Consider the following 54,153-nt stretch of genomic DNA (forward strand, 5'->3'; position numbering starts at 1 on the left):
ACCCGGCCAGAACCAGCGCCAGCCCGGCCACGAACACCGCCAGCGCCACAAGCGCCTCGACCGCTCCGGGCAGCCGCGCAGGCGTGATCACAACGGCCTCGCGCGCCACCGGGACCACCGCGCCATAGGCCACGCGTTGCGCGCCGATCTCCACCCGCCGCGCCACCCGGTTCGCGCTGTCGAAATAGTCGAATGCCACCGGCTCCACGATGGCCGACACGCCGTTGCCGGGCCGGATCGTCCAGCGCCAGAAGGTGATCGTGACCGACCCGCGCGCGGTGAGGTCCACCAGATGCTTGACCGGATGGGCAAAGACCCCGCCCGAGGGCGAGCGCAGTTCCGGCATCGGCGGCACCATCCCCGGCAGCGCGCCAAGCGCCTCCAGCCGGATCACGCGCAACACCCCCTCGCCGGGGGCAAGCTGATCGGGCGGGTTCGACCACTCGTCGGTGATGCGCAACCCGCGCACCGGGAACCACTCGGCCAGCGGCACCGGCGCGGGCTGCACCGAGACACGCACCGGTTCGGAGGTCAGCGGGTAGTCAAACCACTTGTCACCCTCCCCGGTCAGCGTCAGCCGATGGGTGAAGGACCCGATCTCCAACTCCCCCGCCACCTCCGGGAAAAGCGCCATGCGCCGCCGGAACACCTTGACCGGCTGACCGCGCTCGCGCTCCTCATGCCAGCTATCAGGGCCAAGCTGCGTCCAGCCGAACCCGTCAAGCGCGGGCTGTTCCAGCTTTTCCAGCGTGATGTGGCGGCGATATCGTCCCTCGATGGTCAAAAGGATCATCTCGCCCGCATGGGGCACATGCGCGCTCTGCTCCACCGTCACGGTCAGGTCCAACTCGCCGGGGCGCACCTCGCGGGTCTGCGCCCATGTCCCGGTCGCACAGAGACACAGCAGAGCGATCAGCACCCTCCTCATCGCCCCGCCTCCGCCTTGCGGCGTTTGTGCTCCTGCGCGATCCGGGCCTTGAGGTAATCGCCCGGCACATCGCGCAACTGCCGCAACCAGCGGTCATCGGCGGCGACATGGCTGTCGGCAAAGACCCGGCGCACCTCGTAGGGGCCGGTGCTGCGCAGCCGCGCGATGCCCGGGGTCGGTCCGCTATTGGTGCTGCCATCGCCGGTGCCTGCGGCGCGCCCGTCGCCGCGCCCGATGGGGGCGGCCATCTCCGGCCCCTCCCCGCGCTCGGGAAAGGCCACGATCGTGGCGGGATCAAGTGCTGTTCCCGCGTAAAACGCCGCCAGCAGATCGAAATTCGCCGCCGCCTGCGCATCGCCCGCCGCGCGCCCCCGGTCATAGGCCTCAAGCGCCGCCGCAGGGTTGCCCCGCCGCAATTCCGCATTGCCGAGGTTGAGCATCATGCCCGCCGCCGCAAACTCTGCCGCCGCGCGGTCCATCTCGCCCGCGCGATACCACGCCACGCCCCGCCAGCCCGGCTCATCAAAGAGCGCCGCCGCCACGCGCGGCAGCCCGAGCGCCAGCGCCATCCGGCCAAAAGGTGCCGCCCCGCCAAGCGCCAGCGCCAAGCCGCCCGCCAGCAGCGTGATGACCGCCAGCGCCCTCATGTCCCCGCCCGCCGCATGAGGACCAGCAGCGGCAAGAGCGCCAGCGCCAGCAGATACCGCCCCAGATCGTGCCAGAAGAGCAGCCGGTAGCCCTGCCGCTCCAGCCGTGGCCGCGCGCTCTCGGACAGCCACTCCGCCAGCGCCCCGGCCGCCTGCGGCGCGAACACGCGGCCGCCGCCTGCCGCCAGAACCGCGCCCTCAGGCACGTCCGTGACGACCGAGACCCGCGCCCCCGCCCCGGCGATTTGTGCCGCCTCCGCCAATGCCCGCGCGTCAACCCCCGCGCCGCCGGTCACAAGCACCACGTCGCCCGCCAGCACCTCGGCCAGCCGCAACCGCTCCTGCGCCAGCGCCAGCGCGCGCGCCGGGGCCGCGCCCGCATCGGGCACCGTTTCGGCGTCAAGCACAAGAAGCGTCTGCGCCAGTTCGCGGTGATCGGCGCTCATGTCGAGCGCCGTGTAGGCATCGCCCGCATAGACGATCAGGCCTGCGGGCCGCGCACCAAGCCCCGTCACCGCCAGTTGCACCGCCGCCAGCATGTCGGGCCAGCCGGGACCGTCGGCAAAGCCCGCCGAGAGGTCCACCACGAAAAGCACCCCGTCGAGATTGCGATAGGAGACCGCATCGCGCCGCTCGACCGCCGGACCCGCCAGCGCGAGCACCAGAAGCGCCGCCAGCGCCAGCGCGGCGACGAGGCGCGCGCGCCCGGTGCCTTGTGCCACGCGCCCCATCACGGCCATCGCCGCCAACAGGCCGGGATCGGCCACGCGCCCCCAGTCGCCCGCCGCCCCCCGCCGCCGCCAGAGCCAGAGCGCCAGAAGCCCGAGCGCGGGCAGCGCCCAGAGCCAGCCGGGATGCAGAAACGTCACCGCAAGCGCGCTCATCCCGGCCCCCGCCAAAGCATCGCCAGCGTCAGAAAAAGCGCAGCCCCCGCAGGCCAGCGCCACCAGTCGCGGTGAACCTCGGCCGCAAGACCCGCGCTCTCGGTCGCCTCCAGCCTGTCGAGCGCCGCGCCCACGGCCTCCAGATCGGCCATGTCGCGCACCCGGAAATAGCTGCCGCCCGAAACCTCGGCGATGGCGCGCAGCGTGGCGGCATCGACCACGCCGCGCTCGCCCGCCTCGGCGCTCTCGATATCCTTGGGGCCAAGCGCGATGGTATGCACACGCACCCCCATCCGCTCCGCAAGAGACGCCACGCCGCGCGGATCGGTCTGCCCCGCGTTGTTCTCGCCATCCGACAGCAGGATCACCACGCGCGATGCGGCCTCCGACCCTTCCAGCCGCTTGAGCGCAAGGCCAAGACCGTCGGAGATGTTCGTCGCGCGCCCGGAAATGCCGATCTCCGCCTGCTCGATGCGCCGCGCGACGGCCTCGACATCATGGGTGAAGGGCGCGGCCACATAGGCCTCGGAGCCGAAGAGAACAAGCGCCACGCGGTCCCCGCCGCGACGGCGCAGGAACTCGGCACCGGTCTTGCGCACGGCCTCCAGCCGACTGATGTCCGCGCCGTCGAGATGAAAATCCGTGCGCACCATGGAGCCCGACAGATCGAGCACCACCGCCAGATCGCGCCCGCTCAGCCTGAGCGCGCGCAACGGGTTCAGATCGCGCGGGCCGGCCAGCGCCAACACCACCAAGCCCCAGATAATCCACGGCAAAACCGCGCCGCCACGCGCCCGCCCCATGCCCCGCGACGCGCGCGCCAGATCGGCCCCGATGCGCCCCGGCACCATCAGCCAGCCCGCGCCATTCGCGCGCGGAGGCAGCAGGCGGCGCAAGAGCCAGGGCAGCGGCAGCAGGGCCAGCGCCCAGGGCGCGGCCAGCTCACCCATGGCGGCGCAGCGCCGCTTCGAGCGCGTCAAGATCGAGGGCGGCATCGCGTCGGTAGAGCGTCGGTTTTAGGGCGGTATATTTTTCCGGCCAGTGATCGCGCAGCAGATGCAGAAGCGCCACACGCCGCGCCGCCGCATCCTGCCCCTTGAGCGCCTCTAGCCGATCAGCGAGCGTCGGCGCGCGCGGCCCCTGCCGCCGCCGCGCCAGCAGCCGCATCAGCCCCGCCACCCCGAGCGCCAGTGCCGCGCCAAGTGCTGTCGCCGCCGCCAGATCGGCAGGCGCGCCGCCCGCTGCGGCCTCGGGCAGGCGGATATCGTGGAGCGCGGCCATGAGCGCCGCCTCGTCGAGCGCCCCGCTCATGGCGCGCGCCCCTCGGCGGCAAGCCGCCGCGCGGTCTGCGACGGGTGGTCTGCCGCGTCGAGCACGAGCGCGCTTTGCCCCGCGATCTCGGCGCGCTCGGACAGAGGCGCGGCAGCCTCCCCCGCCCCCAACCGCAGCGTCACGGGCGCGCCGCCCATGGGCCGGATCGGATAGCGTCCGGGCGGCAAGCGCCCGGCCAGCGCCTCGGTCACCAGAAGAAGCCGCAACGCGCGCCTGCGCCCGAGCGCGCCCAGCCGGTCGGCCAGCCCCTCGCCGGGGGCCTCGAACCCCGAGGCGAGCACGATCTCGGCCCCGGTCGGGGCGAGCCGCGCCGCCTGTTCCAGCATCGCGTCCAGCGCCGGGTCCCCGGCCCCGTCCCGCCCCGCCGCCAGCGCGGCCGCGTGCGCGCGCACCATGGTGCCGATCACCTCCAGCATGCCGCGCGCGCGGCCCCTCGGGCGCACCACCTCGGCCCCGGCGGCGCTCAGCGCCAGAAGCCCCACGCGCCCGCCCTCCTCGACCGTCTGCCAGCCGATCAGCGTCAGCGCCTCGGCGGCGGCGACCGACAGAAAGGCGCGCCCCACCCCCCAGAACATCGAGGGGCGGAAATCGGCCACCAGCAGGGTCACGCGGTCGCGCTCGGCGCTGAACTCGCGCAGATGAAGCCGCCCGGTGCGCGCGCTCGTGCCCCGGTCGATGCGGCGGATATCGTCGCCGGGCACATAGGCGCGCGTGCCCGCCATCTCGAGCCCCTGCCCGCGCGTACGCACGGCCATCCCCCCCGGTAGCGCCGCCGTCACCGACGCACGGCGCGCCGCCAGCGCCTCGTGGCGCAGCGCGATCAGCGTCTCGGCGGCAAGCGCCACGCCGGGGGCGTCGAGCGGCGCGCTCACAGCGGCTCTACCGTTGCCAGCAGATCGGCCACCACCGCGCGCGGCGCGCGCCCCTCGGCCACCGCCGACCAGCGCAGCACCATCCGGTGCGCCAGCGCGTCGGGGGCAAGCTCCGCCACATCCTCGGGGAGCGCGTGATCGCGGCCCCGAAGCCAGGCGCGCGCCCGCGCCGCCGCCGCCAGCGCCAGCGAGCCGCGCGGCGAGACGGCATGTTCGATCCCGGCGGCAAGCGGCCCCTCGCGCGTGGCCATCACCAGCCGGACGATGTAATCGCGCAGTTCGGGTGCCAGATGCACCGAGGCCGCCTCCTGCTGCGCCATCGCCAATGTGGCGGGGTCGAGCGCGGGGGGCCTCGCTGCGGCCGGCCCCGCCATGCTCTCGGCCTCGACCAGATCGAGGATGCGCCGCTCGGTTTCGGCATCGGGCAGATGCAGCACGGTATAGAGCAGGAAACGGTCAAGCTGCGCCTCGGGCAGCGGAAAGGTGCCGTCATGCTCGATCGGGTTCTGCGTGGCCACCACAAGGAAGGGTGCTGGCAGGCGGTGCGTCTCGCCGCCTGCCGTCACCTGCCCCTCGGCCATCGCCTCCAGAAGCGCCGATTGCACCTTGGGGGGTGCCCGGTTGATCTCGTCGACCAGCACGAGATTGCTGAAGACCGGGCCGGGCAGAAACTCGGTCGTGCCGTCATGGGGGTGATAGACCGGCGTGCCGGTCAGATCCGACGGCACCAGATCGGGCGTGCACTGGATGCGCGCGAAACGTCCCGAGACGCCTGCCGCCAGCGCCTTGACCGCGCGGGTCTTGGCAACGCCGGGCGGTCCCTCGATGAGCAGGTGACCACCCGCCACGAGCGCAATCATCAGCCGCTCGATCAGCCGCTCCTGTCCCGCCAGCGCGCCGCCGAGCGCGCCCTTGAGCGCGGTCATCCGCTCCTGTGCCGCTGATGCCATGCGCGCCCTCTCCGATTCTGCGGCCCGCTGCGGGGCGTCGCCGATCACGCTAGCGCCAAAGACGGGCAGCGGCAAAGACCGCCCTTGGTCTTAATCCGCGACGGGGCGGCAGGCGGGATCGAGCAGCGGGGCAAAGCGCGCGTCCTGCATGGTGGCCTCTGCGCGCGCGCGCAGGTCCGCGAACTCCGCCTTGATGAAGGCAACGAAATCCGGGCCGTTGGTCTCGGTCACCGGGGCCTCGGCCACGGCGTGCAGCATCAGGATATCAAACGGGCAGAGCGCGGGCGGGTTGCTGGCCAGAAGCGCGCGGCGATATTCCGGCGTGCCCGGCAGGGGGCGGCGCACCATGCGCAGGGGGCGCTCTTCCAGCTTCGACAGATAGGGCGTGCGCGCGTCGAGATGCAGGATATCCATGCCGAAGGTGAAGGCCTGAAACATCTCCTCGATCAGGATCGAGCGGAAATAGCGCGCATCGGTGGCGTTGCCCGCACCCGCCGCCTGTTCCACGAGGATATGCGTGACCGCGCCCCGCCGCCCGAAAAACGTCTGCACCATGGCCGGGGCGGTTGCCGTCCAGTCATGGCGCGGCGGCAGGCCGAGGGCAAAGCGCGTCTCCATCCAGGCGATGTCGCGGGCTATTCCCGTCTCGGGTTCCACGCCCGAGCGCAGCCGCAACAGGACCTGCGCGGTCTCGGGGCAGTCCTGCGCCCCGTCCGCTGCGATCAGGCGCGGGGTGTGCGCATGGACATACCCCAGAAGCGCCGTGAAGGCGTCGAGGATGGCGCGGGTCTCGGGGCGTGGGGCCTCCCCCACAACACAGATATCGGACCTGGCCAGCGCGCGCCCGCTGATCCGCACCGGGATCGACAGGTCACGGCCCACCATGGTCTCGCGCAACTCATAGCTCCAGCCGCGCCGCGCCATGTCAAGCCACTCGGCCTCCTGCGCGACGATGGGCGCAGGCAGGCAGAGCAGCAGAATGACGAATGACGCGCGCAAAACCATTGCTGGCAGGATAGACCGGCCGCATCCCCTGTCCAGCCCGCCAATTGGGTTTTGACAGGGCGGCGCGGGCGCGGTATTGAACATATGTTCATTTAATGGAGGTCCCCCATGCGCATCACCGACACAGCCGCGATCATCACCGGCGGGGCTTCGGGGCTTGGCGAGGCCACGGCGCGGCACTTTCGGGCTCAGGGCGCGGAGGTGACGATTCTCGACCGCGACGGCGCGCGCGGCGCGGACGTGGCCGCTGAGATCGGGGCGAGTTTTGCCGAGACGGATGTGACCGACGAGGGCTCGGTCGCCGCCGCCATTGCCGCGGCCAAATCCGCCATGGGCCGGATCACGGCGGTGATCAACTGTGCGGGCGTCGCCACCGGGGCCAAGGTGCTCGGACGCGACGGGCCGCACCCGCTCGATGCCTTCCGGCGCACGCTCGACATCAACCTTGTCGGCACGTTCAACGTCGCGCGCCTTGCCGCCGCAGAAATGGCCGGGAACGCACCCGACGCGGACGGCGCGCGTGGCGTGATCGTCAACACCGCCTCGATCGCGGCCTTCGACGGGCAGAAGGGTCAGGCCGCCTATGCCGCCTCCAAGGGCGGGATCGTGGGACTCACGCTGCCGATGGCGCGGGATCTGGCGCGCGAGGGCATCCGCGTGATGGCCATTGCGCCGGGGATATTCTCCACGCCGATGATGCGCGGCCTGCCGCCCGAGGTGCAGGACAGCCTTGCCGCCGAGGTGACCTTTCCCAAACGGTTGGGCGATCCCGACGAATACGCACGTCTGGCGGCCTTCATCGTGGACTGCGACTATCTCAATGGCGAGGTGATCCGCCTCGATGGCGCGCTCAGGATGCAGTGAAGCTCAGCCTTCTGCCTTGTCGGCAAGAATGAGCCACTCCTCCTCGGCTTCGGCCAAGGCAGCCTGACGCTGGGTGAGCGCCTCGGTCGCGCGGCGGAACTTGACCGGCTCGCGGGTGAAAAGCTCCGGATCGGCCAACAGCCCCTCCAGCTTCGCGATCTCGGCCTCGAGCCGTGCGATCTGGGCAGGCAGTTCCTCGAGCCTGTGCTTCTCGGTGAAGCTGAGGCGCTCCGAGGCGGATTTCTGCCGCTTCGACTCCGGCTTCCTGTCATCGGATCTGGCCGGGGTCCTGGTCCAGTCCGGCGCATCTTCAAGCCGTTGCGCGCGATAATCCGACCATCCCCCGGCATAGGTCACCGCGCGGCCGTCCCCCTCCATCGCGATGGTGGTGGTCGCCACGCGGTCGAGGAAATCGCGGTCATGGCTGACCAGAAGCACGGTGCCATCGTAATCGTCGAGCAGTTCCTGAAGCAGGTCGAGCGTCTCGATGTCGAGATCGTTCGTGGGTTCGTCGAGCACGAGGACATTGCTTTCACGCGCCATGATCCGGGCCAGCAGGAGCCGCGCTTTTTCGCCCCCCGACAAGGACTTGACCGGCGCTCTGGCCTGCCGCTCATCGAACAGGAAATCCTTGAGATAGCCCACCACATGGCGCGGTTGGCCGCGCACGAGCACCTGATCGGCCTGCCCGGAGACGCGCATATCCGTGTCACCCGTCAGGCTCTCCCACAGGGTCATTTCCGGATCGAGCCGCGCGCGCGCCTGGTCGAACACGGCGGGCATCAGGTTGGTGCCATGGGTCACGGTGCCGCTGTCGGGCTTCTCTTCGCCCATCAGCATCTTGAGAAGCGTCGTCTTGCCCACGCCATTGGGGCCGACAAAGGCCACCCGCTCGCCGCGCATGACCCGAAGACTGAACGGGCGCAGGATGAGCTTGTCCCCGTAAGCCTTTGTAATCTCTTTCGCCTCGAAAACCTTTCGCCCCGAACTTGGGCCGGACTCGAGCGCCATGGCCGCCGTGCCCTGCCGCTTGATCTGCGCGCTGCGCTCGGCGCGCAGCTCCTGAAGCGCGCGCACCCGGCCCTGATTGCGCTTGCGCCGCGCGCTGATCCCCTCGACGGCCCACCGGGCCTCGGCCTTGATCTTGCGGTTGAGCTTGTGGCGCTGCATGTCCTCCTCGTCCCAGATGCGGTCACGCCAGGCCTCAAACCCGCCGAATCCCTCTTCCTGCCGTCGCGTCATTCCTCTGTCTATCCAGAGGGTTGCGCGGGTAAGCTCACGCAGGAAGGCGCGGTCGTGGCTGATCACCACATAGGCGCGGCGCGTGCTGCGCAGCGCCTCCTCCAGCCAGCCGATCGCCTCGATATCGAGATGGTTCGTCGGCTCGTCGAGCAACATCAGTTCCGGTGCCTCGGCCATCAGTTTCGCCAGCGCAGCGCGCCGCCGCTCGCCGCCCGAGGCGGTCGCCACCGGGCGCGCCGGATCGAATTTCAGCCCCTCGCCCGCCATCTCGACGCGATACATCTCGCCCGGATCGAGATTGGACGCGGCATAATCGCCAAGCGTGGCAAAACCCGTCATCGCGGGCTCCTGCTCCATATAGCCCACGCTCACGCCGGGTGCGACGATACGCTCGCCCCGGTCCGGCTCGACCAGACCGGCCATGACCTTCATCAGCGTTGACTTGCCCGATCCGTTGCGCCCGACAAGCGCCACCCGGTCACCCGGCTGCACGATGAGCGACAGGTCGTCAAAGACCGGTTCCCCCCCGAAGGTGAGCGAAATTCCGGACAGTTGGAGAAGCGGTGCGCGGGCCATGGTCGGGGGCTATCCCGGCCCCCGGGCGGCGTCAAGCCTCAGCCTGCGAGCGCGCGCAGAAGACGCTGGCGGGCCGCCGGAATGGCGTTGATCTCGACCCCGGTAAAGACATGCAGCGTGCCCATCTGCCTGTCGATCACCGCATGATCGCTGACCCATCCGCCCATCATGAGGTAGGTGCGCAGCAGGGGCGGCATGTGCCGCATGGCCAGTTTCAAATCCGGCTTGTGCCGCTTGAGCCGCTGCGCAAAACGATAGACGGCGGGCGCCTTGACGCGCGGCCACCAGCGGCGCGGCGCAAGGTGACGCTTGCCCAGCATGGCGAAGGCGTCGAGATAGGGATCGGCCTCGACCCCCTTGAAGGACGAGCAGCCGAACAGCATCTGCACCCCGTGCGCATCCACCAGCCGCGTCATCGCCGCCCACGCCACGCGCAGGATGTCGGGATCGTGCCGGTCGGGCGCAAGGCAAAAGCGGCCCATCTCGGCCATGCGCCCCTCGAACCCCTCAAGTGCGGACAATTCATAGAACTGCGCCGAATAGCTGCGCGCGATATCCGCGCCGCCATCGAGCAGGAGCACCCGAAAACAGCAGACCAGATCGCCGCTTGCCGTCTCCTCGATCAGGACATGCAGGCAGACGGCGTCATGCGCATCCACATCGGTGCCCACCCGGCCCAGAAACGCCTGCGCTCGCAGCGCCTGCGCGCGGGCGATATCGTCGGGATCGCGGGCCAGACGCGCCAGATACCGACCTTGGCGAATCTCCTCCATCCAAAGCCCCCCGCGTCACGTCCCGGCTCTGACCTAGCACGAAAGCCATGACAGCGCCATGACCCTAACCGCCAAACGCGTCAGACGGGTTGAGCGCCCCGATATTGTTGAGCAACTGCCGCAGGAAGCCGGTCTTGACCACCGAGTTGTCGGTCACGCGCCGCGTCAGCGGAACGATCCGGCCATCTTCCAGACCGAAAGTCTCGATATTGGCGATGGTGTCGTCCTCGTTGAACGAGATCGCCAGCACCTGCCGCTCCACCTCCTTCGAGCGGAACATGCCTTTGGTGCGCGAGCGCGAGCGCACGTAATAATAATCGCCGTCGCCCGAAATCCCCGAAAGCGCGGGCGCGCCGATCAGGTCATCGACGGTTGCACGGCCGTCCACACCGATAATCAGGTTCTGAAGGTCTTCCTCGGGCGGGATGTAGCCGTGATTGCGGTAGGTCGCCGCACAGGACGCGACCCCGAGCAGCGCGCAGAACGCAAGGCTGCGCATCAGTCGGGTTTGGAACGCTGTCATCTCTGCCCTCTTGTCATGGCCGCGCGCGGCTTTTATCCCGCTTACATCAATGCGCCTGTCAGTTTCAAGAATGGAAGACGCGCCCGCCATGCCCCAGGATACGCCGCCGACCGGCCTTTTGACCTTCGCCCGCTTCGGCCGCCAGCCGACCGCCTTCGAGATCGTGCCCGATGCACCCGCCCGGCGCAGGCTGGCCGAGGCGCTCGGCCTTCTCGACCTGCGCAAGCTGCGCCTGTCGGGCGAGGTTGCCGCCAGCGGCGGGCGGGACTGGCTTTTGACCGCCACGCTCGGTGCGACGGTGGTGCAGCCCTGTGTCGTGACCCTCGATCCGGTCACGACCCGCATCGACGAGCCTGTGACGCGGCGCTACACCCCGGACGAGCGCGCACCCGCCCCCGGCGAGGAGGTGGAGATGCCCGAGGATGACACGCTCGAGCCCCTGCCCGAGGTGCTCGACCTTCATGCGCTTCTGGCCGAGGCGCTGGCGCTGGCGTTGCCGCAGTTTCCGCGAAGCGACGGGGCCGAACTGGGCGCCGTGCGCGCCGCCCCCGAAGGCGTGATCCCGATGGCGGATGAAGAGGCCCGCCCCTTTGCCGGGCTGGCGGCGCTGCGCGACAAGCTCGACAGCGGCGACAAGGGCTGAACCACCCCAAGAATCGCTTGCCCCGGCATCAAATCTCTGTATTTTCGCGCTCTCATCGGAATTTGGGGTTGAACCGGCGGCTCAGTCAGGATTATGAGCCGCGAACACCCGTGAAACAGGGCCCGATTGGCCCCTTAGGAATTGAGGTGGCACCATGGCCGTCCAACAGAACAAAGTCTCGAAATCGCGTCGCAACATGCGCCGTGCGCACGATTCGCTCGTGGCGAGCAACCCCAACGAATGCGCCAATTGCGGCGAGTTGAAGCGCCCGCACCACGTCTGTGCGTCCTGCGGCCACTATGCCGAACGCGAAGTCGTGGCCATGGTGGAAGAAATCGACCTGGAAGACGACGCCGCCTGAACGAGAACGGGGGGCAGCGGCTGAATGGGCGCTCAGAGCGATCAAGGCGGGAGCGGCGCGGAGCGCATCATCATCTCGGTTGACGCCATGGGCGGCGATCAGGGGCCGTCGGCCGTTGTCGAGGGGATCGCCCGGTCTGCATCCAGGAATCCCGATATAGGCTTTATCCTCCACGGGCCGCGTGACACGCTTGAAAAGCTGGTCACGCGCAAACCGGAATTGGTGAACCGGGTCGAGATCCGCGACGCGCCCCGCACTGTCACCATGGACGACAAGCCCAGCCAGATCGTGCGGCACGGGCGGGACACCTCGATGTGGTCGGCCCTCGAATCGGTCCGCGCGGGTGAGGCATCTGTCTGCGTCTCCTGCGGCAATACAGGCGCGCTGATGCTGATGTCGGTCATGCGCCTGCGCAAACTGCCGGGGATATATCGCCCGGCCATCGCCGTGATGTGGCCGTCGCAGAACCCGCAAGAGCACAACATCATGCTCGATGGCGGCGCCGATATCCGCGCCGATGCCAAGGACCTGATGCAATACGCGCTCATGGGGGCCTCCTACGCGCGCAACGGATTCGGGCTGAAATGTCCGCGCATCGGCCTGCTCAATGTCGGCACCGAGGAACACAAGGGCCGCGCAGAGTTGCGCGAGGCTTATGACCTGATCGCCGCCAATGCCAAGGCCGCCGATTTTGAATTCGTGGGCTTTGTCGAGGGGCGCGACCTGCCCGGCACGATCTGCGACGTGATCGTGACCGACGGGTTTACCGGCAACGTGGCGCTCAAGACCGGCGAGGGCATTGCCAAGCTCATCGCCGACCTGCTGCGCGAGGCGTTCAACTATTCGCCGCTTTCGCGGCTGGCGGCCCTTCTGGCCTATACCTCCCTGCAACGGATGAAAAAACGTGTCGATCCCCGCCGCGCCAATGGCGGCGTGTTTCTGGGGCTGAATGGAACGGTGGTGAAATCGCACGGATCGGCGGACGCGACCGGCGTCTCCTCGGCGATCAAGCTTGCCTTCGAACTGGCGCACTCGCGCTTTACCGAGCGCCTTGCCGCCCGCGTCGCCGCCGCCGCGCCGGTCGAGGATCAGGGTGGCGGGCACGACGAAACCGGACCCGACGAAACCGGCCCCGAGGAGGGCACAACTCCATGATCCGCCGCGCCGTCCCGCTTGGTGTCGGGCACTACCTGCCCGCCCGCATCGTGCCGAATGCCGAATTCGAGCAATCCCTCGACACCTCCGATGAATGGATCCGAACGCGGTCGGGGATCGAGCGCCGCCGCTTTGCCGCCGAGGGGGAAACCACGTCGCAGATGGCCGGCCATGCCGCCCGCGCGGCGCTTGCCCATGCCGGCATCGCGGCTGCGGACATTGACGGGATCATCGTTGCCACCTCCACGCCCGACCTCACCTTTCCGTCGGTCGCCACCATGGTGCAAAGCGATCTGGGCATGGCGCGCGGCTTTGCCTTCGACGTGCAGGCCGTTTGCGCGGGGTTCATCTATGCGCTCGCTACCGCCAATGCGATGATCGTGGCGGGCCAGGCCGAGCGGCTTCTGGTGATCGGCGCGGAAACCTTTTCGCGCATCATGGACTGGTCGGACCGCTCGACCTGCGTGCTTTTCGGTGATGGCGCGGGCGCGGTGGTGCTCGAGGCGCAGGAGGGCGCGGGCGAGACTACCGATCGAGGCATCCTGTCGGTCGATCTCAATTCGGACGGGCGCTACCGCGACATGCTCTATGTCGATGGCGGCGTGTCGAGCACGGGCAGCGCGGGCAAGCTCAGGATGCAGGGCAACGCCCTCTTTCGGCAGGCCGTCGAAAAGCTGGCGGCAACGGCCGAGACGGCGCTTGGCAAGATCGGCCTTTCGGGGGCGGATGTGGATTGGGTCGTGCCGCATCAGGCCAATATCCGTATCATCCAGGGGACGGCAAGGAAACTCGACCTGCCGATGGAGCGGGTGGTGGTGACGGTGCAGGATCACGGCAACACCTCGGCGGCATCGATTCCCCTCGCGCTCTCGGTGGCGGTCAACGAGGGGCGCATCAAGCGCGGCGATCTGGTGCTGTCGGAGGCAATCGGCGGCGGATTGGCCTGGGGCGCGGTGGTTCTGCGCTGGTAACGCGCCCGGACGCGCGAAAATCCGCGTTGAAGAAGGGCCGCGCAAGTCATTGACATTGACTTGTAAAATACTTCACCGCAAACTGCCCGGAAAAAAGCGGGGATGGTATGTCCAACAAGACACTCACGCGCATGGACCTCAGCGAGGCGGTTTTCCGCGAAGTGGGGCTGTCGCGCAACGATGCGGCACAGATGGTCGAAAGCGTTCTGGGCCACATGTCGGACGCGCTTGCGCGCGGCGAACAGGTGAAGATTTCGTCCTTCGGCACCTTCTCGGTGCGCGACAAGACCGCGCGCCTGGGACGCAATCCCAAGACAGGCGAAGAGGTGCCGATCCAGCCGCGCCGCGTGCTCACGTTCCGGCCCTCGCATCTGATGAAAGACCGGGTCGCCATCGGCAACAAAAGCTGAGGACACGGGCGCGCATGGCCAAATCCGCCGACGCCTTCCGCACCATAAGCGAGGTCGCTGACCTGCTTGACGTGCCGGCCCATGTGCTGCGGTTCTGGGAAAGCAAGTTCACGCAGGTGAAGCCCGTCAAGCGCGCGGGCGGGCGGCGCTACTACCGTCCTGCCGACTTGCGCCTGCTCGCCGGGATCAAGCATCTGCTGCATGACGAGGGCATGACCATCAAGGGTGTTCAGAAACTGCTGCGCGAAGAGGGCGTGCAGCACGTAAGCGCGATCGCCCCCGATTGGGGAGACGAGACGACGGCGCATGACGGCACCGCGCAGGTTCTCGAGTTTTCGCGCGCGCCGGGTGGCGTCGTGGGGCCGCAAGTGGAACCAGGGCCGGGACAGGCCAAGGCTGCGGACCCGCCCCCCGAGCCTGCCGCCCCTTCCGAGACGGGGCCGTCTGACGCCGACACGCGCGCCGAAGCCGCCCCGTTCGAGCCCGCAGCGGAGCCGGACGCGCCCGAGGCGGCGGCGGAGGCCCTGCTGCCCCTGCCCGATCTGCCCGATGACCCGTCCGATACGCTGGCCGCCGAACCCGGCCCGCTCTCGCGTCTCACGGCCCTGCCCCGCCCGCTTTCGGCCACGGCTGCGCGTCGTCTTGCGGGCCTGGCGCGGGACCTGCGGGCACGTATCGGCACCGGGCCGTAAGGCCCGCGAAATTTCCACCTTTCCCCTTGCCCCTGCCCGCAAAACCGGTATGAACGGCCCATCGTCGGGCTATAGCGCAGCCTGGTAGCGCGTCCGTCTGGGGGACGGAAGGTCGCAGGTTCAAGTCCTGCTAGCCCGACCAAAATCGCCGACGATCCCGCCAGACGCGGTCCGCGGGGCCTGCATGGGGGGCAATGTGATGACCGGCGTTCTGTCCAGCCAGCAATTGCGCGGCCTGATCGAGAGAGGCGCGATCGCGGGCGAACCGGCGATCCTGCCCGAACAGATCCAGCCTGCGAGCCTCGATCTGCGGCTTGGCGCGGTGGCCTACCGCGTGCGGGCCTCGTTCCTGACCGGCGCGGGGCGCACGGTGGCCGACAGGCTGACGGAATTCGGGATGCACCGGATCGACCTCAGCCCCGGCGCGGTGCTGGAAAAAGGCTGTGTCTATCTTGTGCCACTGATGGAACGGCTGGCCCTGCCCGAGGGTGTGCAGGCGGTGGCCAATGCCAAATCCTCGACCGGACGTCTCGATCTGCTGACGCGCACGATTACCGATGGCGGCACCGAGTTCGACCGGGTGACCCCCGGCTATCATGGCCCGCTTTATGCCGAGATCTGCCCGCGATCCTTCTCGGTTCTGGTGCGGCCGGGGATGCGCCTCAACCAGATCCGGTTTCGCACTGGCCAGGCCGTGCTCTCGGATGACACGCTGCGCGCGCTGCATGCCGAGACGCCGCTGGTCGATGGCCCGGCGGTGATCGATGGCGGGCTTGGCTTTTCGGTCGATCTGCGCCCCGCCAAGGGCACGCTGGCGGGGTATCGGGCCAAGCCGCATACCGGGGTGATCGACCTTGACCGCATCGGCCATTACGATCCGGCCGATTTCTGGGAGGAGGTCCACACGGCGACCGGCCATATCATCCTCGATCCCGGCGCATTCTATATCCTGGTGAGCCGCGAGGCGGTGCATATTCCGCCCGCCTGCGCCGCCGAAATGGCCCCCTTCGTGGCCATGGCGGGCGAGTTCCGGGTGCACTACGCGGGCTTCTTCGATCCGGGCTTCGGACACGCGGCGGCGGGCGGCAGCGGCTCGCGCGGTGTTCTGGAAGTGCGCTGCCATGAGGCACCCTTCGTGCTCGAACATGGCCAGATCGTCGGGCGGCTGGTCTACGAGCGCATGGATGAGGTCCCCGATCAGCTTTATGGCGCTGGTATCGCGTCGAACTATCAAGGGCAGGGCCTGAAGCTGTCGAAACACTTCAAGGCGTGACGCGCGGAAAGGCCACGCAAATCCCGCCGCCGATCACACCACTGCCAGAGGCCTTGCCCTCAGGCGCGACTCTGCGTTCAGAACCGACCGAGCCTTCGCCCCACCTTCAAGGCCTGCTGCGTGCGCTGCGCGGTCTTGCGCCCGTCGGGGCCAGAGCGCGTCCCGCTGCCCGACATCGCATCAATACCCTTGTTGATCCCCTGCCGCAGCACGCGCTGCATGACAATGCGGATCACCATGTTGATCATCTGGTTGGCGTTCATTGCGCCGCTCCTCTCGCTGCCTCCGTTTCCATATAGACGCGAAACATGCCGATTTGAGGGCAGGCTACGAAGAAATCGCTAAAAAACCGTGAAAATCAGCGGATATCCCCGCTCAATCCTCGAAAAGTTCGTTCTGCCCCGGCGCGCTTTCGTCGTCATCGTCCTCGCCCGCCATTGGCAGCGCCCCCGGCGGCGGGCGATTGTCGAGCAATCCCGCATCGCGCAACTCCTTCAGGCCCGGAAGGTCGCGCGCGCTTTCCAGACCGAAATGGTCGAGAAAACTCTCGGTCACGACGAAGGTCACCGGTCGCCCCGGTGTCATCTTGCGACGACCGAACCTGATCCATTCCATTTCAAGAAGTTGATCGACGGTTCCCCGACTGACCGAGACGCCTCTGATCTCCTCGATCTCGGCGCGCGTCACCGGCTGATGATAGGCGATGATGGCCAGCGTCTCGATCGCGGCGCGGCTCAGCTTGCGCGTCTCGACCACCTCCCGGCGCATGAGATAGCCAAGGTCCGGCGCGGTGCGCATGGCCCAGCCATCTCCCACCCTGACAAGGTTGACGCCACGCCCCTCGTAGCGTTTGCGCAGATGCACCAGCGCCTCGGCGGGGTCGCTCCCGTGCGGCATCCGCGCGGCCATCTCCCGCGTGTCGAGCGGCGTCGCCGAGGCAAAAAGCATCGCCTCGATCATGCGTTCCTGCTCCGCCATGGGCGGAGCGTCGAACACGCTTTCTTCTTTTTCCTCAATATCCTGAGGCACGTTATTGATCCCTCAGCCGAAGTTCGACCGGCGCGAAAGTCTCGGACTGGCGAAGTTCCGCGCGCCCTTCCTTGACCAGTTCCAGCGCCGCCGCAAAGGTCGAGGCCGTGGCCGAGCGGCGCCGTGCCGGATCGGCGGTGAACCCCTCGGGCAGATAGGTCACGATATCGGTCCATGTCCCGGCAAAGCCGATCAGCCCGCGCAACCGCTCAAGCGCCTGTTCCATTGTGAAAATCGCGTCGCGATCCATGACGAAGGGGCGGAATTCGTCGCGGGTGCGGATGCGCGCATAGGCCTGCATGAGATCGAGCAGCGTAGCGGTATAGCGCGTCTCGCGGCGGCGGGTGATGTCCTCGGGCAGGCCACGCGCGAAGAAATCCCGCCCCAGCCGGTCGCGCCCCATGAGCCGCGCGGCACAATCGCGCATCGCCTGAAGGCGCTCGAGCTGAAACGCCAGATGGGCGGCCAGTTCCTCGCCCGAGGGTCCCTCCTCGGTGGGGTCCGGGGGCAGCAGAAGGCGCGATTTGAGAAAGGCAAGCCACGCCGCCATCACGAGATAATCGGCGGCAAGCTCCAGCCGCAGCGCCTTGGCGCGCTCGACGAAGGCAAGATATTGCTGCGCGAGGTGCAGAACGGAAATGCGCCTGAGATCAACCTTTTGCGTGCGCGAAAGGGTCAGCAGAAGATCCAGCGGCCCCTCGAACCCGTCGACATCGACAATAAGCGCCTCGGCGGCCAGCCGGTCCGCCAGCGCCACCGGTCTTGCCCCGTCGTCGAACTCGTCCTCAGCCATGCATCCGCCCGCCCGTCAGCGCATCAAGCTGCGCCGTGAGGGCGGAAATGTCAACCGGATCGGGGGGACGGCGGTGGCTGAGCGCAGCCTCGGCGCGGGTCTGTGCGGTGTCACTCATCACGCCCGCCGCCTCTGCCACGGCCTGCCGCTCGGCCAGAGTGCCGTTACAATGCAGCACCACGTCACAGCCCGCTGTGAGCGCCTGACGCGAGAGCATGGCAAGATCCCCCGAGAGCGCCTTCATCGAGATGTCATCGGTCATGAGCAGCCCGTCAAAGCCGATTTCATCGCGGATCTCGGCAATGACCGCAGGCGAAAGCGTCGCTGGAAGGTCGTCAAGCGCGGCATAGACAACATGGGCCGTCATCGCCATGGGCAGGTCATTCAGCGCCTTGAATGTTTCAAAATCAATATCTTGAAGATCACTCTTCGCGCAATCGACGCGTGGCAGATCATGATGGCTATCGGCGGTGGCGCGCCCGTGACCGGGAATATGCTTGACCACCGGCAGGACGCCGCCCGCCAATAGCCCATCGGCAACGACGCGGCCGATCTCGGCCACCTGCGCCGGGGTCTCGCCATAGCAGCGGTTGCGCAGGAAGGGATGCGTGGCAGGCCCGGCCACATCGACCAGCGGCGCACAATTGCTGTCGATGCCGAGGGCGTGCAATTCGGCGGCGATGAGGCGGTAGCGCAGATACATCGCCTCGGGGGCGCGCGCACCCGCCATCGCCACGTGATCGAGCGGCGCGGGCCAGTCGCGCCAGTGCGGGGCGCGCAGGCGCTGCACGCGCCCGCCTTCCTGGTCAATGGTGATCAGGGCCTCGTGACCGGCCGCCGCGCGCAAGTCATCCACCAGCGCGCGGACCTGATCGGGCGTCTCGATATTGCGCGCGAAGAGGATGAACCCGAACGGGCGCACATCCCGAAAAAACGCTTTTTCCTCGTTGGTTAGCCGATAACCTTGGGCATCGAGAATGGTGGCGCCGAAACGGCTCACCGCGTGACCACCGGGATGCATTCGGCCTTTTCCGCCTGAAGCGCAGAGCAGAATCGGCGCGCATCGGCAAGATCCTCGAAACCGACGGCGCGCAGACGGTAGAAGGTCCGTCCTCCGCTTTCGGCACGCTGCACCACGCGCGATTTACCCTCCAGCAGGTCACCAAGCCGCACGCTCAGCCGGGCCCATTCGGCGCGCGCCACTTCGGCAGACTCGAAGGCGCCAAGCTGGGCCAGCCGGGTGCCGAGCGGCAGGCTCTCGGGCTCGACCTCCTCTGCCGAAGCGCTGGTGGCGGCGGCGAGCGCGAAGGCCACGGGATCGGCGGTCGCGGGGCGGGTGCGGGGGCGCGGCGACTGACCCAGGCCACCGCTGACGGCGGCCGCCCGAACCGGCGCGACCTCTGGGGCGGGCGCGGCCTCGACCGTCTCCTCCCGCACCACGGCGAGATGCACATCGGCGGGCTGCGGGCGCGCGACCGGGGTGCTCCGCGCGGGCGGCGGGGCGGGAGCCAACACATCTTTTGACGTCAGATCAATAGGTTGCGGGGCGATGATCACCTGATCCGGCGGAGACGCTACCGCGCCGTTGCCCGCAACCTCGTTGACGGCGAGACCCTGATGGGCAGCAGGACTGCCGCCCGGCTCTTCGGGGGCCTCGCGCATCGGTCCCTCGAGCGCCCGCACCACGGGGACGCCCGAGACATCGCGCATCACCATGCCATAGCCCCAGGTGCCGATACCGCCGATCAGCGCCAGAGAGATGACCGCGCCTGCCATATTCGTCAGGCCCGCCATCGACGCGCGACGCGGCCCATCCACGGGGGTGCCCCCGGATACGTGATAATCTGCCATGCTCTGCCTCTCGCTCTCCGGCGATACGTTGCCGCCGGGGATTATGTGCCTGCTCTGCTCCGAAAGACGGCGGCGTTCAGCGCATCTCATCCATCGGAGTAACGCCAAGGATACCAAGCCCTGCGCAAATCACAACCGTCGCCGCGCGCACAAGGGCGATTTTCGCGGCAGATGTGGCCGGATCGCCCTCTTGCAGGAAGCGCAGCGCCGGGTCGTCATGGCCCCGGTTCCACAGGCCATGCAACTCGGAGGCCAGATCATAGAGGAAGAACGCAACGCGATGCGGTTCATTGGCGCGCGCGGCGATCTCGACCAGACGCGGCCATTCCGCGATCTTTTTCGCCAGCGCGAGTTCCGCCTCGTGGGCAAGCCCCGTCAGATCCGCCGCCCCGAGCGCCGCGTCATCCACAGCGATCCCCGCCTCGCGCGCCTTGCGCAGCACCGAATTCACCCGCGCATTGGCATATTGCACGTAGAAAACGGGGTTTTCCTTGGACTGTTCCAGCACCTTGGCAAAATCGAAATCCAATGGCGCATCGTTCTTGCGCGTCAGCATGACAAAGCGGGTCACATCCGCGCCCACCTGATCGACCACATCGCGCAGCGTCACGAAGGTGCCCGCGCGCTTGGACATCTTGAACGGCTCGCCGTTCTTGTAGAGCTTGACCAGTTGGCACAGCTTGATATCCACTGGCACGCGGCCATTCGAGAGCGCCGAAACGGCGGCCTTCATGCGCTTGACATAGCCGCCGTGATCGGCCCCGAACACGTCGATCAGAAGATCATAGCCCCTTGAAATCTTGTCATAATGATAGGCGATGTCGGGCGCGAAATAGGTCCAGCCGCCATCGGATTTCATGATCGGGCGGTCCACGTCGTCGCCGTGCTCGGTGGATTTGAAGAGCGTCTGTTCGCGCGGTTCCCAATCCTCGGGCATCTTGCCCTTGGGCGGCTCCAGCACGCCGCGATAGATCAGGCCCTTGCCCCGCAAATCCTCGATCGCCGCCTCGATCAGCCCGGTGCCATAGAGCGATTTTTCCGAATAGAACACGTCCATCTCGACGCCAAGCGCCTTGAGGTCCTCGCGGATCAGCGCCATCATCCGGTCCGTGGCGAAATCCCGGATCGGCTCCAGCCAGACCGCCTCGGGCTCGTCCACGTAGGCATCGCCCACCTGCGTCTTGAGCGCCTCGCCCACCTCAATCAGATAATCACCGGGATAGGTGCCATCGGCGAAGGCCACCTTTTGCCCATGCGCCTCGAGATACCGCAGGTAAACCGACCGGGCGAGCACATCGACCTGCGCGCCGCCGTCGTTGATGTAATATTCGCGCGTGACCTCATAGCCCGCGAAGGCCAGCAGGCTTGCCAATGCGTCGCCGAAGACCGCGCCGCGCGTGTGGCCCACATGCAAGGGCCCCGTGGGGTTGGCCGAGACGTATTCGACATTGACGCGGCGGCCCTGCCCCAAGCCCGAGCGCCCGAAATCGGCACCCTGCGCGAGGGCGGCGCGCACCACATCCTGCCAGAGCGCCGGTGCCAGCCGCAGGTTGAGAAAGCCGGGACCGGCCACCTCGGCGCGGTCGATGCGCGGATCGGCGGCAAGGCGCGACGCCAGCGTTTCGGCGATGTCACGGGGTTTCATGCCGGCAGGCTTGGCGAGCACCATCGCGGCATTGGTGGCCATGTCGCCATGGGCGGGATCGCGCGGCGGCTCGACCGCGACATTGGCCATGTCGAGCCCCTCGGGCAGCGCGCCCGCGGCCTGCATCCCGGCAAGGGTGTCAAGCACGAGCGAGCGGATATCGTCAAAGAGGTTCATGGCGCACCTTTCATCCTGCAATCCGGGCCGGTTTATCATCCCGCGCCCGCGCGTCAATCGCCCGCGCCACCCCGCCCCAGATCGAGCACCGATCCCAGCGGGGCCACGGCCCCCGGCCAGCCCGCCACCACGTCCCGAAAGGCCGCGCGCGCATCCGCGCGGCGCGCCCTCAGAAGGTTGACCCGCGCACCCGCGCCCGCCTCCGCCTGCATGAGCGGCACAAGCGCGCGCAGCGCGGCATCATAGGCATGGGCTTCGGGCGCGGCATCGGCCTCGGGGGCACAGGCAAGGATCAGAACCTCGCCCGCCCCCCGCGCCAGCCCCGGCCAAAGCGCGCGGGTCAGCGCCGGGATGGCCGCCACCGCCGCACCGGGGCGGGCAGGCTCGCGCAGAAGATGGAGATGCAGCAGCAGGTCGATCGGCGTGTCGGTCCAGATCGCGCCGAGCCTGCGGCAGGGCATGGGGTTGAACACATCGAGGGTCAGCGTCTCGATCCGGGCCGGATCCAACCGGCCCAGCGCCAGGGCCCGCGCGTCAGACCTCTCGAGCACGATCACCGACGCGCCCTTCGCGGCCAGCATCGCGGCCAGATCAAGCCCGGTGGCACAGCCTGCCCCGGCAATCAGGACCGTCGGCCCCGCACTCCCCTGATGCACACGCACATTCCCCAACTCGATACGCATCCCACCCCCCGCACTAGCACCGGTCCCGCGCCCGATCAATGCGGCGCGGGTGTCACGTCTGCTTGCGCGGCGGGGCGAGCGCGATGAGATGCACCGCCTCACCGCCCTTGGGCGTCTCGTCGCGGGCGATGAAGCTCAGCCCGCCAGAGGGGCGCATCTCGGCGAGCGGCACAGCCTCGGGGTTGTCGGCCTGCCATGCCTCCAGCGGGTAGTCCTCGGTCAGCCGGGTTGCGCGCACGCCCCAGCCCTGTGCCATGCGGCGCGCGATTTCGGCATGGTCGAATTCGCCGCCGATCCGCCGCCCGCCAAGCGTTGCCGGCAGGGCGTGGCGCGCGCCATCCTCGCGGGTGCGGCGCAGCTGAAACACGTTCTCGCGGCCGAATTCTGGCGCGAGGTCGGTGGCCACAAGGGTGTTGTAGGCGTCGTTGTCGGTCATCGCCACGACCTGACCAAAGCTGACCACCTCGACGCCATGCTCGGCGGCCTCCGACAGGATATCGCCGAAAAACGTGTGCAACCCCGCCTCGCGCGCCGTGCGCAGCCGGACGCGGTTGGGGTCGCTGACCAGCACCGGCACGTCGAGCTTGTCGAGCGCCTGCCCCAGCGCGGTCGAGAAGGGCGAGCCGCCCACAAGGATCACCCCCGGCGGCCCCTTCTGCGCCAGCCCGAGCGCGCGCCCGAGCGGTGCCAGCGAAAATCCGTGCAACACCACCGTCGCCGCCACCAGCGCGAAGGCCAGCGGCGTGAGCCGCGCCGCGTCCTCGAAGCCGAGGGCAACCAGCCGTTCGCCGAACAGCCCCGCCACCGCCACCAGAACCACGCCGCGCGGGCCGGTGAGCGCGACCAGAAGCCGCTCGTTCATCGGCAGTTTCGTGCCCAAGAGCGACAGCAGCACCGTAGCGGGGCGCACCAGCAGGATCGTCACCGCCACGAAGAGGGCCGCGCGCCAATCAAGCAGCGCCAGCGCGTCCATGTTCATCGACGCGGCCAGCAGGATGAACACGCCCGAGACCAGAAGCACGGTGGCATGTTCCTTGAAACGGCGCAGTTCCGCATAGCTTGGCAGGTCGGTATTGGCCATGTAGAGGCCCATCACCGTCACCGTGAGCAGCCCGCTTTCGTGCAGCGCCGTATCCGACAGCGCGAACACCCCCAGAAGCACGGCAAAGAGCACCGGCACCTTCATGAATTCGGGCACATGGCCCGCGCGGAACGCCCGCACCAGCCCCCAGCCCGCGCCAAGCCCCAGCGCCAGCGCCACCGCGATGCCCTGCGCCATCGAGACAGCCGCGCCGCCTGCCGTCTCGGAGGCGGCCATGACAAGCACCACCTCGAAGGCCAGGACTGCGGCCAGCGCGCCCACCGGGTCGTTGACGATCGCCTCCCATTGCAGCAGTTGCGCGGGCCTGCGCGCCAGCCGCGCCTGCCGCAAGAGCGGCGCGATCACCGTGGGGCCAGTCACGATCATGATGCCGCCGAACACCGCCGCCTCGGCCCAGCCAAGCCCCGCCGCGTAATGCAGCGCCAGCGTCGAACCGAGCCAGCCGAGCGGCGCGCCTATGATGACCAGCCGCCAGACCCCTTCGGCGGCACCACGCAGGCTCTGGAAATTGAGGGTGAGGCCGCCCTCGAAGAGGATCACCGCCACCGCGATGGAAACCATCGGTGCCATGAGCGGGCCGATATCGCGGGCCGGATCGAAAAGGCCAAGCCCCGGCCCCACGATCAGCCCCGCCGCCAGCATCAGCACGATGGCGGGCATCCGGAGCCGCCAGGCCAGCCATTGCGCGCCCACCCCGAGAGCGCCCACCAGCGCGAAGACCATCACCGGCGCCAGCGCGCCTGCCCCGGTTTCAATCGCCATACCTACACACCTTTCCGTGAAAACCTTGTCTTGCCCGTCAGCCGCGCATGGCTCTGGAGCGCGAACCGGTCGGTCATCCCGGCGATGTAATCGCTCACCAGCCGCGCCAGCGCCGTGCGGTCCGCCGCGCGCGCCACATCGGCGCGCCATTCGTCGGGCAAATGCTCGGGCGCGTCGAGATAGATCGGGAAAAGCGCGCGCACCACCTCATCCACCATGGCGCGCATGGCGTTGACGGCGGGCGCGCGATACATGCGGGCGAATAAAAACGCCCGGATCGCCTGCAAATCCTGCCAGAGCGCGGGCGAAAAGCGGATCACCGGCGCGCCCAGCGCGCGCAGCGCCGCCACATCGGCGGGGGCGGCCTCGGTCAGCCGTGCGCGGCTTGTGGCGATCACGTCGCCCACCATCGCGCCAAAGACGCGGCGCAGCGCCTCGTGCCGGCGGCGCTTGGGATCGAGACCGGGATAGCGCCGGTCCACTTCCGCAAAACAATCGCCAACGATGGGTAGCGCCGCGATTTCCTCATCCGTGAAAAGGCCCGCTCGCAGCCCGTCATGCAGATCGTGGTTGTTATAGGCGATATCGTCGGCGATGGCCGCCACCTGCGCCTCGGCCCCGGCATGGGTGGAAAGCTCCAGGTCGTGGCGGGCGTTGTAATCGGCCAGCGCATAGGGCAATGGCCCCGCGACCGGACCGTTATGCTTGGCGAGGCCCTCCAGCGTCTCCCATGTCAGGTTCAGCCCGTCGAACTCGGCGTAATGCCGCTCCAGCGATGTGACGATCCGCAGCGCCTGCGCGTTGTGATCGAACCCGCCATAGGGGGCCATCAGCGCGGCCAGCGTGTCCTCACCGGCATGACCAAAAGGCGTGTGGCCCAGATCATGCGCCAGCGCCACCGCCTCGGTCAGCTCTGCGTTGAGGCCGAGCGCGCCCGAGATCGTGCGCGCGACCTGCGCCACCTCGATGGAATGCGTCAGCCGCGTGCGGTAGTAATCGCCCTCATGCGCCACGAATACTTGCGTCTTGTGCTTGAGCCGCCGGAAGGCGCTGGAATGGATGATCCGGTCGCGGTCCCGTTGAAAGGGCGAGCGAAAGGCGCTTTCTTCCTCGGGGATGAGGCGGCCGCGCGTGGCGTCGGGGTCGGTCGCAAAGGGGGCACTCATGGGCAAGGGTCCTTGTCGCGGCGCGCGTGATTCATATATGTCAGACTGAGCAATGAGATGAAACCGCCCAACTCAGCCCGAGGATCGTCATGAACCTGCCCCCCAAGGTCACACCCCGCGCCTTTGCCCGCCTCGCCGAGATCGGCGCAGGCGAACAGGGTCAGGCGCTGCGCGTCGCGGTCGAGGGGGGGGGCTGCTCGGGGTTTCAGTATGACATCCGCCTCGATGCCCCCGCCGAGGATGATCTCATCCTCGAGGGCGAAGGGCAAAGGGTCGTGGTCGATGCGGTCTCGCTGCCGTTTCTGGCCGGGGCGGTGATCGACTTCAGCGAAGAACTGATCGGCGCGCGTTTCGTCATCGACAACCCCAACGCGTCCTCCTCCTGCGGCTGCGGCACCTCCTTCTCGATGTGAGCCTTGCGCCCTGCCCGCGCCCGCGCGATAGAGGGGGCGACGGCACGGAGGGGTCCCATGCGCATCGCGACATTCAACATCAACGGCATCAAGGCGCGCCATGCCGCCCTTTGTGACTGGCTCGACGAGGTCGCGCCCGATGTGGTGCTCTTGCAGGAGATCAAGACCGTCGATGAGGGCTTTCCGCGCGAGTTGTTCGAGGAGCGCGGCTATAACGTGGAAACCCACGGGCAAAAGGGCTTCAACGGGGTGGCGATCCTGTCGAAACACCCGCTGGAGGATGTGACGCGCGGCCTGCCCGGCGACGAGAGCGACGAGCAGGCCCGCTGGATCGAGGCGACCGTGATGGGCGAGGCCCGCGCGCTGCGGCTCTGCGGGCTCTACCTGCCCAATGGCAACCCCGCGCCGGGGCCGAAATACGACTACAAGCTGCGATGGATGGAGCGCCTGCGCGCCCGCGCCGCCGAGTTGCTGGCCAGCGAAGAACCGGTGCTGATGGGGGGCGACTACAACATCATCCCGCAGGACGAGGACGCCGCCCGCCCCGAGGCGTGGGCCGAGGACGCCCTTGCCCTGCCCGAGAGCCGCGCCGCCTTTCGCCGGATCGTGCACATGGGCTTCACCGAGGCGTTCCGCGCGCGGGTTCAGGGGCCGGGGCATTACAGCTTCTGGGATTATCAGGCCGGCGCGTGGGAGCGCAACAACGGCATCCGCATCGACCATTTCCTGCTCAGCCCGCAGGCGGCCGACCTGATGACCGATTGCGGTATCGACAAGGCCCTGCGCGGGCGCGACAAGCCCTCCGATCACGTTCCCGTCTGGGTCGAGATCGACGCCTGACGCGCCCTGCCCCGGCTCACATCGCGCGCATCCGGGGCGCGCGCCACCTGGCACTGGCCTCGACGATGAGATCGGTCAGCGCCCAGACCAGCGCATCGGCGCGGTCCGGACTGCCGCGCCCCTCATAGCCGCGCGCGGTCATGGCGCACATCTGATCCTCCAGCCGGTCCAACCCCTTGAGGTGATGCACCCGCCCCTGTTCATAGAGCGCCGCCACCGGCTCGGCGCGCAGCACCTTGCCGCGGCTGGCATGGACCTTGCGGAGGGGCACCAGCGGGTCGATCTGGCGGATCACCTGTTCCACCAGATCGCCGCCCTGATTGACCTCTGCCACCAGCCGCTCGGCGCCCCAACGATCCATGGCGCGGATCGCGGCCTCGGCCCATTGCGCGGGGCTTGCCCCCTCGACGCTGGCATCCTCGAGCACGAAGGCGCGCCAGTCCTGCACCGGGCCGCGCGTGATCGCCCCCGCCACCACGATCCCGCAGGCATCGGACTTGCCATGCCCGGTCACCGGCGGGTCGATGGCCACCACGATCCGGTCGAGCGCCGGGGCCTCGGCCACGCGCCCCGCCTCGATCATGCGGGGCGTCCAGAGCGCATCCTCGGCCTCGTCCACCAGCACGCCGTCAAGCTCCTGCCGGCCAAGCCGCGTGCCCGCATAGCGCGCGCGCACCTCCTCGAGGAAACCCTGCGCCAGATTGGCGGCATTGGCATCGGTCGGCGCGCTGGTGACCACGGTGCTGTCGCGCGCCATGAGGTCCTTGAGCACACCCACGTTGCGTGGCGTGGTGGTCACGCAGACGCGCGGATCCTCGCCAAGGCGCAGACCGAATTGCAGCATGTCCCAGGTCTCTTGCGCGCGTTTCCACTTGGCCAGTTCGTCCACCCAGGCCCCGTCGAATTGCGGCCCGCGCAACGACTCGGGCTCATGCGCGGAAAACACCTGCGCGATGGCCCCGTTCGGCCACAGAAGCCGCTTGCGCGTGGCCTGCCATTCGGGGCGGCGATCGGGGGGAGAACAGGCCATGATCCCGCTCTCGCCAAAGATCATCACCTCGCGCACCTGATCGACCGTTTCGCCCACCAGCGCCATGCGCGCACAGTGCCCCGGATCGAGCGGGCGCGCACCCTCGACCTGCGCGCGCACCCATTCGGCCCCCGCCCGCGTCTTGCCCGCGCCGCGCCCGCCCAGGATCACCCAGGCGCGCCAATCGCCCTCGGGCGGCAATTGGTGCGGCATGGCCCAGAACTCGAAAATCCAGGGCAACGCGAAAAGCTCACCCTCGGTGAGGGCAGCGAGGAAGTCCTCCTGTGCATCGGGCCCTTCTGAGACGATCCAGGCGGCAGCCGATCTCATGTCGGGCCGCGTCGAAATCGATGGCAAATCCGTGGGCAATGCCACGCTCCTGTTGTCTGCGTTTGTCAAGTTGCGCCTCCGCTTCAATGGCGATCTTGAGCCATTGCCGGATCTCGGCGGTGGCCCGTGTTGCGTTCTTCAGTTCTCCGAGGTCCCCGGCCCGGATTTTCAGGTAAAGCTCTTCCAGCTCCTCGCGCATGTCCGCGAGTTGCTGCTCGAGCGCGTTGATCGAGGTGGTCAGGCCCGAAGGCCGCTCCTCCGGGGTGATCAGAACCATGCGTGTCGCTGCCTCATGCCGTTGTCTCTCTTGCCCAAGGGTCTCCGCCCGTGCCGACACGAAAAAACGGCCTCCGGGGATACCCCCGGGGCCGCTTGCCCACCTCGTCCAGCATGTCAAAAGACATACGTCAAAGAGTTCGCAATGTCAATGACTTACACGCCAAAGCTCAGGTCGTGAACGTGCGCCGCCGCAACCGTTTGTCAAGGATTTCGTGCCCGCCAGGCCGCCCAGTCCTCGGGCGTGTCGAGATCGGTCAGGGCCCGCTCTCCGGGCAAGGGGCACAGGGTCACCGCGTGGCACGAGAGAAGCGCGCGCGCGCCTTCATCGCCCGAGAGCGCCGCCATCCCGGGCAGAAGTGCCGCGGGGAAAATCACCGGGTGACCGGGCCTGCCGTCCTCGGATGTGGCACGAAGAATTGTATTTTCATCATAGGCTTGAAGAACGCTCTTCAAGTCCTCTTGCCGCAAATCCGGCATGTCGGGTAAAAGCACCATCAGCCCCTTCACGCCTTGCCCCCGCGCCCAGTCCGCGCCTGCCCGCAAGGAGGCCGCCATGCCCTCGGCGGCCTGCGCCACCTCGCGCCGCGCAACCGGCAGACCACCGAGCACCGCCGCGCGCGGCCCTCCGCCCGGCGGCAGCGTCACCAGCACATCGGCGCTGATCGTCAAGGCCACCTCGGCCCGCTCGCGCAACAGCGCGCGGCCGCGCACCACCTCCAGAAGCTTGTCGCGCCCGCGCATCCGCCGCGATGCCCCCGCTGCCGGAAGAAGCACCGCGACCGCCATTCAGCGGATCAGGTTGAGCCGCAGCTTCAGCCCGCGCCGCGCCTCTTGCGGCAGATGCCGGTTCAGGCGGCGATTGACGAGCCCGAAGCCGCTGATCACCACCAGCGTCAGCAGGATGAAATAGAAGGCAAGGATCGGATAAGGCACGAAGGGGTTGAAGGTCTTGTCGGCGAAGAACTGCGCGTAATAGAGCGCGTCGCCGCGCTGTGCCCAGGCCGGAAAGCCTGAGAAGAACACCAGCGTGGTGGAGTGAAAGAGAAAGATCGCCTCGTTGGTGTAGGCAGGCCAGGCCAGCCGAAGCATGGTGGGCCAGACGATCTTGCGAAACCGCCGCCAGCCCGAGAAGCCATAGGCATCGGCCGCCTCGACATCGCCCTTGGGGATCGAGCGCAGCGCGCCATAGAAAATCTCGCCCGAATAGGCGGCAGTGTTGAGGAAAAGCACGATCAGCGCCCCCAGCCAGGCCGAGGTGAAGGCGTCGAACACCGGCGAGACGGATTTGAGCGAGAGAAACAGGAAATAGGCGAAAAAGAACTGGATGAAGAGCGGCGAGCCGCGAAAGATGAAGATGAACCATTCCGACGGCTTGCGGATCAGCGGATTGCGCGCGCCCTTGCCAAGCGCCACCGCCGTGGCCAGAAAGAACCCGGCAAAAAGCGCCACCGCGCCGAAATAGATGTTCCAGATCATGCCCGAGCCGATCAGCGTGAAATGCTCGCAGAGCGTATAGCCGTCGCGCGGCAACAGCCGCTCGCCATAGCCGAGAGAGCGCAACCCGTAATCCTGAATGGTCTGAAGGCAGCTCATGCCGCCGCCCTCCGCTGCGCTTCACCGCCCGTTGTGGCCTGCCCGTGGCTGAGGCGCTGCATCACCCGCTCCAGCACCACCTCGGAGATGCGCGTGAGGCCGAGATAGAAAACCAGCAGCGCCAGGAAATACCACATCCGCCAGTCGCCATGCGGATAATCGGTGAAGCGCGGATTGGCGGTGCCGCCGAGTTCCCGCGCCCAGTAAACGATATCCTCCACCCCCAGCAGGAACAAAAGCGGCGTGGCCTTGGTGAGCACCATCCAGAGGTTGCTCAGCCCCGGCAGCGCATAGACCCACATCTGCGGCACGAGGATGCGCCAGAAACTCTGGCGGCGCGACATGCCGTAAGCCTCGGCGGTCTCAAGCTGTGCGCGCGGCACGGCGCGCATCGCGCCATAAAGGACATTTGCGGCAAACGCGCCGAAAACGATGGCAAAGGTCAGCACCGCAAGGAAAAAGCCATACGTCTCATGCACCCATTGCGGTGAATTGCCCAAGGGCAGCTTGGCCGCCTGACAGACCACGAAATCACTGCCCTGCCAGATCTCGGCCTCCCAGTCGGGGCATTTGATCTTGTGGCGGACCACCTCGAACAACTGATCGAGCGCAATGACGAAAAAGAGGAAGAACGCGATATCCGGCACGCCGCGCACGATGGCGATATAGCCCTTGCCGATCCATGCCACCGGCCAGATGCGCGAGCGCGCGGCCATCGCCCCGCCAAAGCCGAAGGCCAGCGCGGCGGGCGCGGTGATCGCCAGCAGCAAAAGGACCGTGAACACGGCGGTGTAGAGGTTGGCGTGTTTGGCCGTGGTCAGGTAACACGACAGCCATTTCAGCCCCTCAAGACTCGATGGATCGGCGCAAAAGGAAAAAATGGCGGCCTCCCTCGGGCTGCGGGGCCCCCGCGCATACCGCGCGGAGGCCTCAATGGCTCACTCGAAGGTCGAGGCCACTTCCCATTTGGCGATCAGCGCGTTGAGCGTGCCGTCATCCTTCATCGACTGGATCGCGGCGTCGAACTTGGCGCGCAGATCGTTGTCGGACTGCCGCAGCCCCATGCCGACACCACCGCCAAGCGGCACGTCCTCACCCACGAATCGCAGGTCGGCATCGGCCTCGGCGATCGGCGCGAGATAGGACTTGTCGGCCAGAACCGCATCCGCCTCGCCATTGCGCACGGCGGCGACGGTTTCCTCGGGCGTGGCGAACTCGACCAGCGTGGCACCCGATTCGGCGACATAGCCCGCCTGAATCGTGCCGGTCTGCGCCGCGATCACACCACCCGAAAGGTCCACACCGTCGGACATGCCAAGATAGGCCGAGGGATCGGGCGGGGTGTAGTTCTGGGTGAAGGCGATGACCTGCGCGCGCTCCTCGGTGATCGACATGCCCGCGATGATCGCGTCATAGTTGCCCGAAACGAGGTTCGGGATAATGCTGTCCCAGTCGTTCGTCACCCATTCGCAGTTGAGTTCCGCGCGCTTGCACAGCTCGTCGCCAAGCTCGCGCTCGAAGCCGTCGATCTCGCCCTTGTCATTGATGAAATTCCACGGCGCATAGGCGCCCTCGGTGCCCAGACGCACCACATCCTGCGCCAGCGCCGCCCCGGCCATCATGGCCATCGCAGCGGTGGTGATCAGTAGTTTCCTCATGGTTTACTCCCTCTTGGTTGATGATTTCAGACGGCCATGGTGGAGCTGAGAAAGCCCCGCAGCCGTTCGGATTTGGGCGCACCGAAGAGGTCGGCGGGCGCGCCCTCCTCCTCGATCAGGCCCTGATGCAGGAAGACGACGTGATCGCTCACATCGGCGGCCATCTTCATGTCATGGGTGACGATCATCATGGTGCGGCCCTCGCCTGCCAGGTCCTTGATGACGCGGATCACCTCCTGTTCAAGCTCCGGATCGAGCGCCGATGTCGGCTCATCGAACAAGAGCGCCTCGGGCTCCATGCAGAGCGCGCGGGCGATGGCGGCGCGCTGCTGCTGCCCGCCCGAGAGTTGCGCCGGGTAGACATCGCATTTGTCGCCGATGCCCACCTTGTCGAGATAGCCGCGCGCGGCCTTTTCCGCCTCGGCGCGGTCACGCCCCAGCACCGTCACGGGGGCCTCCATCACGTTTTGCAGGATGGTCATATGCGCCCAGAGATTGAATTGCTGGAACACCATGCTGAGATTGGTGCGGATGCGCAAAACCTGTTTGGCATCAGCGGGTTGTCTATTCAGGCCGGTGCCGCGCCAGCGCACCGGCTCGCCGTTGAAGAGGATATCGCCCTGCTGGCTGTCCTCGAGCAGGTTGGCACAGCGCAGGATGGTGGATTTTCCCGAACCGGACGAGCCGATGAGCGAGACGACATGGCCCCTCGGCGCGGCGATGTCCACGCCCTTGATCACCTCCAGCGCCCCATAGGCCTTGTGCAGGTTGCGGATCTCGATGACCGGCGTTTCAGACACGCGCGCCCTCCCCTGATGGACGATATCTTTATGCTTTTGTGACACTAGGACGGAAAATTCTGCGCATTGCAACTTGCAAAGCGGCGAAATGGCGGCGTGGGCGTCCGAACTGACGCCCCGTCAGGCCAAATCGGCGGCAGGGAGCGCGGGGATGGGCAGCGCGCGATAGGCCTCGGGCGGCAGATAGGTCACGCCGCGCAGCCCGAGCGTGGCGCGATCCGCCTCCGAGAGCGCGGCCAGCGCCTCCGAAAGAGCAGCGCGGATCGGGGCAGGGTCGCGGGTCATGGCGGTGATGAAGGGCAGCGCGGGGGTGGGATCGGTGCGCCCGATCACGCGCAGGGCGCGGGCAAAGCCGTCATGGCGCGCGATGAGCGCCCATGTCAACGCATCAATCGCGGCGATATCGGCGCGCCCTTCGGCCACCGCCTGCGCGCTCAGGCGATGCGCGCCGGTGCGCACTGTCGGGCCGAAGGCAAAGCCCTGAGCGGCCGCATGGGCCTGCGGCGCGGCCCAGCCCGATTGCGACAGCGGCTCGTTATAGGCCAGCACAGCGCCCGCGAAATCCTGCGGGCGCGGGCGCGGATCATCCGCACGCCCCACGAAGACGCTGTAATACCGGCCGTCCGGGCAATCGGGGAGGTCATGGACCGGCGTTGCCACAAGCTGCACACGGTCAAACAGCCGCGCGCGATAGGGCAACCCGCAGGTCTGCGACAGGATCAGGTCCGGGCTTTGCCACTCTGCCCAGAGATCGCCCCCGCGCGTCAGTTGCGAAGGCCCCTGCCCCAGCCGGTCGCGCACGCCCTGCCAGAGCCGATCATTGGCGGCGGCCGTCTCGGGGCGGTCATACATGGGCAGGCTGGCGATCACCCGCGCATCGCCTTCTGACGCGCGCGCGCACTCTCCTGATCGGTGAGGCCCAGAAGACTGGCCACCAGCCGCATGAGCGAATCCTCATGCGCCTCGCGAGTCCCATCGGCAAGCGCCACCTGCCACAACGCCTCGATCACCGCCGCGCGCGCCTCATAGGGCACGGCATCCTTGATCGCGCGGGTGAAGCGCACGGTGTCGGGTGCCTCGGCCTCCAGCGCCTCGGCATCCTTGCGAAGCGCCTCGGCCTGCGCGGCGTCAAGGCCGTATCGCTCGGCGATGATTGCGGTGATGCGCGCGCGTTCCTCGGGCGCATACGCGCCGTCGGAGCGCGCCAGCCGGACCATCAGCGCCGACAGCGCCAGCCGTGCGTCAGAATCGGCAAGGGTCTCGGGGGCGGGGGCCAGAAGCCGGGTCAGGAAATCAGCAAACATGCCCCCTCCATAGCCCAGCCGCCCGCCCCCGCCAATGGGTCAGAGCGCGGTCCAGCCGCCATCGACGCTGATCGTCGTGCCGGTGATCTGCGCCGCCGCGTCGGAGCAAAGGAAAAGTGCTGTGCCGCCCATCTGTTCGGTGGTGGCGAATTCCTTGGAGGGTTGCCGCTCCAGCATGACCTTCTCGATCACCTCCTCGCGGTCCATGCCGTATTTCTCCATCGTGTCGGGGATCTGCGCCTCGACCAGCGGGGTGAGCACATAGCCGGGGCAGATCGCGTTCGCCGTGATCGGTTCGCGCGCCGTTTCAAGCGCGGTGACCTTGGTAAAGCCGACAATGCCATGCTTGGCCGCCACATAGGCGGATTTGAAGGGGCTCGCGGTCAGGCCATGGGCCGAGGAGATGTTGATGATCCGCCCCCAGCCGCGCTCGCGCATGACGGGAAGTGCCGCGGCGGTGGTGTGAAACGCCGAATTGAGGTTGATGGCGATGATCGCATCCCACTTTTCGGTCGGAAACTCGTCGATCGGCGCGACATGCTGAATGCCCGCATTGTTGATCAGGATATCGCAGCCGCCCGCCTTTTCGATCAGCGCGCGGCACTCATCGGGTTTGGACATGTCCGCCTTGATATAGCGTGCCGTCGTGCCGGTCTCCTCCGAGATGCGCTTGGCGAGCGCGTGATCGTCCTCCGAATCGGTGAACGAGTTCAGCACCACGTTCACGCCCGCGCGGGCCAGTTCCTCGGCGATGCCGAGGCCGATGCCCGAATTCGATCCGGTGATGACGGCCGTCTTGCCTTTGACACTCATGCCCAGTCTCCCAATGATTATTGCGCTTGCAGCATATATGCCGCATCAGCGAAATGCACGGGGCATCAGCGATCACGTCACCGAGAGGGCCAAAAAAAACCCCGGCACAAGGCCGGGGTATAGTCATTGAGGCAGGTTTCATACAGGCAAGAAACCTATCGAGCAGTGCCCTTGTTATAAGCAATCCCGCGCCGCTATCCAAGCTAAAAGTTTGAAAACGCGAGACTCGCGTTTTAGGGTCGGGGCCAATGAAACAAGGCAGAGCAGGAATTGTTGCGCAAATGACACCGGATTTTTTCCGCGCGGGCCGCGTCCTGATGGCCGCTCTTGCCCTCGCGCTTGGCGCTCCTCTGGTGCAGGCTGACCCGGCCCATGGCATAGCTATGTATGGGGCCCCCGCCCTGCCACCTGATTTTGTGTCGCTCCCCTATGCCAACGCGCACGCCCCCAAGGGCGGTCGCATCGTCACCGGCAATGTCGGCAGCTTCGATTCGCTCAACCCGTTCATCCTGCGCGGCACCCCGCCCTGGCAATTGGTCAGCCTCACGCATGAGACACTGATGGGGCGATCTTTCGATGAACCGTTCAGCCTATACGGTCTTTTGGCCGAATCGGTCGAGACCGACGCGGCCCGAACATGGGTCGAATTCACGCTCCGCCCCGAGGCCCGATTCTCTGACGGCAGCCCGGTCACGGTCGAGGATGTGATCTGGTCCTATCAAACCCTGGGCACGCGCGGGCATCCGCGCTATCGCGCCTTCTGGGACAAGGTGGCGCGGATCGAGGCGACGGGGCCGCGCTCGGTCCGGCTGAGTTTCACCGAGTCGGACCGCGAACTGGCCCTGCTCGCCGGTCTGCGCCCGATCCTGCAAAAGGCGCAGTGGGAGGGGCGCGACATCGCCGAGGGCGGGCTTGACGATGTGCCGCTTGGCACCGGCCCCTATGTGGTGGCGGGATACGAGGCGGGGCGCTTTGTCCGGCTTACCCGCAACCCCGACTACTGGGGCCGCGATCTGCCGCTGCGGCGCGGCACGGCCAATTTTGACGAGATCCGGATCGAGTTTTACGGTGACGACACCGTGCTCAAGGAGGCGTTCAAGGCAGGCCTGCTCAGCTATGTGCGCGAATTCAACGCCGAGGCCTGGGCCACGCAATACGATTTTCCGGCCGTCGCGCGGGGCGACATCGTTTTGAGCGAAATTCCGCACGCCAAGCCCTCGGGGATGACCGGGTTCGTGATGAACACACGCCGCCCGCCGCTGGATGACTGGCGGGTGCGCGAGGCGCTGATCACCGCGTTCAATTTCGAATATATCAACGACACGCTGACCGGCGGGCGGCAGCCGCGCATCACGTCCTATTTCTCGGGCTCGGATCTGGCCATGCGTCCCGGCCCCGCGACGGGGCGCGTGCGCGAGTTGCTTCTGCCCTTCAAGGACACGCTTCTGTCCGGCACGCTGGAGGGCTACGCCCTGCCCGTGGGCGACGGCACCGCGCGCAACCGCGCGGCCCTGCGCCGCGCGCGGGCCCTTCTGGAAGAGGCGGGATGGCGGATCGAGGATGGCCGCCTTGTCAACAATGACGGACAACCACTTGAACTTATGGTGCTTCTGCAACAGGACGGACTCGTGTCGCAGACCGGGGCGATGATGGATATCTATGCCGCCGCCCTTGACCGGCTGGGCATCCGGTTAACGCTCGAGGCGGTGGACCGCGCGCAATATGCCGAGCGCGAGGCGCAGTTCGATTTCGACCTCACGATGATGCGCCGCGCGCTCTCGCTCAGCCCCGGCAACGAGCAATTCTTCTATTGGGGGTCAGAGCATGCCGACACACCCGGCAGCCGCAACCTGATGGGGATGCGCTCGCCCGCCGCCGAGGCGATGATCCGCGCCATGCTCACCGCCGAAACGCTGGACGACTTCACCGCCGCCACCCGCGCACTCGACCGGGTGCTGACGGCGGGGCGCTATGTCATTCCCGTCCATCAATACGCGGTCGGTCGTATTGCCCACCGGGCCGATCTGACCTATCCTCAGGACCGTCTGCCGATCTATGGGGACGGCATCCATTTCCTCCCCGAGGTGTGGTGGCAAAAGACACCCGACTGAGGCGGTCGCAACGCGCGCAGAAAACGAGGCACAGGCAGCACCCATGCGAAAACTGATCATTCTAGCCCTTATCGCCGGAACCGCCGGACTTGCCGCCTGCAACACGGTCGAGGGCGTCGGGCGTGACATTTCCGGTGCCGCACGCGGCGTCAAGAACGCGCTCTGAGACCCGCCCTTCGACCGCATCGGATCCTCGACGCCCTCCCACTCGGGGGACGGCGTTGCGTCGGGCCGCTTTCCCCTTGACGCCCCGCCCCATCCTGTCAAAACCGGGCCCATGAGCACCGCGACCCTCACAATCGACCTCGACGCGCTCGTGGCCAATTGGCGCGCGCTCGATGCCGTGAATACCGGCGAGACTGCGGGCGTGGTCAAGGCCGATGCCTATGGTCTTGGCATGGCAAGGGCCGCGCGTGCGCTTGCCCGCGCCGGTGCGCGCCACTTCTTCGTCGCCGTGGCCGAGGAAGGCGCGGCCCTGCGCGAAGTCCTCGGAGAGAGCGCCACGATATACGTGTTTTCCGGCCATATGCCGGGCGATGCGGACATGATCGGCGATTGCCACCTCGTGCCGATGCTCAACTCGGTCGAGCAGTTGATCCGCCATGCCGAGGCCCTGCCGGGCCACGCCTTCGGCATCCAGCTTGACACCGGCATGAACCGGCTGGGGATGGAGCCCGCCGAATGGCAGGCCGTGCGCGAGATCGCGCTGGCACAATCCCCGGCGCTGATCATGTCGCATCTGGCCTGCGCGGATGAGCCGGACCATGCCATGAACCCGCGCCAGCTGGCACTCTTCCGCGAGATGACCGACGGGCTCGACATCCCGCGCAGCCTTGCCAATACCGGCGCGATCCTGCTGCATGCCGACTATCATTTCGACCTCGCCCGCCCCGGCATCGGGGTCTATGGCGGCGCGCCTTTCGGGGATGCGCGGCCCGTGGTCACGCTCGACATTCCGGTGATCCAGTGCCGCGATCTGGAGGAGGGCGAAACCGTGGGCTATGGCTGCGATTTCGTCGCCGCGCGCGCCACCCGCATCGCCACGGTCGCGGCGGGCTATGCCGACGGCATCCTGCGCGCCATGGGACCGAAAACCAGCCTCTGGGCCGAGGATACGCCCTGCGCGATCGCAGGGCGTATTTCGATGGACCTGATCGGCGTCGATATCACCGATCTGGGCCACGATCCCAAAACCCTGCAATTGCTTGGCCCCCATCAGGGCATCGACCGGCTCGCCGACAACGCGGGCACCATCGGCTATGAAATCCTGACCTCACTGGGGGCGCGCTACACGCGACGCCATATCGGCGCATGAGCTACATCCTGGGTTTCCTCGCGGCCATCGGGCGCGCTACGCTGGCCGCGCTGGCGGGTGTCGGCCGGTTCACGCTCTTCGCCGCCGAGACGGTCAGCCATCTGTCGCGCCCGCCCTTCTACTGGCGCGAATTCGGTCATGCGCTGGTGCAGATCGGCTGGCTCTCTCTGCCTGTCGTGGGTCTCACGGCGCTCTTTACGGGGGGCGCGCTGGCGTTGCAGATCTACGCGGGCGGTGCGCGCTTCAACGCCGAAACCGTTGTGCCCTCGATCGTGGCCATCGGGCTCACGCGCGAGCTTGGCCCCGTTCTGGGCGGCCTCATGGTGGCGGCGCGTGTGGCGTCGTCGATTGCCGCCGAGATCGGCACGATGAAAGTGACCGAGCAGATCGACGCGCTGACCACGCTCTCCACCAACCCGATGAAATACCTCACCCTGCCGCGCGTTCTGGCCGCAACCCTTGCCGTGCCGCTGCTGGTGGGTGTGGGCGATGTGATCGGCATCATGGGCGGGTTTCTGGTGGGCGTGGGGCGGCTCGATTTCGGGGCGGGGGCCTATCTCAAGACCACGCTCGATTTTCTCGAAACCTGGGACGTGGTTTCGGGCCTGATCAAGGGGTCGGTCTTCGGATTCATCGTGGCGCTGATGGGGTGCTATCATGGAATGAATTCCGGCCGCGGCGCGCAGGGCGTGGGGCGCGCCACGAAAACGGCGGTGGTCGCGGCCTCGGTGCTGATCCTTGCTGCCAACTATATCCTGACCGAGGTGTTCTTTTCCGCATGATCGAGCTTAGCGATGTTCACAAGGCTTTCGGCGCGAACCGCGTGCTGCGCGGCGTCGACCTGACGATCGCGTCGGGAACCTCGATGGTGATCATCGGCGGTTCGGGGACGGGCAAATCCGTGGCGCTGAAATGCGTGCTGGGCCTGATCCGGCCTGACAGCGGCACGATCACGCTGGACGGGCAGGACGTGACCAAGGGCGACCGCGACGCCTTTCTCGCCCGCTTCGGGATGCTCTTTCAGGGCGGCGCGCTCTTTGATTCGCTGCCGGTCTGGCAGAACGTGGCCTTTCGCCTGCTGCGCGGCTCGCTCAAGCGTCCGGTGAAGGAGGCGCGCGAGATCGCCATCGAGAAGCTGCGCCGCGTCGGCCTCAAACCCGATGTGGCCGATAAATTCCCCGCCGAACTGTCGGGGGGCATGCAAAAGCGCGTGGGCCTCGCCCGCGCCATCGCGGCGGAACCCGAGATCATCTTTTTCGACGAGCCGACAACCGGCCTCGATCCGATCATGGCGGGCGTGATCAACGAGTTGATCCGCGAAATCGTGGTCGAGATGGGGGCCACGGCGATGACCATCACCCATGACATGACCTCGGTGCGCGCCATCGCCGACAATGTGGCGATGCTGCATGACGGGGTGATCCAATGGACCGGGCCGGTGGCGGATATGGACCAGTCCGGCGATCCCTATCTCGACCAGTTCATCCACGGCCGCGCGGAAGGGCCGATCGAGGCGGTGCGGTGACATCCCGCACCAGGAATTTTCAAAAATTCTTGGCAAAAATTCACGAATTTTTGCGCGCACCCTCTGAGGCAGGGCGAAAATCGTGACCAGATACGCCAACCTCGCGCTCCTGATCCTCTTCCCCGTGGCATGGTTCGCCCCGCTCCTGCGCGCCGGCATCGCCCTGCCCCTCTTCGGCCTGTCGGAAATCAGCATCATCTCCGGCTTGCAGGAATTATGGCAGAGCGACGTCTACCTTGCCCTGCTGGTCACGGTCTTTGCCCTCTTCGCGCCCTATCTCAAGACCATCGGCCTGGCATTGGTGCAGTTCGACCTTCTCGCCCCCCGCGCCCTGCCCGCGCTGCACCTCCTGGGCAAGTTGGCGATGGCCGATATCTTTCTGATCGCGCTCTACATCATCGTGGTCAAGGGCGTGGGTCTGGCGCGCATCGAGGTGGCCTGGGGGCTCTATCTCTTCAGCGCCTGCGTGCTGGCCTCCATCTCCATTGGTCACTTGACGAACAAAGCGCCTCCATCCCGCTGAACTGTCCACACTTCGGCAACAGTTGACTGTGGCTCACAGGCCGGTCTCCAAGACTTGACAGCCGTTTGAAGGAATTAACGCTTTGCGAGCGGCGCAATCGGCGTAAACTCGCCTATATTGAAACTGGGATTTTCTTGGGGGGAATTCATGGTCTCGCAGATGAAATCCATCGGGATGCTGCTTGCGGTGCTTTTTCAGCGCCTCGCCACGCTTACATTCCTCATCGCCGCGCTTGCCCTTTCGGGGGCCACGATCGCCGCCGCTTTCGGGCTGGTCCCATGGCTGGCGCTGGAGGCCCGGTTTGGCGACATGACCTATGACAATGCCGGTCAGATCGCCCAGACCGGCCTCACTGTTCTGGCGGTGCTCTTGTGCTTCTACCTGCCCGCCAATGCGCGCATCATGGCGCTCGAGACCTCGCACCGGCGCTTCAATCTCGGGATGCAGGACGTGGCGCGCGCCTATGCCATGGCCCATGCCGCAGACCGCGCGGGGCTGTTCCGCATGTCCTCGGAGTTTGATGCGGTGCGCGAGCGGCTGGCCTATCTGCGCGACCACCCGGAGCTTGGCAGTCTCGAGCCGGACCTGCTCGAAGTGGCGGCGCAGATGTCGCATATCAGCCAGGAACTGGCCGATGTCTATTCCGACGACAAGGTGGCGCGCGCCCGCGCCTTTCTGCGCCAGCGGCAGGAAGAGGTGGAGGCGTTCAATGCCCGGCTCGATCAGGCCAAGGCGATCAGCCGGGAATTGCGCCATTGGGCGCATGAGGTGGACCTTGAGGAAAGCGTCGCCGCCAGCCAGCTTACCCGCCTGCGTGACGAGTTGCGCGCTGTGCTGCCCGAGTTGGGCATGGAAGAGACGCTGCGCAGTGACGGCACGGTGATAGACCTCGGCAAGAAGGCTGCCGAATAGGGCGTGGCGCTGTGCGAGGGCTTGTGGCCTGAAGGGGACGGTCGCCTCCTGTCCCCCGCGCGGAATCAAGGCGTGCCCCGCACGCCGCCGCGCGAGCGCCCCCCACCCGCGTTTCGCGTTTGACGCCCCCCGCGCGCTCGGGCATGTCAGGCCATGGCCAAGCCGTCCTCTTTCACCTGCACCGCCTGCGGTGCCACGCATAACCGCTGGTCGGGGCGCTGCGAGGCCTGCGGCGAATGGAATTCCATCATCGAGGAGGCCCCCCTGTCCGAGGGCCCCAAGGGGCGCGGCCTTGGCGCGCGGCGCGGCAGCACCATCGCGCTCAGCGATCTGGCCTCCGACGAACCGCCACCGCCGCGCACCCTGTCGGGCATGGCCGAGCTTGACCGGGTTCTGGGCGGCGGGCTTGTGCCCGCGAGTGCCATCCTTGTCGGCGGCGATCCCGGCATCGGCAAGTCCACGCTCTTGTTGCAGGCCGCCGCGCTCTTTGCCCGGGCGGGGCTGAAAACCGTCTATGTCACGGGCGAGGAGGCGCGCGCACAGGTGCGGATGCGCGCCGAGCGGCTGGACCTGCGCGCCGCCCCGGTCAAACTTGCCGCCGCCACCGCGCTGCGCGACATCCTGACCACGCTGGAGGCGGAAAAGCCCGATCTGGTGATCATCGATTCGATCCAGACGATGTGGTCGGACGCGATCGAGGCCGCACCCGGCAGCGTGTCCCAGGTGCGCGCCGCCGCGCATGAGCTGACCAGCTTCGCCAAGCGCAGCGGCGCCAGCGTCGTGCTGGTGGGCCATGTCACCAAGGACGGCCAGATCGCGGGCCCGCGCGTGGTCGAGCACATGGTCGATTGCGTGCTCTATTTCGAGGGCGAGCGCGGGCATCAGTTCCGCATCCTGCGCTCGGTCAAGAACCGCTTTGGCCCCGCCGACGAGATCGGCGTGTTCGAGATGACCGGCAGCGGTCTGGCCGAGGTGGCCAACCCCTCGGCCCTCTTTCTCGCGGGGCGCGGCGCGCCCGCCCCCGGTTCGGTGGTTTTCGCGGGCGTCGAGGGCACGCGGCCCCTGCTGGTCGAATTGCAGGCGCTGGTCGCCCCCACGCCGCACGCGCAACCGCGCCGTGCCGTGGTCGGCTGGGACGGGGCGCGGCTGGCGATGATTCTCGCCGTGCTGGAGGCGCGCTGCGGCATCCCCTTTGCCGGGCTCGATGTCTATCTCAACGTGGCGGGGGGCCTGCGCATCACCGAACCTGCCGCCGATCTGGCAGTGGCCGCCGCCCTCCTGAGCGCGCGCGAGGATGTGGCCTTGCCGCCCGAAACGGTGGTTTTCGGCGAAATCAGCCTCTCGGGCGCGCTGCGCCCCGTGGGCCAGACCGAAAACAGGTTGAAAGAGGCGCAAAAACTTGGTTTCACCAGCGCAATCGTGCCGTCGGGGGGAAAGACCGGCGGTGACAGCGGCCTCAGCCTGACCCGGATGGGCGATCTGGTGTCGTTCGTGGGTGAGGTATTCGGCGCAGGTTGAGCGCGCCCAAGGGACAGGACAAGGCATGGACGGGTTTACCATCATCGACGGGGTCGTGGCGCTCTTCATCGTGCTGTCCGCGCTTCTGGCCTATTCGCGCGGACTGGTGCGAGAGGCGCTGGCCATCGCGGGCTGGGTCGTGGCGGGCTTTGCCGCCTTCATCTTCGCGCCGCAGGTGGAACCGCTGGTCAAGGAAGTGCCCGTGGTGGGCGAGTTCATCGCCGACAGCTGCGAGCTGAGCATGATCGGTGCCTTTGCCGCCGTCTTTGCCGTGACGCTCATCATTGCCTCGCTGATCACGCCACTGTTTTCGTCGCTGGTGCAACGCTCGGTGCTGGGCGGGCTGGATCAGGGGCTTGGCTTCATCTTCGGGGTGGCGCGCGGCGTGCTGCTCATCGCCATCGCCTATTTTGTCTACGACACGGTGGTGAGCGCGCAATCCATCGCCATCATCGACGACAGCCGCTCGGCGCGGGTCTTTTCGCAACTGACCGGGGCGATCGAGGGACGCGATCCCGAACAGGCGCTCGGCTGGATCACCCGCCAATACGAGCAGCTTGTCGGGGCCTGCGACGCAACCAGTCTCTGACGGCTGACCCAACGTAAGGCGGGGCCGCGCCTTCGTGATAGTTTCGTGACACCGGCGGCGCGAGGGCTTATGAGGGGGTCCAAGCGACCTGCCCGGATTCGGAGACTGCCCTTGTCCCCCCAGATGCCCCCCGCCCACCCGTTCGACGATGACAAGCTGCGCGAGGAGTGCGGCATATTCGGCGTCATCGGCCTGTCGGATGCCGCCAATTTCGTGGCCCTCGGCCTGCACGCCCTGCAACATCGCGGGCAAGAGGCCGGCGGCATTGTCAGCCACGATCCCGAACAGGGGTTCAACTCGGTGCGCCGATTCGGCTATGTGCGCGACAATTTCACCCGCGCTTCGCTGATGGAAAGCCTGCCGGGGCCGCTGGCCATCGGCCATGTGCGCTATTCCACCGCCGGATCGAAGGGGGCAGCGATCCGCGATGTGCAGCCCTTCTTCGGCGAGTTCTCCATGGGCGGCGCGGCCATTGCCCATAACGGCAACATCACCAATGCCGATGCGCTGCGAAAGGAGTTGATCGAGCGCGGTTCGATCTTCCAGTCCGGCTCTGACAGCGAATGCATCATTCACCTCATGGCCCGCTCGCTGCAACGCAACATCGTTGAGCGGATGGAGGATGCGCTGCGCCGGGTCGAGGGGGCGTTTTCCGTGGTGGCCATGACCCGCTCCAAGCTCATCGGCGTGCGCGATCCTCTGGGCGTGCGCCCGTTGGTGCTGGGGCAATTGGGCGACGGCTGGGTGCTCAGCTCCGAGACCTGCGCGCTTGACATCATCGGCGCGCAGCTCGTGCGAGAGATCGAGCCGGGCGAAATGGTGGTGATTTCCGCCAAGAGCGGCGTCGAGAGCCATTTCCCGTTTCGCCGCCAACCGTCCAAGTTCTGCATCTTCGAGCATGTCTATTTCTCACGCCCCGATTCGCTCATCGGCGGGCGCTCGGTCTATGAGACGCGCCACCAGATCGGCGTGGAACTGGCGCGCGAAGCCCCCGTCGAGGCCGATCTCGTCTGCCCCGTGCCCGACAGCGGCACCCCGGCCGCCATCGGCTACAGCCAGGAATCGGGCATTCCCTTTGCCATGGGGATCATCCGCAATCAGTATATGGGTCGCACCTTCATCGAGCCGACCGAGCAGATCCGCAACATGGGTGTGCGCCTCAAGCTCAACGTCAACCGCGCGCTGATCAAGGGCAAACGCGTGGTCCTTGTGGATGACAGCGTGGTGCGCGGCACCACCAGCCGCAAGATCAAGGAAATGGTGCTCGACGCGGGCGCGGCCGAGGTGCATTTCCGCATCGCCTCGCCGCCGACGGCGTGGCCCTGTTTCTACGGTGTGGACACGCCGCAGCGCGAGAAACTTCTGGCGGCCACCATGTCCGAAGACGAAATGCGCGCGCATTTGCAGGTGGACAGCCTGCGGTTCATCACGCTCGACGGGCTTTACCGCGCCGTGGGTCAGGCCACCGGGCGCAACGCCGCCTGCCCGCAATATTGCGATGCCTGTTTCTCGGGCGACTATCCTGTTGCCCCCTCGGACATGATCGAAAAGGGGTTTGTCCTCAAGGCCGCCGCCGAATAGGCAGGATCGCGCGCACGCGCGCCGCGCCAACGGCGGGGTTTCGCCGCAACGCAGCATACCCCCTTCCCCCTGCCTGCCACTCTGACTAGATCGCCCGTCACCGCAACGTCAGACAGGCATATCATGAGCGATCAGACAGAGACCCCGGCCGCGACCCTCGCCGCCGCAACCGCGAGCGCGGACTTCCCCCGGCGCGGTCCGGCCCTTATCGGCACGCTGCATGGGCCAGAGACCGCGCGCGCGCTCCTGCGGAGCGAGAGCGGCGAAATCCGCACCGTCGAGACCGGCGCGCGCATCGGCACCGCCACCGTCGCGGCCATCGGCGAGGGCGTGGTGATCCTCAATGACCGGGGCCGCGCGCAACGGCTTGAAATGCCGCGCGGCTGAGCCTGCCCGCCCTTGCCCCGCCCCCCCGCAGCGCATAGACAGAAACGCGGATGCAACGGACGGGATCGAGGTCAGCCATGGCAGGCAAGGGCATTTCCAGGGGCGCAATGTGGGTTCTGATGGGGCTTCTCATCATCGGGCTTGGCGGCTTCGGCGTAACCAATCTCGGCGGGGCCGTGCGCAGCGTGGGCCAGGTCGGCACCGCAGAGATCGACGTGAACACCTATGCCCGCGCGCTGCGCGATGAAATGAACGCGCTCGCCGCACAACGCGGTGCGCCGATCAGCTTCGCGCAGGCCCGCGAGGCGGGGCTTGATCAGCGGGTGCTGGCCCAGCTTGTCGCGCGCGCGGCGCTGGAACACGAGGCGGGCGCGCTCGGGCTCTCCGTGGGTGACGAGACGCTGCGCCGCGAAATCCTCGCCATTCCCGGCTTTCGCGCCGCCGACGGCAGCTTCGACCGTCAGGCCTATCGCTTTGCGCTGCAACAGTCGGGGCTGAACGAGACCCAGTTCGAACAAAGCATCCGCGCCGAGACTGCGGCCACGCTGGTGCAGGCGGCGGCGCTTGCGGGTCTGCGCCCTCCGGCCACCTATACCGGCGCGATGATCGACTGGCTGGGCGAGGGCCGCAGCCTTGCCTTCGCCACGCTCGACCGCAGCGATCTGGAAGCCGGCCTGCCCGAGCCGTCCGAGGAGGATCTGCGCGCCTACCACCAGAGCCACCTGCCCGACTTCACCACGCCCGAGGCGCGCCGCCTGACCTATGTCCAGGTGACGCCGGAGATGCTGCTCGATACGGTCGAGGTGGACGAGGCCACGCTGCTGGCCGCCTACGCTGAGCGCGCGAGCGAATACAACCTGCCCGAACGCCGCCTTGTGGAGCGGCTCGTCTTCGCCGACGAGGCTGCCGCCACCCGCGCGATGGAGCGTCTGGCGCAAGGCATCCGCTTGGAAATGCTGGTCTCCGAACGTGGCCTCGACATGGCCGATATCGACATGGGCGATGTCACCGCCGCCGATCTCGGCGCGGGCGCCGACACGGTCTTTGCCGCCCCCGTGGGCGAGGTGGTGGGACCGGTCGAAACCAGTCTCGGCCCGGCGCTTTTTCGCGTCAACGCCGTGCTCTCTGCGCAGGAGACACCCTTCGAGGAGGCCCGCGCCGAGTTGCGCGACGCGCTCGCACTCGACCGCGCGCGGCGCGTGATCGACACGCTCGGGCAATCCGCCGACGACCTTCTGGCCGGCGGGGCCACGCTCGAGGATGTGGCGCGCGAAACCGAGCTGGAACTGGGGCAGATCGACTGGCACGCCGGAAATTCAGAGGGGATCGCAGGCTATCCCTCGTTCCGCCGCGCCGCCGGGGAGGTGCGCGAAAGCAGCTATCCCAAGGTCGAGCAACTCGAGGATGGCGGCATCTTCGCGCTGCGTCTCGACGGGATCATCGAGCCCCGCATCCTGCCGCTTGACGAGGTGCGCGACGCGGTGCGCGCGGGCTGGCGCGCCGAGGCCACCGTGGCCGCGCTGCGCGCGCAGGCCGAACCGCTGGCCGAGGCGCTCGGACGCGGCGAGAGCTTTGCCGATCTCGGCCTCGCCGCCACCGAGGTCACGGACATCACCCGCCGCGACTATCGCGCCGACGCGCCGCCCGAATTCATCGACACGGTGTTCGACATGACGGCCGGCGAGGTGCGCGTGATCGAGGGCACGGCGCGGCTGTTCGTGCTGCGGCTCGACAGCATTCGCCCGGCCGACGCGGACGATCCCGACATCGCCCGCATCGCCGAAGCACTGGGCGAACAGGTCACCGCCGATCTTGGCCAGGACCTGTTTCAGCTACTGGCCGACGATATCCGCGCCCGCGCGGGCGTTACACTCGATCAGGCGGCGCTCAACGCCGTGCACGCCAACTTCAACTGAGGACTGCCCGCCTTGGATCTGACCCCCGATTACGACAGCTTCGCCCGCGCCTTCGAGGCGGGGGAAAACCAGGTGGTCTATACGCGCCTTGCCGCCGATCTCGACACGCCCGTGTCGCTCATGCTCAAGCTGACGGGGGCTGCGCGCGATGCGTTCCTGCTCGAATCGGTGACGGGCGGCGAGGTGCGCGGGCGCTACTCGATCATCGGCATGAAGCCTGACGTGATCTGGCAGTGCCAGGGCCAGAGCAGCCGCATCAACCGCGCCGCGCGCTTTGACCCGGACGCCTATCAGCCGCAGGACGGCGACCCGCTCGCCAATCTGCGCGCGCTCATCAGTGAGAGCCGGATCGCCCTGCCCGAGGACCTGCCCGCCGCCAGTGCCGGGCTCTTCGGCTATCTGGGCTATGACATGATCCGGCTGGTGGAACACCTGCCCGACGTGCCGCCCGACACGCTCGGCCTGCCCGACGCGGTGCTGATGCGCCCCTCGGTCGTCGCGGTGCTTGATGGCGTCAAGGGCGAGGTGATCGTCGTCGCCCCCGCCTGGGCCGGAGCGGGGCAATCGGCGCGCGCGGCCTATGCGCAGGCTGCCGAGCGGGTGATGGACGCGGTGCGCGACCTCGAGCGCGCCCTGCCGCAGGCCAGCCGCAGCCTTGGCGCGGCCCATGAGGACGCGGCCCCGGTGTCGAACTTCACCCGCGAGGGCTACAAGGCGGCGGTGGAGAAGGCGCGCGACTATATCCGGGCGGGCGACATCTTTCAGGTGGTGCCGTCGCAGCGCTGGACGCAGCCTTTCCCCCGTCCGCCATTTTCACTTTATCGCTCTTTACGGCGTACAAACCCGTCTCCTTTCATGTTCTATTTCAACTTCGGCGGCTTCCAGGTGATCGGGGCCAGCCCCGAGATACTTGTCCGCGTCTTCGGGCAAGAGGTGACGATCCGCCCCATCGCGGGCACGCGCCCGCGCGGGGCCACCCCCGAGGAGGATCGCGCGCTCGAGGCCGATCTGCTGGCCGATGGCAAGGAACTGGCCGAACATCTCATGCTGCTCGATCTGGGGCGCAACGACGTGGGCCGCGTGGCGCGCACCGGCACCGTGCGCCCGACCGAGCAATTCGTGATCGAACGCTACAGCCACGTCATGCACATTGTCTCGAACGTGGTGGGAGAGTTGTCAGACGAGCATGACGCGCTCTCGGCCCTTCTGGCCGGCCTGCCTGCGGGCACCGTCTCGGGCGCGCCCAAGGTGCGCGCCATGCAGATCATCGACGAGCTGGAGCCGGAAAAACGCGGCGTCTATGGCGGCGGCGTCGGCTATTTCAGCGCGGGCGGCGACATGGATGTGTGCATCGCGCTACGCACGGCGGTGGTGAAGGACGAAAAGCTTTACATTCAGGCGGGCGGCGGGGTGGTCTATGACAGCGACCCCGAGGCCGAATACATGGAGACGGTCCACAAATCCAACGCCATCCGCCGCGCGGCGGCGGATGCGGCACGTTTCGACGGTGGCGGCGACGGCTGAACGCACGCAAGAATTTCATCCGAAATTCTTGCCGGAAATTCTTCGAACGAAGAATTTCGCTGCGACCGCGCCGTTGCACAGTTGATCCATGTCAAGGCACCTGTTCCACGAGGATATATTCTTAAGCAAGAATATATCAGGAGACCTGCCATGCCCCCCCTGCCCCGCCGCGCCGCAACCGCGATCCTGGCTCTTGCCCTCGCGCTTGGCCCCGTGGCCCTTGCCGCAGCACCGCTCTCATTCAGCGAACCGGTGGCCGCCGATGCCCTGCCCGCATCCAAGCAAACCGCCACCGGGCTTTACATCACCGCCGCCGACGCCGCGCGCGTGCTTGCCGACCATCCCAATGTTGCCCTTGTGGATGTGCGCACCCCGGCGGAAATCACGCTGATCGGCTACGCCACCCCCACCGCCGCGCATATCCCGGCGCAGTTGCTCGACGCCGAGCCTGCATTCAGCAAGGGCAGTTACAAGATGGTGGACAATCCCGCTTTCACCGACGAGTTCAACGCCTGGCTCGCCAGCGACGCGGCCAAGGGAATTGACACCGTGCTCATCACCTGCCGCTCGGGCGGGCGCAGCGCCGCCGCCATCGCCAAGCTGGCCGAGACAGGGGTGAGCGTGGCGCTTTACAACGTCGTCGACGGGTTCGAAGGCGACAAGGGCGAGAGCGGCGCGCGCGATGTGAACGGCTGGCGCAACGCGGGCCTGCCCTGGACCTACACGATCCGCGAGGGGCTGCGTCCCGGCCATAACTGAGCCTTGCCGGACCCTCGCGCGTCAGGCATGAGGCGGGCATGACCCGCCTCATCCTCTTCAACAAGCCTTACGGCGTGCTCTCGCAGTTCACCGACCGGGGCACCGAGGACAGCCCGCGCGCCACGCTCTCGGATTTCATCGACCTGGCGCGCGTCTATCCCGCCGGACGGCTTGATCGTGACAGCGAGGGGCTGTTGCTCCTGACCGATGACGGGCGCTTGCAGGCGCGCATCGCCTCACCCCGGTTCAAGACTGCGAAAACCTATCTTGTGCAGGTCGAGGGGGTGCCGGATGACGCGGCCCTTGCCGCCCTGCGCGCGGGTGTCACGCTCAACGACGGCCCCACGCGCCCGGCCCGCGTCCGCCGCATCGACCCACCCGCCCTCTGGGAGCGCACGCCCCCGGTGCGCTATCGCAAATCCGTGCCGGATTGCTGGCTGGAACTGATGATCACCGAAGGGCGCAACCGTCAGGTGCGGCGCATGACGGCGCATGTGGGCCACCCCACTTTGCGCCTTGTGCGCTGGCGGATTGGCGAGTGGGCCCTTGACGGTCTTGCCCCTGGAGCGTGGCGCGACGCCTGAGCGCTCAGGCCGCCCCGCGCGTTACGTCATGGGCGTAAATCCAGTCGAATTGCCGGACCATGCGTTCGGGTGCCAGCGCACCGCCTGCGCGCAGCGCGGTATGCGCGGCCCAGCGGAGCGGCGGAAAACTGAGGTGATATTTCCACGCATTGCGGCTTGCCGCCTCGACCACGCGGCGGGCGCGGCCCTCGCGCCGTGCCTGATAGCGCGCCAGCCCGTCGCCGACCGTCTCCGCCCGTGTCAGCGCATCGGCCAGAACCCAGGCATCCTCCAGCGCCATGCAGGCCCCCTGCGCCATGAAGGGCAAGGTGGGATGGGCCGCATCACCGAGGATCGCCACGCCACCCCGGTGCCAGACCCGCGCCACCGGATGCCGGAAGAGACCCCACAGATGCACCGTCCCGACCGCCGCCAGCATCTCGCGCACCTCGCCGCCGAAATCGGCGAAGGCCGCGCGCAACGCCTGCGGGTCGTCGGTCTGGCTCCAGCTTTCCGAGGTCCAGGCCGCGCGCTCCTGCACCGCGACAAGGTTGAGAAGACTGCCCTCGCGCAACGGATAACTGACCACATGCCGCAGCGGCCCCATATGCACGCGCACCTCCGGCCCGCGCCCCGTGTGGTTGGGGATGAGCGCGCGCCACGCCACCTGCCGGGTGAAGAACGGCGCGGTGATGCCATTGAGCGCGGTGCGCGCCACCGAATGCAGCCCGTCGGCCCCGATCACCAGATCCGCCTCGAAAGCGGCGCCGCTTGCCGTCTCGACACGCGGGCGCGCCCCCGGTGCCACGCCCGTCACCTTCTGCAACAACCGGAACCGCACGCCCGCCGCCCGCGCGCCCTCGGCCAGGAGGTCGATCAGGTCGGCGCGGTGCACGAAATGATAGTCGGCCCGCGCCAGCCGCCCGAGATCGAGCCGCAGCACCTCGCCGCCGCGATAGTCGCAGAGCTGCACCGCCGCGCCGCGCATCGAGCGCAGGGCATCCCCCAACCCAAGCGCGGCCAGCACGGCAAACCCGTTCGGGCTGATCTGAAGTCCGGCACCGACCTCGGATATTTCGGCGGCCTGCTCCATCACCGTCACATCCGCACCGCGCAGCGCCAGCGCGCGCGCCACCGCAAGCCCGCCGATCCCTGCGCCGATCACGGCGATTTTCGTGTCGTCGAGCCGCATCGACCCCTTTCCCGAAACGACACGCGCCGGAGACATGGCCCCGGCGCGCGTGATCCCTGCCACAAACCGAGGCGGCGCGCCTCACTCGTCGCGGTGCACCTTTTCGCGCCGCTCGTGACGCTCCTGCGCTTCCAGCGTCATCGTGGCGATGGGGCGCGCATCGAGCCGCTTGAGGCTGATCGGCTCGCCCGTTTTCTCGCAATAGCCGAATTCCCCCTCTTCGATCCGTCGCAGCGCCGCATCGATCTTTATCACCAGCTTGCGCTGGCGGTCCCGGGTGCGCAATTCAAGGGCGCGGTCCGTCTCTTCGCTGGCGCGGTCGGCCACATCCGGTATCGCGCGCGTGCCGTCCTGCAGCGCCTCTATCGTCTCGCGGCTGCCCTCCAGCAATTCGAGCCGCCAGTTCACCAGCTTGCGGCGGAAATATTCAAGCTGCCGTTCGTTCATGAACGGCTCGTCCTCCGCCGGCTGATAATCCTCAGGCAAGAACACTTCGGCTTTCATCTCGATCCCCTCATCAAGGCCCGTGTCCGGCATTCGTCACTCCCCAGACAATTTCTGTCTTCGAGCGCTCAATTACACGCAGGGTCGGGGATTGTCACTAGCCAATCACGCGCCATTGATGTGACGCCGCGAACCCATTAGTTTCCCCGCAAGACGCTCCGCCCTGATGCGCGAAAGGATTGATACAGCGATGAAATTCGAGGGAACCGAAGCCTATGTGGCGACCCGTGACCTGACCGTTGCGGTCAATGCCGCCGTGACGCTGGAGCGGCCCTTGCTGGTCAAGGGCGAGCCGGGCACCGGCAAGACCGAACTGGCGCGACAGGTGGCGCAGGCGCTCGGCATGCGGCTGATCGAGTGGCATGTGAAATCGACCACGCGCGCGGCGCAGGGCCTTTATGAATACGATGCCGTCTCGCGCCTGCGCGACAGTCAGTTGGGCGACGAGCGGGTGCATGACGTGGCCAATTACATCCGCCGCGGCAAGCTCTGGGAGGCGTTCGCGTCCGAGGCGCGCGTCGTGCTGCTCATCGACGAGATCGACAAGGCCGATATCGAGTTTCCCAACGACCTGTTGCAGGAACTCGACCGGATGGAATTCCACGTCTACGAGACCGGCGAGACGATCCGCGCGCGCCACCGTCCCGTCATCATCATCACGTCGAACAACGAAAAGGAACTGCCCGATGCCTTCCTGCGGCGGTGCTTTTTCCATTACATCCGCTTCCCCGATCCCGAGACGATGAAGCGCATCGTCGCCGTCCACCATCCCGGCATCAAGGAGGCGCTTCTGACCACCGCGCTCACGCAATTCTACGAGATCCGCGAACAGCCGGGGCTGAAGAAAAAGCCCTCCACCTCCGAGGTGCTCGACTGGCTCAAGCTGTTGCTGGCCGAAGATCTGGCGCCCGAGGACCTGCGCCGCGACGGGGCGGATGCCCTGCCAAGGCTCCACGGCGCGCTTTTGAAGAACGAACAGGATGTGCATCTCTTCGAGCGGCTGGCCTTCATGGCGCGACGGCAACGGTAAATATGGATTTTCTGCTATTATGGGCTGACAGCGTGGAATATTTCGGTCATTACTTTCACTGAATAAACCTTTCACTCATGGGGTCGCCGCATGACACATGCCCGCGTGATGACCCTGGTGCAATGGGCGCAGGGAAGCGACTGGCGGCTTGCGCTGCAACATGCCTGCCCCGATCCGGCGCTGGTCTGGATCACGCGCGGGCAGGGTCTGGCGATCGTGGAAGGGGTGCGGCGCGGGCTTGGCGTGCATAACGCGCTGGTGCTGCCTGCGGGCACGATGTTCTCGCTCGAGACGGGCAAGACCGGCTTCGGTCTCGTCTGCGAGATTCCCCGGCACAGCGCCGCGCCCATGCCCGACAGCCCGCACCATCTGCGCATCCGCGATGTGACGGGCCAGAACGAATTGACCCTGCTCTTCGAGGCGATGAGCCGCGAACAGAACGACGCGCGCCCGTTCGCGAGCGAGGTGCTCGACGCGCTTGCCGCACAGATGAGCGTCTGGCTGCGCCGTGCCCTCATCGCCCATCCCCAAGAGCCGCGCCCCCCTGCCGCCGAACGGCTGGTGCGCGCCTATGCGGCCCTGATCGAGCGCCATCTTGGCGAGGGGCTGAGCGTGGCCGATCACGCCCGCAACCTTGGCGTCACACCCACCCATCTGACGCGCACCTGTCGCAGGCTCTCGGGGCTGAGCGCGGCCGACCTGCTGACCCAACGCAGCCTCCATGCCGCGCGCGACCTCATCGAGACCACCGCGCGCCCGATGGCCGACATCGCCGCCAGTCTCGGCTTCGGCAGCGCCGCCTATTTCTCGCGCTTCATCCTGCATCATACCGGGCACACGCCGTCGCAACTGCGCAGCGCCGCGCGCGCCCGTCTGCGCACGAAACCGGCTCTCTGACCCCGCTCACGGGTTGCGCCCGCAGTGCGGCCCATGTCTAATGGCCCCACCGCCAAGCGAAAGCCACCGCCATGCCGCGCCGTGCCCCGTCCCGCCATCCTGCCACCGACGGCCTTTTGCGCGACCTGCGCAGCGGGCTTCTCGGGCGGCGCGAATTTCTCAGCCGGGCCACGGCGCTCGGGCTTGGGGCGGCGGCGGCCTATACGCTTGGCGGTTTGCCACGCGCCGCACATGCCGCAACACCCGTGCGGGGCGGCACCCTGCGCATCCAGCAAAGCGTCAAGGCGCTGCGCGATCCACGCGCCTATGACTGGAGCGAAATGGCCAACCTGACGCGCGGATTCCTCGAATATCTCGTGGAATATCGCCGCGACGGCACGTTTCATCCGATGTTGCTGGAGGGGTGGGAGGTGAGCGACAACGCCACCCGCTACACCTTGCGCTTGCGCCCGGGCGTGCGCTGGAACAACGGCGATGCCTTCACCGCCGCCGATGTCGCCCATAATGTCACCCGCTGGTGCGACAGCACCGCGCCGGGCAATTCCATGGCCACGCGCTGCGCGGCGCTGATCGACCCGGCGACGGGCCGCGCGCGCGACGGTGCCATCACGGTGCGCGATCCGCTCACCGTCGATCTGGTCCTTGCCAAACCGGATATCGCGCTCATCGCCAATTTCTCGGACTATCCCGCAGCCGTCACCCACCCGAGCTATGAGGGGGGCGACCCGTTTGAGCATGGCATCGGCACCGGACCGTTCCGGCCCGTCAGCCTCGAGGTCGGGCATCGCTGCATCCTCGAGCGCGATATCACCCATGACTGGTGGGGCCGCGCGGTGCTTGGCGGGCCATGGCTCGACCGGGTGGAATTCATCGACCTGGGCACCAACCCCGCGACATGGCTCGCCGCCGCCGAAGCGGCTGAGATCGACCTCCTCTAC

60 protein-coding genes and 1 tRNA gene (2 of these 61 running past the window's edge) are annotated in these 54,153 nt (G+C 67.3%); 29 read left to right on the forward strand and 32 right to left on the reverse strand.

The window, feature by feature from the left end; translation table 11 throughout:
- The 8 genes from ABIE57_RS07075 to ABIE57_RS07110 form a co-directional block, all read right to left on the reverse strand.
- On the reverse strand, positions 1-928 hold the 5' portion of the coding sequence (locus tag ABIE57_RS07075; RefSeq protein ID WP_354538303.1) for a hypothetical protein. 257 nt of this gene lie to the left of the window's left edge; only the first 928 of its 1,185 coding nucleotides appear in the window; the start codon lies at positions 926-928; its stop codon lies off the left edge, out of view.
- On the reverse strand, positions 925-1,575 hold the full coding sequence (locus tag ABIE57_RS07080) for a hypothetical protein (RefSeq protein WP_354538304.1): 651 nt from the start codon (positions 1,573-1,575) through the stop codon (positions 925-927). The genes ABIE57_RS07075 and ABIE57_RS07080 overlap by 4 nt, the downstream gene beginning before the upstream one ends.
- Positions 1,572-2,459, reverse strand: a complete 888-nt coding sequence (locus ABIE57_RS07085) for a VWA domain-containing protein (RefSeq protein WP_354538305.1) — start codon at positions 2,457-2,459, stop codon at positions 1,572-1,574. Before ABIE57_RS07085 ends, ABIE57_RS07080 begins: the two co-directional genes overlap by 4 nt.
- Complete coding sequence (locus tag ABIE57_RS07090; protein ID WP_354538306.1) at positions 2,456-3,409, reverse strand: VWA domain-containing protein; 954 nt, start codon at positions 3,407-3,409, stop codon at positions 2,456-2,458. Before ABIE57_RS07090 ends, ABIE57_RS07085 begins: the two co-directional genes overlap by 4 nt.
- Positions 3,402-3,770, reverse strand: coding sequence for a hypothetical protein (locus ABIE57_RS07095; protein WP_354538307.1), 369 nt, complete (start codon positions 3,768-3,770; stop codon positions 3,402-3,404). Before ABIE57_RS07095 ends, ABIE57_RS07090 begins: the two co-directional genes overlap by 8 nt.
- Entirely contained in the window at positions 3,767-4,663 is an 897-nt protein-coding gene (locus ABIE57_RS07100) for a DUF58 domain-containing protein (RefSeq protein WP_354538308.1), read from the reverse strand. Before ABIE57_RS07100 ends, ABIE57_RS07095 begins: the two co-directional genes overlap by 4 nt.
- On the reverse strand, positions 4,660-5,613 hold the full coding sequence (locus ABIE57_RS07105; RefSeq protein ID WP_454283720.1) for an AAA family ATPase: 954 nt from the start codon (positions 5,611-5,613) through the stop codon (positions 4,660-4,662). The genes ABIE57_RS07100 and ABIE57_RS07105 overlap by 4 nt, the downstream gene beginning before the upstream one ends.
- Positions 5,614-5,703: 90 nt before the next feature.
- Positions 5,704-6,618, reverse strand: a complete 915-nt coding sequence (locus ABIE57_RS07110) for a hypothetical protein (RefSeq protein WP_354538309.1) — start codon at positions 6,616-6,618, stop codon at positions 5,704-5,706.
- A gap of 108 nt (positions 6,619-6,726) precedes the next feature.
- Here ABIE57_RS07110 and ABIE57_RS07115 point away from each other — a divergent pair, with 108 nt between their 5' ends.
- Positions 6,727-7,482 carry an SDR family NAD(P)-dependent oxidoreductase gene (locus tag ABIE57_RS07115; protein ID WP_354538310.1) on the forward strand — a complete coding sequence of 252 codons (756 nt, stop codon included), beginning with the start codon at positions 6,727-6,729 and terminating at the stop codon, positions 7,480-7,482.
- Positions 7,483-7,485: 3 nt separating this feature from the next.
- On the opposite strand, the gene ABIE57_RS07120 is transcribed toward ABIE57_RS07115, so the two are convergent.
- The 3 genes from ABIE57_RS07120 to ABIE57_RS07130 form a co-directional block, all read right to left on the reverse strand.
- On the reverse strand, positions 7,486-9,300 hold the full coding sequence (locus ABIE57_RS07120) for an ABC-F family ATP-binding cassette domain-containing protein (protein ID WP_354538311.1): 1,815 nt from the start codon (positions 9,298-9,300) through the stop codon (positions 7,486-7,488).
- A gap of 38 nt (positions 9,301-9,338) precedes the next feature.
- Positions 9,339-10,073 carry a GNAT family N-acetyltransferase gene (locus tag ABIE57_RS07125; protein WP_354538312.1) on the reverse strand — a complete coding sequence of 245 codons (735 nt, stop codon included), beginning with the start codon at positions 10,071-10,073 and terminating at the stop codon, positions 9,339-9,341.
- A gap of 64 nt (positions 10,074-10,137) precedes the next feature.
- The gene (locus ABIE57_RS07130; RefSeq protein ID WP_354538313.1) at positions 10,138-10,596 is read right to left on the reverse strand and encodes an outer membrane protein assembly factor BamE; all 459 of its coding nucleotides are present in this window, start codon (positions 10,594-10,596) and stop codon (positions 10,138-10,140) included.
- A gap of 88 nt (positions 10,597-10,684) precedes the next feature.
- On the opposite strand from ABIE57_RS07130, the gene ABIE57_RS07135 reads away from it, so the two are divergent.
- From ABIE57_RS07135 to ABIE57_RS07170, 8 genes are all read left to right on the forward strand, one after another.
- Complete coding sequence (locus tag ABIE57_RS07135) at positions 10,685-11,239, forward strand: YceD family protein (protein WP_354538314.1); 555 nt, start codon at positions 10,685-10,687, stop codon at positions 11,237-11,239.
- A 154-nt stretch (positions 11,240-11,393) separates the two neighbouring features.
- Positions 11,394-11,600, forward strand: coding sequence for a 50S ribosomal protein L32 (gene rpmF, locus ABIE57_RS07140; protein ID WP_354538315.1), 207 nt, complete (start codon positions 11,394-11,396; stop codon positions 11,598-11,600).
- Positions 11,601-11,624: 24 nt separating this feature from the next.
- Positions 11,625-12,755: a phosphate acyltransferase PlsX gene (plsX, locus tag ABIE57_RS07145; protein ID WP_354538316.1), complete on the forward strand. Its 1,131-nt coding sequence runs from the start codon at positions 11,625-11,627 to the stop codon at positions 12,753-12,755.
- Positions 12,752-13,726 carry a beta-ketoacyl-ACP synthase III gene (locus ABIE57_RS07150; protein WP_354538317.1) on the forward strand — a complete coding sequence of 325 codons (975 nt, stop codon included), beginning with the start codon at positions 12,752-12,754 and terminating at the stop codon, positions 13,724-13,726. The genes plsX and ABIE57_RS07150 overlap by 4 nt, the downstream gene beginning before the upstream one ends.
- 107 nt (positions 13,727-13,833) lie before the next feature.
- A complete protein-coding gene (ihfA, locus tag ABIE57_RS07155; protein WP_354538318.1) occupies positions 13,834-14,136 on the forward strand; it encodes an integration host factor subunit alpha in 303 nt (100 codons plus the stop codon).
- Positions 14,137-14,150: 14 nt separating this feature from the next.
- The gene (locus ABIE57_RS07160; protein ID WP_354538319.1) at positions 14,151-14,828 is read left to right on the forward strand and encodes a MerR family transcriptional regulator; all 678 of its coding nucleotides are present in this window, start codon (positions 14,151-14,153) and stop codon (positions 14,826-14,828) included.
- Between the two features lie 65 nt (positions 14,829-14,893).
- Positions 14,894-14,970, forward strand: a tRNA-Pro gene (locus ABIE57_RS07165).
- A 57-nt stretch (positions 14,971-15,027) separates the two neighbouring features.
- On the forward strand, positions 15,028-16,101 hold the full coding sequence (locus ABIE57_RS07170) for a 2'-deoxycytidine 5'-triphosphate deaminase (RefSeq protein WP_354538320.1): 1,074 nt from the start codon (positions 15,028-15,030) through the stop codon (positions 16,099-16,101).
- 77 nt (positions 16,102-16,178) lie between these two features.
- Here the strand turns inward: ABIE57_RS07170 and ABIE57_RS07175 are convergent, their stop codons facing one another.
- The 9 genes from ABIE57_RS07175 to ABIE57_RS07215 all read right to left on the reverse strand — a co-directional run bounded on the left by ABIE57_RS07175 (position 16,179) and on the right by ABIE57_RS07215 (position 25,309).
- On the reverse strand, positions 16,179-16,364 hold the full coding sequence (locus ABIE57_RS07175; protein WP_354538321.1) for a hypothetical protein: 186 nt from the start codon (positions 16,362-16,364) through the stop codon (positions 16,179-16,181).
- A gap of 112 nt (positions 16,365-16,476) precedes the next feature.
- Complete coding sequence (gene scpB, locus ABIE57_RS07180) at positions 16,477-17,079, reverse strand: SMC-Scp complex subunit ScpB (RefSeq protein ID WP_454283726.1); 603 nt, start codon at positions 17,077-17,079, stop codon at positions 16,477-16,479.
- A 52-nt stretch (positions 17,080-17,131) separates the two neighbouring features.
- The gene (locus ABIE57_RS07185) at positions 17,132-17,923 is read right to left on the reverse strand and encodes a segregation and condensation protein A (RefSeq protein ID WP_354538323.1); all 792 of its coding nucleotides are present in this window, start codon (positions 17,921-17,923) and stop codon (positions 17,132-17,134) included.
- On the reverse strand, positions 17,916-18,944 hold the full coding sequence (gene nagZ / locus ABIE57_RS07190) for a beta-N-acetylhexosaminidase (protein WP_354538324.1): 1,029 nt from the start codon (positions 18,942-18,944) through the stop codon (positions 17,916-17,918). The genes ABIE57_RS07185 and nagZ overlap by 8 nt, the downstream gene beginning before the upstream one ends.
- Positions 18,920-19,774, reverse strand: a complete 855-nt coding sequence (locus tag ABIE57_RS07195; protein ID WP_354538325.1) for an SPOR domain-containing protein — start codon at positions 19,772-19,774, stop codon at positions 18,920-18,922. Before ABIE57_RS07195 ends, nagZ begins: the two co-directional genes overlap by 25 nt.
- 76 nt (positions 19,775-19,850) lie before the next feature.
- Positions 19,851-21,596, reverse strand: a complete 1,746-nt coding sequence (argS, locus tag ABIE57_RS07200) for an arginine--tRNA ligase (RefSeq protein WP_354538326.1) — start codon at positions 21,594-21,596, stop codon at positions 19,851-19,853.
- A 53-nt stretch (positions 21,597-21,649) separates the two neighbouring features.
- Entirely contained in the window at positions 21,650-22,279 is a 630-nt protein-coding gene (locus tag ABIE57_RS07205; RefSeq protein WP_354538327.1) for a Rossmann-fold NAD(P)-binding domain-containing protein, read from the reverse strand.
- Positions 22,280-22,331: 52 nt separating this feature from the next.
- Positions 22,332-24,143, reverse strand: a complete 1,812-nt coding sequence (locus ABIE57_RS07210) for a cation:proton antiporter (RefSeq protein ID WP_354538328.1) — start codon at positions 24,141-24,143, stop codon at positions 22,332-22,334.
- 2 nt (positions 24,144-24,145) lie between these two features.
- A complete protein-coding gene (locus ABIE57_RS07215) occupies positions 24,146-25,309 on the reverse strand; it encodes a deoxyguanosinetriphosphate triphosphohydrolase (protein ID WP_354538329.1) in 1,164 nt (387 codons plus the stop codon).
- Between the two features lie 89 nt (positions 25,310-25,398).
- Between ABIE57_RS07215 and ABIE57_RS07220 the strand changes: the two genes are divergently transcribed.
- Both ABIE57_RS07220 and xth read left to right on the forward strand, forming a co-directional pair.
- Positions 25,399-25,722: a HesB/IscA family protein gene (locus tag ABIE57_RS07220; RefSeq protein ID WP_354538330.1), complete on the forward strand. Its 324-nt coding sequence runs from the start codon at positions 25,399-25,401 to the stop codon at positions 25,720-25,722.
- A 57-nt stretch (positions 25,723-25,779) separates the two neighbouring features.
- Entirely contained in the window at positions 25,780-26,562 is a 783-nt protein-coding gene (gene xth / locus ABIE57_RS07225; RefSeq protein WP_354538331.1) for an exodeoxyribonuclease III, read from the forward strand.
- Positions 26,563-26,578: 16 nt separating this feature from the next.
- Here the strand turns inward: xth and ABIE57_RS07230 are convergent, their stop codons facing one another.
- From ABIE57_RS07230 to ABIE57_RS07275, 10 genes are all read right to left on the reverse strand, one after another.
- Positions 26,579-27,922 carry a DNA-packaging protein gene (locus ABIE57_RS07230; RefSeq protein ID WP_354538332.1) on the reverse strand — a complete coding sequence of 448 codons (1,344 nt, stop codon included), beginning with the start codon at positions 27,920-27,922 and terminating at the stop codon, positions 26,579-26,581.
- A complete protein-coding gene (locus tag ABIE57_RS07235; protein ID WP_354538333.1) occupies positions 27,843-28,199 on the reverse strand; it encodes a hypothetical protein in 357 nt (118 codons plus the stop codon). Before ABIE57_RS07235 ends, ABIE57_RS07230 begins: the two co-directional genes overlap by 80 nt.
- A 203-nt stretch (positions 28,200-28,402) precedes the next feature.
- Positions 28,403-28,987, reverse strand: coding sequence for a nucleotidyltransferase family protein (locus ABIE57_RS07240; protein ID WP_354538334.1), 585 nt, complete (start codon positions 28,985-28,987; stop codon positions 28,403-28,405).
- Positions 28,988-29,794, reverse strand: coding sequence for an ABC transporter permease (locus ABIE57_RS07245; RefSeq protein ID WP_354538335.1), 807 nt, complete (start codon positions 29,792-29,794; stop codon positions 28,988-28,990).
- Positions 29,791-30,675 (reverse strand): ABC transporter permease, encoded by an 885-nt coding sequence (locus ABIE57_RS07250; protein WP_354538474.1) that lies wholly within the window; start codon positions 30,673-30,675, stop codon positions 29,791-29,793. Before ABIE57_RS07250 ends, ABIE57_RS07245 begins: the two co-directional genes overlap by 4 nt.
- 57 nt (positions 30,676-30,732) lie before the next feature.
- Positions 30,733-31,452, reverse strand: coding sequence for a transporter substrate-binding domain-containing protein (locus ABIE57_RS07255; RefSeq protein ID WP_354538336.1), 720 nt, complete (start codon positions 31,450-31,452; stop codon positions 30,733-30,735).
- A 26-nt stretch (positions 31,453-31,478) separates the two neighbouring features.
- Positions 31,479-32,252 (reverse strand): ABC transporter ATP-binding protein, encoded by a 774-nt coding sequence (locus ABIE57_RS07260; RefSeq protein WP_354538337.1) that lies wholly within the window; start codon positions 32,250-32,252, stop codon positions 31,479-31,481.
- A gap of 120 nt (positions 32,253-32,372) precedes the next feature.
- Positions 32,373-33,122, reverse strand: coding sequence for a phosphate/phosphite/phosphonate ABC transporter substrate-binding protein (locus ABIE57_RS07265; RefSeq protein WP_354538338.1), 750 nt, complete (start codon positions 33,120-33,122; stop codon positions 32,373-32,375).
- Positions 33,119-33,556, reverse strand: a complete 438-nt coding sequence (locus tag ABIE57_RS07270) for a tellurite resistance TerB family protein (RefSeq protein ID WP_354538339.1) — start codon at positions 33,554-33,556, stop codon at positions 33,119-33,121. Before ABIE57_RS07270 ends, ABIE57_RS07265 begins: the two co-directional genes overlap by 4 nt.
- Positions 33,557-33,595: 39 nt before the next feature.
- Entirely contained in the window at positions 33,596-34,369 is a 774-nt protein-coding gene (locus tag ABIE57_RS07275) for a 3-hydroxybutyrate dehydrogenase (protein ID WP_354538340.1), read from the reverse strand.
- Between the two features lie 281 nt (positions 34,370-34,650).
- Between ABIE57_RS07275 and ABIE57_RS07280 the strand changes: the two genes are divergently transcribed.
- The 15 genes from ABIE57_RS07280 to ABIE57_RS07350 all read left to right on the forward strand — a co-directional run bounded on the left by ABIE57_RS07280 (position 34,651) and on the right by ABIE57_RS07350 (position 49,613).
- A complete protein-coding gene (locus tag ABIE57_RS07280) occupies positions 34,651-36,480 on the forward strand; it encodes an extracellular solute-binding protein (protein WP_354538341.1) in 1,830 nt (609 codons plus the stop codon).
- 43 nt (positions 36,481-36,523) lie between these two features.
- Positions 36,524-36,646 carry an entericidin, EcnA/B family gene (locus ABIE57_RS07285; RefSeq protein ID WP_210877162.1) on the forward strand — a complete coding sequence of 41 codons (123 nt, stop codon included), beginning with the start codon at positions 36,524-36,526 and terminating at the stop codon, positions 36,644-36,646.
- 111 nt (positions 36,647-36,757) lie between these two features.
- Positions 36,758-37,795, forward strand: coding sequence for an alanine racemase (gene alr / locus ABIE57_RS07290; protein WP_354538342.1), 1,038 nt, complete (start codon positions 36,758-36,760; stop codon positions 37,793-37,795).
- Complete coding sequence (locus ABIE57_RS07295; protein ID WP_354538343.1) at positions 37,792-38,577, forward strand: MlaE family ABC transporter permease; 786 nt, start codon at positions 37,792-37,794, stop codon at positions 38,575-38,577. Before alr ends, ABIE57_RS07295 begins: the two co-directional genes overlap by 4 nt.
- The gene (locus ABIE57_RS07300; protein ID WP_354538344.1) at positions 38,574-39,320 is read left to right on the forward strand and encodes an ABC transporter ATP-binding protein; all 747 of its coding nucleotides are present in this window, start codon (positions 38,574-38,576) and stop codon (positions 39,318-39,320) included. The genes ABIE57_RS07295 and ABIE57_RS07300 overlap by 4 nt, the downstream gene beginning before the upstream one ends.
- A gap of 82 nt (positions 39,321-39,402) precedes the next feature.
- Positions 39,403-39,843, forward strand: a complete 441-nt coding sequence (locus tag ABIE57_RS07305) for a paraquat-inducible protein A (protein ID WP_354538345.1) — start codon at positions 39,403-39,405, stop codon at positions 39,841-39,843.
- Between the two features lie 147 nt (positions 39,844-39,990).
- Positions 39,991-40,755 (forward strand): DNA repair protein, encoded by a 765-nt coding sequence (locus tag ABIE57_RS07310; protein ID WP_354538346.1) that lies wholly within the window; start codon positions 39,991-39,993, stop codon positions 40,753-40,755.
- Between the two features lie 153 nt (positions 40,756-40,908).
- Positions 40,909-42,273: a DNA repair protein RadA gene (radA, locus tag ABIE57_RS07315; protein ID WP_354538347.1), complete on the forward strand. Its 1,365-nt coding sequence runs from the start codon at positions 40,909-40,911 to the stop codon at positions 42,271-42,273.
- A 25-nt stretch (positions 42,274-42,298) separates the two neighbouring features.
- Positions 42,299-42,862: a CvpA family protein gene (locus tag ABIE57_RS07320; protein WP_354538348.1), complete on the forward strand. Its 564-nt coding sequence runs from the start codon at positions 42,299-42,301 to the stop codon at positions 42,860-42,862.
- Between the two features lie 123 nt (positions 42,863-42,985).
- Positions 42,986-44,443, forward strand: a complete 1,458-nt coding sequence (gene purF / locus ABIE57_RS07325; protein WP_354538349.1) for an amidophosphoribosyltransferase — start codon at positions 42,986-42,988, stop codon at positions 44,441-44,443.
- A gap of 123 nt (positions 44,444-44,566) precedes the next feature.
- On the forward strand, positions 44,567-44,830 hold the full coding sequence (locus tag ABIE57_RS07330) for a hypothetical protein (protein ID WP_354538350.1): 264 nt from the start codon (positions 44,567-44,569) through the stop codon (positions 44,828-44,830).
- Between the two features lie 107 nt (positions 44,831-44,937).
- On the forward strand, positions 44,938-46,746 hold the full coding sequence (locus ABIE57_RS07335; RefSeq protein ID WP_354538351.1) for a peptidyl-prolyl cis-trans isomerase: 1,809 nt from the start codon (positions 44,938-44,940) through the stop codon (positions 46,744-46,746).
- 12 nt (positions 46,747-46,758) lie between these two features.
- The gene (gene trpE / locus ABIE57_RS07340) at positions 46,759-48,270 is read left to right on the forward strand and encodes an anthranilate synthase component I (protein WP_354538352.1); all 1,512 of its coding nucleotides are present in this window, start codon (positions 46,759-46,761) and stop codon (positions 48,268-48,270) included.
- A gap of 150 nt (positions 48,271-48,420) precedes the next feature.
- The gene (locus tag ABIE57_RS07345) at positions 48,421-49,029 is read left to right on the forward strand and encodes a rhodanese-like domain-containing protein (protein ID WP_354538353.1); all 609 of its coding nucleotides are present in this window, start codon (positions 48,421-48,423) and stop codon (positions 49,027-49,029) included.
- 38 nt (positions 49,030-49,067) lie between these two features.
- A complete protein-coding gene (locus tag ABIE57_RS07350) occupies positions 49,068-49,613 on the forward strand; it encodes a pseudouridine synthase (protein WP_354538354.1) in 546 nt (181 codons plus the stop codon).
- A 4-nt stretch (positions 49,614-49,617) separates the two neighbouring features.
- On the opposite strand, the gene ABIE57_RS07355 is transcribed toward ABIE57_RS07350, so the two are convergent.
- Together ABIE57_RS07355 and dksA are read right to left on the reverse strand one after the other, a co-directional pair.
- Positions 49,618-50,784 carry an FAD-dependent monooxygenase gene (locus ABIE57_RS07355; RefSeq protein ID WP_354538355.1) on the reverse strand — a complete coding sequence of 389 codons (1,167 nt, stop codon included), beginning with the start codon at positions 50,782-50,784 and terminating at the stop codon, positions 49,618-49,620.
- Between the two features lie 81 nt (positions 50,785-50,865).
- Positions 50,866-51,321 carry an RNA polymerase-binding protein DksA gene (gene dksA, locus ABIE57_RS07360; RefSeq protein WP_354538356.1) on the reverse strand — a complete coding sequence of 152 codons (456 nt, stop codon included), beginning with the start codon at positions 51,319-51,321 and terminating at the stop codon, positions 50,866-50,868.
- Between the two features lie 157 nt (positions 51,322-51,478).
- On the opposite strand from dksA, the gene ABIE57_RS07365 reads away from it, so the two are divergent.
- The 3 genes from ABIE57_RS07365 to ABIE57_RS07375 all read left to right on the forward strand — a co-directional run.
- Positions 51,479-52,318, forward strand: a complete 840-nt coding sequence (locus ABIE57_RS07365) for an AAA family ATPase (RefSeq protein WP_354538357.1) — start codon at positions 51,479-51,481, stop codon at positions 52,316-52,318.
- Between the two features lie 90 nt (positions 52,319-52,408).
- The gene (locus ABIE57_RS07370; protein WP_354538358.1) at positions 52,409-53,215 is read left to right on the forward strand and encodes a helix-turn-helix transcriptional regulator; all 807 of its coding nucleotides are present in this window, start codon (positions 52,409-52,411) and stop codon (positions 53,213-53,215) included.
- A 71-nt stretch (positions 53,216-53,286) separates the two neighbouring features.
- Positions 53,287-54,153: the 5' portion of an ABC transporter substrate-binding protein gene (locus ABIE57_RS07375; RefSeq protein WP_354538359.1), read on the forward strand. The gene runs 789 nt beyond the window's last position; 867 of the gene's 1,656 nt are visible here — the first part of the coding sequence; the start codon lies at positions 53,287-53,289; the stop codon falls past the right edge of the window.

This window comes from Roseovarius sp. MBR-6, assembly GCF_040547525.1.
Classification (GTDB): Bacteria; Pseudomonadota; Alphaproteobacteria; order Rhodobacterales; family Rhodobacteraceae; genus Roseovarius.

What these genes read in the sequence shown, in the direction of transcription:
- ABIE57_RS07080 (WP_354538304.1), bottom strand. Translation starts at nt 1,575, where the DNA reads ATGAGGGCGCTGGCGGTCATCACGCTGCTGGCGGGCGGCTTGGCGCTG.
- ABIE57_RS07085 (WP_354538305.1), bottom strand. Translation starts at nt 2,459, where the DNA reads ATGAGCGCGCTTGCGGTGACGTTTCTGCATCCCGGCTGGCTCTGGGCG.
- ABIE57_RS07090 (WP_354538306.1), bottom strand. Translation starts at nt 3,409, where the DNA reads ATGGGTGAGCTGGCCGCGCCCTGGGCGCTGGCCCTGCTGCCGCTGCCC.
- ABIE57_RS07095 (WP_354538307.1), bottom strand. Translation starts at nt 3,770, where the DNA reads ATGAGCGGGGCGCTCGACGAGGCGGCGCTCATGGCCGCGCTCCACGAT.
- ABIE57_RS07105 (WP_454283720.1), bottom strand. Translation starts at nt 5,613, where the DNA reads ATGGCATCAGCGGCACAGGAGCGGATGACCGCGCTCAAGGGCGCGCTC.
- ABIE57_RS07110 (WP_354538309.1), bottom strand. Translation starts at nt 6,618, where the DNA reads ATGGTTTTGCGCGCGTCATTCGTCATTCTGCTGCTCTGCCTGCCTGCG.
- ABIE57_RS07115 (WP_354538310.1), top strand. Translation starts at nt 6,727, where the DNA reads ATGCGCATCACCGACACAGCCGCGATCATCACCGGCGGGGCTTCGGGG.
- ABIE57_RS07120 (WP_354538311.1), bottom strand. Translation starts at nt 9,300, where the DNA reads ATGGCCCGCGCACCGCTTCTCCAACTGTCCGGAATTTCGCTCACCTTC.
- ABIE57_RS07125 (WP_354538312.1), bottom strand. Translation starts at nt 10,073, where the DNA reads ATGGAGGAGATTCGCCAAGGTCGGTATCTGGCGCGTCTGGCCCGCGAT.
- ABIE57_RS07130 (WP_354538313.1), bottom strand. Translation starts at nt 10,596, where the DNA reads ATGACAGCGTTCCAAACCCGACTGATGCGCAGCCTTGCGTTCTGCGCG.
- ABIE57_RS07135 (WP_354538314.1), top strand. Translation starts at nt 10,685, where the DNA reads ATGCCCCAGGATACGCCGCCGACCGGCCTTTTGACCTTCGCCCGCTTC.
- rpmF (WP_354538315.1), top strand. Translation starts at nt 11,394, where the DNA reads ATGGCCGTCCAACAGAACAAAGTCTCGAAATCGCGTCGCAACATGCGC.
- plsX (WP_354538316.1), top strand. Translation starts at nt 11,625, where the DNA reads ATGGGCGCTCAGAGCGATCAAGGCGGGAGCGGCGCGGAGCGCATCATC.
- ABIE57_RS07150 (WP_354538317.1), top strand. Translation starts at nt 12,752, where the DNA reads ATGATCCGCCGCGCCGTCCCGCTTGGTGTCGGGCACTACCTGCCCGCC.
- ihfA (WP_354538318.1), top strand. Translation starts at nt 13,834, where the DNA reads ATGTCCAACAAGACACTCACGCGCATGGACCTCAGCGAGGCGGTTTTC.
- ABIE57_RS07160 (WP_354538319.1), top strand. Translation starts at nt 14,151, where the DNA reads ATGGCCAAATCCGCCGACGCCTTCCGCACCATAAGCGAGGTCGCTGAC.
- ABIE57_RS07170 (WP_354538320.1), top strand. Translation starts at nt 15,028, where the DNA reads ATGACCGGCGTTCTGTCCAGCCAGCAATTGCGCGGCCTGATCGAGAGA.
- ABIE57_RS07175 (WP_354538321.1), bottom strand. Translation starts at nt 16,364, where the DNA reads ATGAACGCCAACCAGATGATCAACATGGTGATCCGCATTGTCATGCAG.
- scpB (WP_454283726.1), bottom strand. Translation starts at nt 17,079, where the DNA reads ATGGCGGAGCAGGAACGCATGATCGAGGCGATGCTTTTTGCCTCGGCG.
- ABIE57_RS07185 (WP_354538323.1), bottom strand. Translation starts at nt 17,923, where the DNA reads ATGGCTGAGGACGAGTTCGACGACGGGGCAAGACCGGTGGCGCTGGCG.
- nagZ (WP_354538324.1), bottom strand. Translation starts at nt 18,944, where the DNA reads ATGCATCCCGGTGGTCACGCGGTGAGCCGTTTCGGCGCCACCATTCTC.
- ABIE57_RS07195 (WP_354538325.1), bottom strand. Translation starts at nt 19,774, where the DNA reads ATGGCAGATTATCACGTATCCGGGGGCACCCCCGTGGATGGGCCGCGT.
- argS (WP_354538326.1), bottom strand. Translation starts at nt 21,596, where the DNA reads ATGAACCTCTTTGACGATATCCGCTCGCTCGTGCTTGACACCCTTGCC.
- ABIE57_RS07205 (WP_354538327.1), bottom strand. Translation starts at nt 22,279, where the DNA reads ATGCGTATCGAGTTGGGGAATGTGCGTGTGCATCAGGGGAGTGCGGGG.
- ABIE57_RS07210 (WP_354538328.1), bottom strand. Translation starts at nt 24,143, where the DNA reads ATGGCGATTGAAACCGGGGCAGGCGCGCTGGCGCCGGTGATGGTCTTC.
- ABIE57_RS07215 (WP_354538329.1), bottom strand. Translation starts at nt 25,309, where the DNA reads ATGAGTGCCCCCTTTGCGACCGACCCCGACGCCACGCGCGGCCGCCTC.
- ABIE57_RS07220 (WP_354538330.1), top strand. Translation starts at nt 25,399, where the DNA reads ATGAACCTGCCCCCCAAGGTCACACCCCGCGCCTTTGCCCGCCTCGCC.
- xth (WP_354538331.1), top strand. Translation starts at nt 25,780, where the DNA reads ATGCGCATCGCGACATTCAACATCAACGGCATCAAGGCGCGCCATGCC.
- ABIE57_RS07230 (WP_354538332.1), bottom strand. Translation starts at nt 27,922, where the DNA reads ATGAGATCGGCTGCCGCCTGGATCGTCTCAGAAGGGCCCGATGCACAG.
- ABIE57_RS07235 (WP_354538333.1), bottom strand. Translation starts at nt 28,199, where the DNA reads ATGGTTCTGATCACCCCGGAGGAGCGGCCTTCGGGCCTGACCACCTCG.
- ABIE57_RS07240 (WP_354538334.1), bottom strand. Translation starts at nt 28,987, where the DNA reads ATGGCGGTCGCGGTGCTTCTTCCGGCAGCGGGGGCATCGCGGCGGATG.
- ABIE57_RS07245 (WP_354538335.1), bottom strand. Translation starts at nt 29,794, where the DNA reads ATGAGCTGCCTTCAGACCATTCAGGATTACGGGTTGCGCTCTCTCGGC.
- ABIE57_RS07255 (WP_354538336.1), bottom strand. Translation starts at nt 31,452, where the DNA reads ATGAGGAAACTACTGATCACCACCGCTGCGATGGCCATGATGGCCGGG.
- ABIE57_RS07270 (WP_354538339.1), bottom strand. Translation starts at nt 33,556, where the DNA reads ATGTTTGCTGATTTCCTGACCCGGCTTCTGGCCCCCGCCCCCGAGACC.
- ABIE57_RS07275 (WP_354538340.1), bottom strand. Translation starts at nt 34,369, where the DNA reads ATGAGTGTCAAAGGCAAGACGGCCGTCATCACCGGATCGAATTCGGGC.
- ABIE57_RS07280 (WP_354538341.1), top strand. Translation starts at nt 34,651, where the DNA reads ATGACACCGGATTTTTTCCGCGCGGGCCGCGTCCTGATGGCCGCTCTT.
- ABIE57_RS07285 (WP_210877162.1), top strand. Translation starts at nt 36,524, where the DNA reads ATGCGAAAACTGATCATTCTAGCCCTTATCGCCGGAACCGCCGGACTT.
- alr (WP_354538342.1), top strand. Translation starts at nt 36,758, where the DNA reads ATGAGCACCGCGACCCTCACAATCGACCTCGACGCGCTCGTGGCCAAT.
- ABIE57_RS07295 (WP_354538343.1), top strand. Translation starts at nt 37,792, where the DNA reads ATGAGCTACATCCTGGGTTTCCTCGCGGCCATCGGGCGCGCTACGCTG.
- ABIE57_RS07300 (WP_354538344.1), top strand. Translation starts at nt 38,574, where the DNA reads ATGATCGAGCTTAGCGATGTTCACAAGGCTTTCGGCGCGAACCGCGTG.
- ABIE57_RS07310 (WP_354538346.1), top strand. Translation starts at nt 39,991, where the DNA reads ATGGTCTCGCAGATGAAATCCATCGGGATGCTGCTTGCGGTGCTTTTT.
- radA (WP_354538347.1), top strand. Translation starts at nt 40,909, where the DNA reads ATGGCCAAGCCGTCCTCTTTCACCTGCACCGCCTGCGGTGCCACGCAT.
- ABIE57_RS07320 (WP_354538348.1), top strand. Translation starts at nt 42,299, where the DNA reads ATGGACGGGTTTACCATCATCGACGGGGTCGTGGCGCTCTTCATCGTG.
- purF (WP_354538349.1), top strand. Translation starts at nt 42,986, where the DNA reads ATGCCCCCCGCCCACCCGTTCGACGATGACAAGCTGCGCGAGGAGTGC.
- ABIE57_RS07330 (WP_354538350.1), top strand. Translation starts at nt 44,567, where the DNA reads ATGAGCGATCAGACAGAGACCCCGGCCGCGACCCTCGCCGCCGCAACC.
- ABIE57_RS07335 (WP_354538351.1), top strand. Translation starts at nt 44,938, where the DNA reads ATGTGGGTTCTGATGGGGCTTCTCATCATCGGGCTTGGCGGCTTCGGC.
- ABIE57_RS07345 (WP_354538353.1), top strand. Translation starts at nt 48,421, where the DNA reads ATGCCCCCCCTGCCCCGCCGCGCCGCAACCGCGATCCTGGCTCTTGCC.
- ABIE57_RS07350 (WP_354538354.1), top strand. Translation starts at nt 49,068, where the DNA reads ATGACCCGCCTCATCCTCTTCAACAAGCCTTACGGCGTGCTCTCGCAG.
- ABIE57_RS07355 (WP_354538355.1), bottom strand. Translation starts at nt 50,784, where the DNA reads ATGCGGCTCGACGACACGAAAATCGCCGTGATCGGCGCAGGGATCGGC.
- dksA (WP_354538356.1), bottom strand. Translation starts at nt 51,321, where the DNA reads ATGCCGGACACGGGCCTTGATGAGGGGATCGAGATGAAAGCCGAAGTG.
- ABIE57_RS07365 (WP_354538357.1), top strand. Translation starts at nt 51,479, where the DNA reads ATGAAATTCGAGGGAACCGAAGCCTATGTGGCGACCCGTGACCTGACC.
- ABIE57_RS07370 (WP_354538358.1), top strand. Translation starts at nt 52,409, where the DNA reads ATGACACATGCCCGCGTGATGACCCTGGTGCAATGGGCGCAGGGAAGC.